The following is a 57,671-nucleotide window of genomic DNA, read 5'->3' as shown; positions in this document are numbered from 1 at the left end:
GCATCAGCAATATATCAGACAGTGCTTGGATAATTTTGACGGCAGGGGCAATGTGCTGCATCTGACCAGTGCGGAGTACACAGGACCTTTGCACTTCGCGGAATTTTGGCTGGAAACTATCCGGGATTGGCAAACGGAAACAGGAAAAAATGCCCTTATAGGTTTGGGCGTCACCAGAGACGTTCAAGATGCCCTTCTCGAACAATCTGAATGGGCGGAATTGGTGGACGTTGTTGATATCCGATACTGGCATTATCAGGAAGACGGATCGATGTATGCACCGGAAGGTGGCAGGCACCTGGCTCCCCGTCAACATGCCCGGCAATTGAAACCCGGTAAGGAAACAATGGGGCAGGTATTCCGGGCCGTGAGGGAGATGAGGGAAAAGTACCCTGAGAAAGCAGTGGTTTACAACACGCCGGGTGCTGAGCGGTTTGGCTGGGCTGTGCTGTTTGCAGGAGGCTCTTTGCCTGCACTGCCTTCTCTACAAGTGGAAGGTTTTAATCAAGCTTTGGCAAAGATGGAGGCCAGGACCTCCTCTGACAAGGCCTATGGTGTTTGGGAAATGGCCGAGGAAGGAGAAAACTACCTCTTTTATTGTCCAACAGACCAGACCTTAACCTTGGACCTGAGCGCCTATCCACATCCTTTCGAAATATTATGGATAGATCCCAAGGAGGGAGTGCCTAAAAAGCAGGAATCGGTCTTGGGGGGCAAAAACATTACTGTGAAAATGCCGGATAAAAACGACTGTGTGGTATGGATCAGGGCAATTCATGAAACCCACGGAGCTGTCGGACCTTAGGTTGAATGCTTGGTTACTGACATAAACCACTGATTATACAGATGCGCACAGATTATTTTTGGCCAAATGAAGGAAACTTGTTTTTAAAGAAATTGGGCAAAGTAATCAAATGATAAGGTGAAAAATAAACCAACCCATACCAAATCTGCTTGTGGGAACACCGCCTATTGGTATAAGGCAATGGACGGAATTGGTGAACAACAGCGTGCAGGAATTTCCCCCAGACGGGAATGTGCAGGAAGGAAATGACCGGCTTTCGGTATTAAATTGAAGCCCAATTTAGTACACTGCTCATATTGGTCTTGTACCCAGTGTTTTTGATATATTAAAGCTTCCCTGCATATTTAAATTGAAGAATGTCTCAATGAAAAATTTACTCCAGATAAGTTTGCTCAGTATTGGCTGGACAGTGTTGTTCGTCTTTGACGCTTTTGGGCAGGATACTTTGAAATACACCGGAAACACCCTTTCCAGAATAGATTACCACCATGGCCAATTGCGACCGGCCATCGGGACGCATACACGACAGATCATGCGGGCCAACCGTTCCCGGCCCGCGGAAGCGGACGGTTTTGGCTGGACGTATAACCATGCGCCGATGATCGCCTATTGGAACGACACCTTTTATGTCAACTACCTCAGTGATCCGGCCGGAGAACACATTCCTCCCAGCCAGACATTTTTGTCGACTTCAAAAGACGGCGTTTCCTGGAGCAAACCGCAAGTGCTGTTTCCCATTTACGATATCCCGGATGGGTACCAGAAAGAGGGCCATGACGCTGTGGCCGATAACCTACAGGCCGTCATGCATCAGCGGATGGGCTTTTTTGTTTCCCAAGACAACCGGTTGTTGGCCTTGGGATATTACGGCATTGCCATGGATGCGAAAGACAGTCCCAATGACGGCAAAGGCATTGGCCGGGTGGTCAGGGAAATCTATGAAGATGGGAGTTTTGGCCCTATTTATTTTATCCGCCACAATGCTTCTTGGGACCAGAAATTATCGGAATTTCCGTTTTATAAGAAGAGCAAAGACAAGGGATTTGTGAAGGCCTGTGAGGAGCTGATGGCCAAGCCCCTAATGACGCAGCAATGGGTAGAGGAAGCCGACAGGGATGATCCTTTGATACCTTTAAAAAAACAGTTCAAAGCTTTTAGCTACTATCATCTGGATGATGGCAGGGTAGTGGGCTTGTGGAAGCATGCCCTCACCAGCATCAGTGATGATGGCGGAAAGACTTGGCAATATGACCCGGTCCGGGCGCCCGGCGTGGTCAACAGCAATGCCAAAATATGGGGGAAAAGGACGTCCGATGACCGCTTTGCCCTGGTATACAATCCCTCGGAATATCGCTGGCCCCTGGCCATTTCCACCAGCGATGATGGGTTGGAATACCACGATCTGCTACTGGTTCATGGGGAAATCACCTCCATGCGCTATGGAGGCAACTACAAGTCCTATGGGCCGCAATATGTGAGGGGTATTTTGGAAGGCAACGGCACACCGCCCGACGGCAATCTTTGGATCACCTACAGCGTGAACAAAGAGGACATCTGGGTAGCCTCTGTGCCGGTACCGGTCACAGGCGAACCAACCGGCCATGCCAAGGATGATTTTGCACAAATGCCTGAATCGGAGGCGCTTGCCGATTGGAACATCTACAGTTTAATATGGGGGCCTGTGGGAATTGAGGAAAAAGATGCTAAAAAAACGCTTGCTCTTAGAGACAAAGACCCCTTCGATTATGCCAAGGCGGAAAGGATAATCCCGAGAAGCGAGCAACTGCAGGTGAGCTTTGAGGTGGAGGCTGGTCAGGATGACCATGGGCAGTTGCAGATCGAGTTTCAGGACGGCAAAGGCCGCCCTGCCGTGCAGTTGCTGTTTGATGGGGACGGTGTCATCAAATACCGGGCAGGTTATCGACTCGGGAGTTTTGACAACTATGAAAAAGACAAAAACTACCGGATAGAACTGGACATGGACGTGTCCACAAGATCATATGGGGTAAAAATCAACGGCCAGGAAAAGGGAAGAAGGATTTTTTTTGCCCCTGTAGACGCTTTTGAGCGGGTGGTGTTCCGCACAGGTACCCAGCGGTATTTTCCCAATCCCGACACCCCTACCGACCCGGATTACGATCTGGAAAACGCCGGAGCCATGGATCCAGAAGCGGTGTATTTTGTCTCTTCGCTCTTTACTTCGTCCGAATGAAAATGACCAAAAAATATGGGGGTATTGTGGTGCCGATGGTGACGCCATTGACGGCAAAAGGGGATATCGACCAGGAGGCCGTCGGCAGCATCATGACGGCTTTCGTCCAAAACAACATTTCTCCACTGGTCATGGGGACCACCGGTGAATCGGCTTCCTTTTCGAATGGGGAAAGATTGGCCATGCTGCGGGCTGTGGTATCCCAAAAATCCGCCAACCAACAAATATATGCAGGAGTGGTCCAAAATGAGGTTTGTCAGCAGGTGTCACAGGCCAGAAATTACCTGGATCTGGGGGCGGATGCAGTGGTGGCTACACTACCGGGCTATTACCTACTTACCCCGGAACAGATGAAGGGTCATTTTGAAAAACTGGCGGACGCACTTGAGGGCCCATTGTTTATTTATAACATCAAAGCCACCACACAGATGTCCATTCCGTTGGAAATTATTGATGAACTGAGCGGACATCCCCATATCAAGGGGCTGAAGGATTCCGAACGGGACGAAACACGCCTGCGAAAGGCCATTGAAAGGTTCAAAGACAATGAGGAATTTTCTTACTTCTGCGGATGGGGAGCAGCCACCGTGAAAAGTTTGATGTTGGGTGCCGACGGGGTGGTGCCCAGTACGGGTAATCTGGTACCGGAAATGTACCGGGCACTCTACGAGGCAGCGTTGGCGGAAGACTGGGATACCGCCTCACACTACCAAAAAATGACAGACGGGGTGGCCGGCATCTATCAGGCCAATAAAACCCTGGGCCAATCCTTGGCTGCGTTAAAACTGCTGATGCAGGAAAGAAGCTTTTGCAGGCCTTTTATGAAGCCGCCCCTGACCATGCTGGACAGCCGGATGGCAGAACAGGTACGGTCACAATGGAAAGATTTTCAAACCGGTCGCAAAACATGAACGGGCAGGGATTGCATATCGTGGATCACTTGATCATCCTGGCTTCCGTGGCGGCTACTGTTTACATGGGAATATATTTTTCCAAGAGACAAAAAAGCAGTGAAGATTATTTTGCCGGCGGCCGAAGCATTCCTTCCTGGGCCATAGGGATTTCTATCTTTGCCACCCTGATCAGCAGCGTCACCTTTTTGGCGTATCCCAGCGCGGCCTATCAGTCCAACTGGATCCTGTTGGTGCAGGGATTGATGGTGCCTCTGGTGCTGGTAATGGTCATCTGGGTGATTGTACCCCTGTTCCGCAAGGTCATCGGGCTGAGTACTTATGAATATTTTGAGAAACGCTTCGGTGTCCTCGCCAGGATGTACAGTTCCATCGCCTTCATCCTGACCCACTTTTCCAAAATGGGCACGGTCCTTTACCTGGTAAGCCTGGCATTGAGCAGCATGCTGGACATATCTATTTTTGTAGTGATCGGTGTATTGGGGTTTGTGATCATTGTGTTGACACTTTTGGGAGGAATTGAGGCAGTGATCTGGATGGACGTTATCCAGGGGTTTTTACTGATCGGCGGAGGGCTGTTTTGTCTGGGGATTTTGCTGTTCAGTCAATCCATAGGTCCTATGGAGACCATAAAAGTGGCTTTGGATACTGATAAAATAGGTTTTGGTCCTTATGATTTCAACCTTACCCGGTTGACTTTTACCGTCATGGCCCTCAACGGGGTTTTTTATGCCTTACAAAAATACGGTACCGACCAAACCATCGTCCAAAGGTACATCACCGCTAGAAACGATAAGGAAGCAAAATCCGCCGCCTATTTGGGTGTTTTTCTCAGTGTTCCGGTGTGGACCTTATTCATGTTGGTTGGGTCGCTTTTGTATGTATTTTATGAATTTTCGGGAAACATACTTCCGGGAGGAGCCACCGTGGATGCGGTATTTCCTTACTTCATCATGACGGAACTGCCCATCGGAGTGACGGGCCTGGTGGTGGCTGCCATAGCGGCGGCGGCCATTTCCAGCCTGGATTCCGATATGAATTGCCTGGCTGCTGTCGGAGTGGAAGATTATTATGCAAGGCTTAAACCCAAAAGCACCACCAGGCAGAAATTGTTTGTGGGAAGGATCCTGGTGCTGGTTTCCGGCCTTGCGTCCGTGTTTGTGGCCCTGCTGTATGTTTTCTGGGAAGGAGAGGGGGTATTGGGTGCGGTGTTTGAACTGTATGCGATATTTTCAGCCGGCATCGTGGGAATTTTCCTGCTGGGCCTGTTCAGCCGCCGGGCCAATAAAGAGGGTCTTTACATAGGTCTGTTGGTCTGTGTGTTGTTTACTGCATACGCCTTGCTGACCTCTACCCCTTTGGGTTTCGGCGGAGAAAGCAGGCTGCTGCTGGATCTGGGGAAATATAACTTTCCCCATCACAAATACATGCTCGGTGTATACAGTCACTTGGTTGTCCTCGTGGTGGGATATGTGGCCAGTCTGTTCTTTGACCGACCAAAGGCAAACGAAACGTTGACCATTTATGGCTATTTCAAAAAAGGAGAAAAAACAACCGAAAACATCAGACAATATTCATGAGAGCAATTACTTTGATACAACCCAACCGGCTTGTTTTCGGCACCCAGGCTTTTGAGCGGTTTCGGGAGGAACTCCTGCAAGCAGCCTGCAAACGGGTATGGATTCTCACCATACCTCCTTTTGTAGACATGTTGGCACACTTGGTACAGGAGGCAGGCCGCAAGGGTATCACGGTACAAGTGGAAACCTACGATTCTGGCGAACCAACCTTCAGGTTGTATGCCGAACACTTGAATAAGGTCCAGGGATTTGGGGCTGAACTGATCGTGGGGATAGGCGGCGGAAGTGTGCTGGACCTGGCAAAGCTGCTGGCCGCCATGCAAAAAAATACCCAGAGCCTTGAGGACGTGGTTGGCATCAACCAACTGAAGGAACGAAAGGTGAAGCTCTACTGTCTTCCGACTACTTCCGGAACCGGCAGTGAGGTTTCTCCCAATGCCATTTTGTTGGACGAAAGCACTTTGGAGAAAAAAGGTGTCATCAGCCCCTTCCTGGTTCCTGACGTGACCTATGTGGATCCTTTGCTGACCCTCGACCTGCCGCCAAAAATCACCGCGGAAACGGGCGTGGATGCGCTTTCCCATTGCATTGAGGCCTTTACCAATAACTTCAGCCACCCGATCGTAGACGATTTTGCGCTTCGGGGGATCAGTTTGATTGGCCGAAACCTCCTGCGGGCTTATCGACAAGGAAGAGATGTTGAAGCCCGGTCGGCTGTGGCGCTGGGAAGTATGTATGGAGGAATGTGTCTGGGTCCGGTCAATACGGCTGGGGTGCACGCTTTGTCCTATCCCCTTGGGGGCAAATACCATGTTCCCCATGGCTTGGCCAACGCGGTGTTGCTGCCGGAAGTAATGGCCTACAACCTGCCGGCGGAGGTTGAAAAACACGCCAGAATCGCTTTGGCTTTGGGAGTGCAGGAAGAGGGTTCAAGGGAAGAAATTGCCCAAAAGGGGGTGGAGAAGGTCAGGGACCTGGTGAGAGCGTGTGGTATTCCTGCGGATTTGTGGGTTTTGGGAGTAAAAGAAGAAGATTTGAATGAATTGGCCGGGCTGGCCATGAAAGTGACGCGCCTTTTGAAAAACAATCCCAGGGAACTGGGATTTGAAGACGCTGTCCGCATTTATCAGCGATTGTTAAAAAAAAGAACTGGAAATCATGTTACCGATCATAGCCGTGACCATGGGTGATCCGGCGGGAATAGGCCCCGAGATCATTGTAAAGAGTTTTTCGAATGCAGCATTGTACGACAGATGCAGGCCGTTGGTGGTTGGGGATGCCAAGACCATGGCGTACACAGCGAAATGTTTGGGTAGTTCCCTGAAAGTCCATCCCATCAGCGAAGTAAGCCAGGCGGGGTTTGAGTCCGGGACCATGGATGTTTTGGACTTGGACAACGTGGAACTTGAAAACCTGGAAATGGGGAAAGTGTCCGCAATGGCCGGAAAGGCCGCTTTCGAAGCAGTAGAAAAAGCCATCAAATTGGCGATGGATGAGCAGGTGGATGCCACAGTGACCGCTCCCATCAACAAAGAATCCATCAACCTGGCGGGTCATCAATATGCCGGACATACAGAAATTTATGCTGATTTTACGGGAACAAAAAAGTTTGCCATGCTCTTGGCGGAGCAAAACTTCAGGGTTATCCATGTCACCACCCATGTGCCTCTGAGGCAGGCCTGTGAGTTGGTGAAAAAAGACCGGGTTAAAGAAGTCATAGGGCTTTTGCATGACGCCTGTCTGCAATTCGGGATAGAAAAGCCGCGCATCGGTGTAGCGGGTCTGAATCCACATGCGGGCGACGGGGGCTTGTTTGGCAGGGAAGATGAGGAGGAAATCGCGCCCGCGGTAGCAGAAGCAACGGCGGCAGGCTACAGGGTAGAAGGGCCTATTCCGCCGGACACTATGTTTGCCAAAGCGGCCCAAGGCTATTTTGATGGGTGTGTGGCCATGTATCATGACCAGGGACATATCCCCTTCAAAATGATCGGTTTCAAATGGGATAACGAAAGGCAGACCATGGAAAGCGTGAAAGGTGTTAACATCACACTGGGACTGCCGATCATCAGGACTTCGGTGGACCACGGAACTGCCTTTGAAATAGCCGGAAAAGGCATTGCTTCGGCCGATGCCCTGGATCTGGCCATAGATTACGCCATCCCGATGGCCATTAACAGAAAAGATAAAGTGAACGTGAAATGATTACAGCTATAGCCGATGATATCACAGGTGCTGCTGAAATAGCAGGTGTTTGCCTCAGGTTGGGGATTCCGGTATCTTTTTCCTTGGATGTGAAGCCGGTAGATAAAGGGGTATTGGTAGTGGCCACGGATACACGCTCACTGAACGTGGAAGAAGCCGTGAAAGAAACCAAGGCCTTGGCCCAGAAGCTGCTGGAGACAGGCACGCAACATGTTTTTAAGAAGACCGATTCGGTTCTGAGGGGACATGTGGCCGAAGAACTGGAAGCAATGGCAAAGGTTTTCGAAAAAGCCAAAATAGTACTGGCTCCCGCCAATCCCTATACCGAAAGGACCATCAGGAACGGGGAGTATTTTGTGAAAGGAAAACCCTTGGACCAAACCGACTTCAGTGACGATCCGGAATTTCCTGCCTCTTCATCATTGATCCGGAAATTGGTACATCCGGCGGAATTGCCGGTGCATATCGGGGATTTCTCCGGAGAAGGTGGCTGGCAAAAAGGGATCAGCATCCCTGATAGCGCAAATATGGATGACTTGACCGCTTTGGCCGGACATATAGATGATGAAGTGGTGCCTGCGGGAAGCGGTGCTTTTTTCGAAGCCTATTTAAGGACTAATTTTGAGCATTTGTGTGGTACGGCACCCCAGCAGGAAAATAACCATCCCATGGAGGGCGATGGGTTGTTGGTGGCGGGCAGCAACCATTTTCAGACCCATGACTTCATCAAAAATGCCCTGGCCAATGGCATCAAAGTCTGCGAGATGCCGAAAATGCTCAAAATCCAGGAAATACATCATGGAAAGCTCGGGGATTGGATTACGGATGTGAAATTCCTTTTGCAGAATTTTGGGAAAGTGATCCTCACTTTGGGAAAGATCCAGGTAAGGTTTGACAACTGCTCGCATATATTGAAGGAAAGGATGGCCTATACGGTGGTTCGGGCCATTCAGGAACACGGAATTCAGGAACTGTTGGTGTCCGGCGGGGCCACGGTGTATGCCATCATCAGCAAGCTGAACTGGAGGGAATTTGTCCCGCTGGAGGAGTTGAGCCCCGGTGTGGTGCGGCTAAGGGAACAGAGCACGGGCTGTTACCTCACCATCAAGCCCGGCAGTTATGATTGGCCCGATGAAATCATCAGCTTTTTTGATATGGCTTGTGATAGGGTGTGAAACCCACCGGATGTTTCAATTTTAAACTATACTAAATCCTCTACTTTGGTTGTATGCTTGTATGCAACGCCTTCAAAATTCTCAAAATGAGCTTTGCCAAATTGGATTTTTAATTTTTCCTCGTTTCTTAGTTTAGTTAGATCTTTGGTGGATTTCGTTTCAGCTACAAAGTAGATTTTCTTCTCATTCTTAAAGACCAATGCCCAATCGGGATTGTATTTTCCGGTTGGAGTTTCATGGGCATTTGGAGAGGATGTTATTAGTCAGGCTTTGAAACTCAGAATAGCTCTGTTGAACTGCATAAACATGAGCTCCAATTGCGCCGTCGGCAGGCTTTAAGAGAAAAATAGGTTTATGAGCTTCCATAGACATCGGCGCTAAACTTCTAAAATGCTTAAGCAAGCCAATGCAATTACTGTCTTCCTCAATGTTTATATTGTCATTTGAGTTTTTGTTCATTACAAATTCAGAGTAAACCTTAGGAATTCTATTGGCCCATTTTAAGTAAGATTTTACAGGCTTACTCTCCTTTGCCGAATACTGCATTACAATGTATCCTGCAGGTTGCGTACTGTTTTCCGGGATGGCAACAGTAAGATTCTGCGGTTTAAGATTTTTTCTTTGGTACCACTGTCGTTTCCATGTATTAAGAGTCATACCAAGGTTCTTAATTCCCTGTATTGAAAACAGGTCGGAAGCTACAGGCATGACGATATAATCAGAGCTTATTGTAACGGCTCTGTTAATTGCCCCAAGGTTTGGTCCTACATCAATTAGTATTACTTCCGCACCAAATCGGTTTGCTGCCTCATCCAAGATGGTCTTAAAAATACTCGTAATGCGAAAAGAATAAATCTCACTGTTCAGGCATTTTAGCCACGCATCGCTAAGCCCGTCTTCAAATGTCGAGAGCGCAAGGTTTCCGGGGATCAGCCTCAGATAGTCATTGATTTCTTCCAAATGAACGGCAACGGCAGGATCTCCATTTACTATGGGGTTTATTGCATCAAGTATGGTGACCGGAAGAGAATTCTCATATATATCCTCGAGCCGTTCACCGCTTAGAAACATAGAAGTCAGGTTAGACTGAGGATCCAGGTCCACCGCTATGGTTCTTATCCCCATCTCGGAAAGCATCCATGCAACGTGGTACACCGTGGTGGTTTTTCCTACACCTCCTTTATTATTGAAAAATGTTATCTTTCTCATTTTACCATGCTTGATTTACTGGTATAGTTACTTTGAATTTAGTAGTGAGGCTCAAATCAAATTCAGGTTCTCCGTTGCCGTTTTTCTCTAATTCCATTTTGGCTCTTTTCACTCCGTAATTAAATCTATTCACATAACCTAATACTTTTAGTGCTTCCGCAATCACCACATTCCTGTAATCACTTGCATTGGGGAAATTTTGAGGTGTGACCTCGCCGAACAAGCCTCCAGGATTGATAATCTCGATTCTATTCCCAAATTCATATAGATAAATGGGCGAATTCGATTCATAATTACGATGCATAATAGCATTCATCACTAATTCACGAAGAGCCCAATAAGGATAATTGGCGATTGTTTGTTCTTGTAAGGAATCAATTCTTTTTGGCTTGGTCTTTAAAATATTTGATTTGATAAAATCATCCAACAACCCCAATTCAGTAGCCAATGCACCGGAAAATTTCTTCTCAAACGAAACATCATCTGTCATTTGTTCTCCATCGAACTTAACATACTGAAGGTAGGACCCAGGCAAATAGAACTCTGGATTCAATCCGAAAAGTAGTATACCGGCATTAGTCGGACATTGATTCTGTGAATCAAAAAAGCGCAGAGAGGCAAGTTGTTCTTCGAGTGTCCGGCCATTCTCCTGAAGAATATCCTTATTAATGGCAATGGGGAGGTAAGTGATTTTAAAATGTTCCAAACTAATATCATGCAGTGTCGCACCTAACGCAGGCACTAAGTCATATGTTTTGGCAAATGACGCTCTTCGCTCCGTTAAGATCCGTTCCTCTTCAATATTGGCCACAGATTTTCTTGGACCAACTCTAATCCAACACCTTCCATCATATCTTACCGGTGGATATGATGAAGGCTTTACCTCAACCACTACTACATCTCCTCCATCCATTGAAAAAACAGGGCTCACCACTAATGATGGTTGAGGCAAAACATTTCCATTTGATTTTACATTTCCAATCTTTTGTAAATCCTCATCCCCAATAGACATCCCTGCCAAGCTTCCATCGTCATGGACACCTAATAACAAATATCCTGATTTTTTATGTTTTGGAAAATCATTCGAAAAAGCACAAACAGCGGGTCCAAGCTTCTTTTCAGTAAAGGAAGTCGTCCGTTCTATTCGATCTGATTCCAGATCAGCTATCAATTCATTTACTTTTTCAATATTCATTGTCATATCGTCTTAAAATCAATTTCCACATCCATTGTCGGAATTGCGGATTTTCACGGATTAGTTGATTTCACAGATTTGGGAGTTAGTACCAATCTTTATATATGTCATGTTTTTTGAATCCGTGATTGTTTTGTGTCCAGTGAATTTCTATCCATGTTTTTAAAAATTTCAACAGTTCGGAAGCATCCTGAAGTGTCGTGATTGGTCAAAACCTCATATAGGCCAGTAAGTGGTTCCATGACCTTTTGTTTATCTGGTATTATGATATTATAAAATGAGTTTTGGTTTTGCAAAAGACGTCAAAATACACACCAAACCGTCATAATCATTTAATCAGACGCCGTTGGGCTACTTCGTTTACCCAAATTTAGTTTTTTTACCGGATGATTATGGGTGTAGGGACATATTTTTTCCCTGGTTTAAAGTATCTATAAAAAAACCATGGCTTTTCTGCGGGATCCTGAGGTTTCTCCGGAGCGGAGAAAACCTGGAATTGGAGGTGTTGCGACTGGAAAAGGAAATAAATGATGGCTTAAACACATCATTGAATACTTTCGGGAATACAAACTACTAGATTTACGGCTAAAGTACGATTCCTTAAAGCAGAGCTAGCGCCGCTACTGTAGAATAATAGGTCTTACGCATCTCAAATCTCACATCTTATCAAATAGACCCCCGATCTATAAAATGAAATACATTTTTGACCAAATCCCTTTTGTTCTTTTTGATCATAAACGAGGCCGTTTCACCCATGGCCCTGAAGTCTGTGGAAACCACGGTGATGTCCAGCAGCGTTTTCAGTGCGGTATCGTTATAGGAAATCACCCCAAGGTCTTTGCCGAGGCTGTAACCGTTGTCCTTCACCTGTTTCATGAGATTGACCAGATCCTCTTCCTCTATAAGAATATAGGCATCATTGGACCTCAGCTCCATATCCGGATAAATTTTGTCAAGGACTTCATGGCTGAAATTATACTCTTTGCAGAACTTTTTGAAACCCTCCTTGATTTCCCGAGGATAAGGATAGATAGGGTGATTAGGATATACCAGGATCAGTTTATCATATTTATAAAGCCTCGACAGCCCCTCATGCAGGGCATCATAGATGTCCATTTTGAAATCCTGATAAATTCCTGCTATATCCTCCCCAAGTTCCGGCAAATAATTGTCCATCACGATCAGCTGGTCCTCGGGAATTTGCTTGATATAATAGAATGCTTTGTCCCTCTTGTAATGTTCTTCAGGAGGCAATTCCTTAAAGTGCGGCATGACAACAAAATAATCGTAAGCGTCCATGTTTTCCTGAAGAATATTGGCAAAAATCTCCGGGTCACAATAGTACAACTGCAATTCCACATGCGAATCCATCCCCATGCTTTCCACAAAATAATTGTAGATTTTTAGTTTATAATCGCTGAGCTTGTTAAGCAGGAAGAGGACTTTGGGTTTTGAATGCTTCAGGTTTTTGGCCACATAATATCCTTTGCCCTTCACGGAAAGAATGATCTTTCTTTTCTTCAGGATGTTCAATGCTTTCTCCACGGTGTCGCGTGAAAGCAGATATTCCTCACTGATTTCACTGATGGAAGGTATTTTGTCCCCTACTGCCAGATATTCCTTTTCAATGTCATGTACAATAGAATTGACAATTTGTTGATACTTGGGGATTCTGGACTCACTGTCGATCTTCAAGCGGCTGCAAACATCCGTTATCATAATTATCAGGGTTTATGGGTTAATGTTCCGTGCAATCGTTTGTTCTAATTTAGAAATTTCTCCACCTAAGAAAGAAACAGGCTTTTCTATAAGTGTCGGAAATTCACTTAATCTTAGGGATTGTCCAGGAGATCAATGAAATTTTGTTTTATAATATGACGAATGTCATGATTTTAAACTGGATAATTCATAAAATGCCCAATCAATACCGATTTTTGTATTGAAATCCACTTTTTATAAAAAAACCTGCCAACAGCTTCCAAAAAACACCGTTTTATAAAATAGTCCCGTGAACGATTTTATAAAAACAGTGTTTTTCGGAAAAAAAATGGGGGCCACGCTTGCCTGACGACAGTCAGGGATTTCACAGCCTGCCCCGGCTGATACCGGGGGATTGACACTAAGGATATGAATTAAAGCTGCACTCATCTGGGAAAGCTTCAGGGCAAGCAAATAGTGAGACTCATGCCGGGTATCATTTTCCGGTCCGGGCTCAGTCCCAAAAAAATCCGTGCAATTAGTGGACAATAACTCAGTGGACCACGCTTGCCTGACGGGGCGGTCAGGGATTCCGCGGATTGACACGGAGGAATGGCCAAGTTCGCCGTTGTTTCGGCATCAGCAGAGATCGTGGGGGATATAATACAGTACAGGGCAGGAAGGGTGATGTTGGGGAAGTCATTACCTTGTTCTCGAATTTTATAATCCAAACGATATGCATGCGATAATCTATTTTGTGACTTTGGTGATGTTGGCTTTTGGAACCTCTCCTTCATTTAAAGATTACAAAAAGGGGATTTTGGTGGACGAATTCATCTATGAGGAAGCTCCATTCCCTTCTTGTCATGCTGCGACCATAACAGAAACCCCCACCGGTTTGGTAGCCGCCTGGTTTGGTGGGACCCATGAGCGCCATCCTGACGTGGGCATCTGGGTGAGCAGAAACGATAATGGGCAATGGACCGCCCCTGTGGAAGCGGCAAACGGCGTGATCAACGACACTTTAAGGTATCCTACCTGGAACCCCGTGCTTTATCAGGTTTCGGGCGGAGACCTCATGCTGTTTTATAAAGTGGGCCCCAAGCCTTCAGAATGGTGGGGTATGCTGATGACATCCGATGACGGCGGGGAAACATGGACCGCCCCCCGGAAGTTGCCGGATGGATTTATAGGACCGGTGAAAAACAAACCCGTGCTTTTGGAAAATGGCCTATTGGTGTGCCCCAGCAGCACCGAAGGCGACGGATGGAAAATACATTTGGAGGTGACACCGGATTTTGGAAAAACCTGGGAGAAAATCGGTCCCCTGGACCAAGGGAATGATGACATCAATGCCATCCAGCCCAGTCTTCTCGTCCATGAAGATGGCAAATTACAGCTGCTTTGCAGGAGCCGTAGCAGAAGAGTAGCCACCGCCTGGTCCTCTGATATGGGTAAGACCTGGTCTGCCATGGAGAAAACCACCCTGCCCAACAACAACTCCGGGACCGATGCCGTCACGCTGCAGGACGGGAGGCACCTTTTGGTGTATAACCACGTATTGCCGCCCGAAGGTGAACATAAGGGTCCCCGGACTCCCCTTCACGTATCCTTATCGCATGATGGTGTTGACTGGGAGGCTTCGTTGATTTTGGAGGATTCGGAGATCAGCCAATATTCTTATCCCTCCATCATTCAGGGGAGTGACGGCATGGTGCATATCGTGTACACCTGGCGCAGGGAAAGAATCAAATATGTCAAAGTGGATCCTGAACAAATTACCGCCACGCCCATTCTTGGGCTGGAGTGGCCTGAATAAACTTGGTTAGACAATGAGCATAAGAACCAACAGAAGGGAATTCTGCAGGAGGTTGGCGATAGGGGGTGCTGCCCTTTTCACCGCTCCCCGCCCGCTATGGTCTGCATCCATTGCAAATGACCGAAGCCATACCGCAGCCGGTCCCTATAAAATTGCCGTATGTGATTGGATGATCCTGAAGCGGCAGAAATTAGGTGCTTTTTCCCTGGCTTCGGAGATAGGTGCAGACGGTGTGCAACTGGATATGGGGGGCCTGGGTCAAAGGGAGACGTTCGATAATAAATTGGCAGACCCGGCAGTGGCTAGGCAATTTATGGAAGAGGCCGGCAAAAACCAAATGGAAATATCCTCCATCGCCATGTCCGGCTTTTATGCGCAATCGCTTGCCGAGCGGCCCACCGTGGGAAGGATGATTGATGACTGCATGGAAACCATGCGACAGATGAAGGTAAAGGTGGCTTATTTGCCCTTGGGAGTACACGCCGATTTGGTAAAAAGACCTGCAATCCGGCCGGCTGTAGTGGAACGTTTAAAAGAGGCCGGTAAGAAGGCAGAAAAAGGCGGGTGCTGTATTGCGGTGGAAACATCTTTGAGTGCTTCAGAAGAGCTTGCGTTTTTGGAAGAGATAGGCTCTCCCCATATTAAAATCTCATTCAACTTTGCCAATGCGGTCAAAAATGACAGGGATATAGCCACAGAGTTGTCGACTTTGGGAAGGGAACATTTGGCCCAGATCCATGCCTCGGATACGGACGGGGTCTGGCTGGAAAACAACCCCAAAATAGACATGCCTCGGATCAAGGAAACACTGGATGCCATGGACTGGTCCGGATGGTTGATTGTGGAGCGGTCCCGGGATGTGGAGGATGTACACAATGTCAGAAAGAATTATGGGGCTAACGTGGCTTACCTGAAGTCGGTATTCCAAAGTGAGCGCTAGCAATTTATGGATTCCGCTGCAGGCTTGGACAAAAAGAAGGCCCACGAATTTCACAGCCTGCCCCGGCTGATACCGGGGGATTGGCACGAAGGATAGGGACTACGACTGTAGTCATTTGGGGGCTTTAGGGCAACGAGCCATGTTGGGTATTATTTACTGGTCCGAAAGCAGTCCTCAAAAATCCGTGGAAATCAGTGCAATTAGTGGACAAAAAACTACCACGTTTCCATAAACAAAAATATATCTGCAAAAATTAAACAATATGGTTTTCATGCGTACATATGTATTGGCAGCGATTATGGGGATGATGCTTGTTTCCTGCGATTCCCGGGAACGCATCAGTATGCTCGTTTTGGGAGATAATGTCCGTGTCCTTTTTGGTGCTGACAAATTGCTGTCGGAACTGAAACAAGCGGGCCATCCGGTGCAACGGATCAGCAGCATTGATGATCACAAGGCGGGCCGCATCATTGTGCTGGGCACCCTTGCCAATGAGAAACATGGGGCTGTGGCAGAACAGCTGGGGCTGACACTTCCATATACGGAAGGATTAAGCGAAGAGGGATTCGGTATTTCTTCCAATGGAGAAGCCGTGCTGGTTTCGGGGGTAGGTGAATCCGGGACATTGTACGGAGCCATGGAGCTGGTGGATCGGCTGAAAGCCGGAGGCAGGCTTGATTTTTCGCTGGAAATGACCGACCAGCCCAAAATGGTGCTTCGGGGTGCGGCCATAGGCCTGCAGAAAACGGAGTACCTGCCGGGAAGAAGGGTTTATGAATACCCTTATACACCGGAAAATTTCCCCTGGTTTTATGATAAGGAACTTTGGATCGACTATCTGGACATGTTGGTGGAAAACAGGATGAATTCACTGTACCTGTGGAACGGTCATCCTTTCGCCTCACTGGTGAAACTGGACGACTATCCTTATGCATTGGAAGTGGACGAGGAGACCTTCCGGAAAAACGAAGACATCTTTACCTTTTTGACGGAGGAGGCAGACAAAAGGGGGATATGGGTCATCCAGATGTTTTATAACATCATTGTCTCCAAGCCGTTTGCTGAGCACCATGACATCGTGACGCAAGACCGGAGCCGGCCGATTGTTCCCCTGATCGCCGATTATACCCAAAAGTCCATCGCGGCATTTATAGAAAAGTATCCCAATGTCGGTCTTCTGGTCGCCCTGGGGGAGGCCATGCAGGGAGAGGAAAACGATGTACGATGGTTTACCGAAACCGTATTGCCAGGAGTAAAGGATGGGTTGCAGGCGCTGGGCAGGACCGACGAGCCGCCGGTCATATTAAGGGCTCATGATACTAATGCGCCGTTGGTGATGGAACATGCGCTTCCGGTCTACAAAAACCTGTATACCATGCACAAGTACAACGGGGAATCTTTGACCACCTACGAGCCGGGAGGACCTTGGACCAAGATCCACCAGGACCTCAGTTCGACCGGTTCCATTCATATTTCCAATGTCCATATCCTGGCCAACCTGGAGCCCTTCAGATATGGCTCTCCGGATTTTATCCAAAAAAGCGTCCGGGCCATGCACGAAATACACGGCGCCAACGCTTTGCATTTGTATCCCCAGGCCTCTTACTGGGACTGGCCATACACCGCGGATAAGGTGGAGAAAAGGTTGCTGCAGCTGGACAGGGATTGGATATGGTACAAAGCCTGGGCCAGGTATGCCTGGAATGAGGAAAGGGAAAGGGATGAAGAATGGGTGTACTGGACAAAACAACTGGCGGATATGTACGGGGATGAAGAAGCGGGAAGGTATATCCTGGAAGCCTATGAGGAGACGGGGGAAATAGCACCCAAACTCTTAAGACGGTTTGGCATCACCGAAGGTAACCGGCAGACTTTGTTGCTGGGCATGTTCGGCAGCCAGCTGGTCAATCCCTACAAATGGCGGGTTTATCCGGGTTTTTATGAATCCTGTGGGCCTGAAGGGGAAATACTTATAGAATATGCGGAAAAAGAGTGGAACGGGGAGCCTCATCTGGGTGAGACACCGCCGCAGATCGTCGACGAAGTGGTACGCCACGGAGAAAAGGCGCTGGCTGCGATAGAAAATGCAGCGGAAACAGTACGGGACAATCAGGAGGAGTTTGAGCGCCTCCGCAATGATGTCCATGCTTACAAGGCATTTGCGGATTTCTTTTCAGAAAAGGTAAAAGCGGCGATGTGGGTACTGCGTTATGGCCATTCCAAAGAAGTAGCCGATTTGGAAAAAGCATTGCCCCATTTGAAAGCCAGTGTGAGCCATTACCGGGATTTGGTAGCTTTGACCAAAGACCGCTACCTGTATGCCAACAGCATGCAGACTGCCCAACGGCGGATTCCAATAGGCGGTGACGGTGGGAAACACAAGACATGGGAGGAGATGTTGCCCCATTATGAGCGGGAGCTGGATAATTTTGAGAGGAACCTGGCATTGATACAAGAAGCTGGTGGCGAAGCCATCGGAACTGCACCTAAAGAACCTTGGGAGCCTGTTGCCGTAGAATGGCTGGATAAGCCCGGGACCGTAATGGATTTGGAAGCGGGCAAATCTCTCTATACGGATGCGCCTTCCGGGATTCTTCAAATGGCGGACGAACTTAAGAACTTGAAAGGATTGGTGTTGAAGGCATCCGAACAGGAAAATAAAGGCACCCAGCTCCGCTTCAGGGCCGACAGGCCTGTCAAACTGGTAGTCGGCTACTTCAATACGGACGAGAGACGATATCTGATGCCGCCAACTTTGGAGACGGATGCCGCGGGCAATGTGAGGGGCCAGGCGGAGGTGCTGCTGGCCAACGCCATGGAGATCAACGGACAGCCAAGGGTTAATGTTCATACCTTTCTTTTTGGGACTGGAGAGCAGGAATTGTCCCTTGATCCGGGTAAAATCCTGATTTTGGGCTTTGTTGATGGAGAAGAAGAGCTTGATTCGAGGGATGTTGGTCTCATCGGAGAGGAGGAACGGGAGGCGGTAGACTGGGTATTCTACTGATTCCGCAGCCAACATCGGGGAAATTTGCGCAAAAACCGTAGCCTTTATGAGCAGAAAACGGGTAGAAAGGAAAGAAGGGGAAATGATGCCGGGTTTTTAAACCAATGGTATTTAGAGGAATGAATGGATTGTTCAGGATAATCCCTATATTGTGCAATCGATTTCACAAAATAGGTGTTATCACCCTTTCCTAGGGCTTGGCATTTTTTTAATACCAATTAATTAGGGAATCGGTAGATAGCGTTAATTAATTAATTGATGAGTTCAAATAAAAAAAAGAAGCCAACGATTTTGGATATAGCGGAGAAGCTAAAAATCACCCCCTCTACGGTATCCAGAGCATTGAATAATCATCCGAGGATTTCGGAAGAAACACGTCGGCAGGTCATACGGGTGGCCAATGAGCTGAACTACCAGCCCAACAATATCGCCTCGGCGCTGAGAAGCGGGAAAAGTAAATTGATAGGCATCGTAGTGCCCACGGTCAACCGTAATTTCTTTTCTTCCGTGGTGAGGGGGATAGAGGAGTATGCCGAGGCACTGAACTACAACGTGATCATTTCCCAGTCCCATGAAGACCATAAGAAGGAAGTGCAGACCATCAAGGCGCTCATCAGTGCCCGCGTGGATGGCATCATAGCCTCTTTGGGAAAGAACACCACTGATTTCAGCCACTTTCAAATGGTTATCGATAAGGGGATTCCGCTGGTTCTGTTTGACAGGGTGACGGACAAGCTGAATGTGAGCAAGGTCGTCATAGATGATCATCAGGGAGCATTTGAAGCCGTAAGTCACCTTATTGACCAAGGCTGTACCCGGATTGTCCACCTTACCAACCCACGGAAGATCAACATTTACAGTGAGAGGCTGCGGGGATATACGGATGCGCTGAGGGCAAATGGGCTGCCTGTTCTCCCGGAACTGATCGTGGAAAGCAACATGCAGTTGGAAGATGGGCGGGACAGTGTCAAACAGCTTTTAGAAAAAGGCATTGCTTTTGATGCCATATTTTCAGCCTCGGATTATGCCATTATGGGTGCCATGCAAATCCTTGACGAGAAGGGATTGAAGGTACCGAATGACATTAAATTGGTAGGATTTGGGAATGAACCCTTTACCTCCTTTACCCAGCCCCCGATCACCACGGTGGACCAGAAGAGCATCCCTATGGGACAGGTCACCGCGGAGACATTCTTTGACTTGCTGAATAAAGATGCCAAGCAACGCTATCTTAAAACCACCGTACTTAAGCCGGAGTTGGTTATTAGAGGGTCGAGTATCAGCAAAGCAGAAGTGCCATTAAAACCGATGTAATTCCATTTCCCGTCCCCAGATTACAACGCTCCTATTGGAACATCTACGACTGCCAAAAATCCTTTTCCGGGTTGGCTTTCAACGGAAAAATGTCCCTTTAGCATTTGTACTTTAGCCCGGATAGACAGGACAGACTATCCAGATCTATAAAGCATCAAATTATTTAATGGACATACCCTTCTTTTCTAGCGAAGAGAAGGGTATATTTTCACTAATATCAAGTCAAATATGATATTTCGGGTCATTTGTTTGTAAAACTACTAGTTTGCGAGAGTTTTTGGTTGTCCACGGATCCCGAAACAAGTCCCTCGAAATCAGTTCGGGGCAGGCTGGGACAGGTTTACACAGCCCGCCCCGGCTAATACCGGGGAAATAGCACGGAGGATGAGGATAATATGGTTGAGATTGTTATTTGGAAAAAGAATCAATGATCTGGATCATTTCATAAAATCCGTGTCAACTGCGCCTCGCCACAGGCGGGTTAGTGAAATTAGTGGACAGAAATTTCGTTGGTTTACCCGAATATTGACCCTTGACTTTACACTCGGGTATTGCAAAACGCTAACCAATGATACACCAACCGTTCAGACAGAAAAGTAGCGTTGTTGGAATTTTAATTAAAAAAAGACCCTATGTACATCAAACCAATATTTCAGGCAATATTTATGATTTGGGGAGCAAGTATGCTCGGAGCGGGCTGCCAAAGTAAGTCCGGAGAGGCCTCTAAAACCCAAGTGCCTTCCGGCGAACCAATATCTGTCACTGTTGGAGCAGAGCGGCTTTTTGAGCCGGAGTATTTTTCCCTTATTGAAGGGAAAAAGCTTGCGTTGGTAACCAACCACACCGGATTGTTACCGGATGGCCGGCATTTAGTGGATATCTTGTACGGCAATGAAAAGCTGGATTTAAAGCTGTTATTTGGCCCGGAGCACGGTATCCGGGGAGAAGAAGACACCCATGTAGCCGATGGAAAAGACAAGGCCACCGGACTTCCTGTAATATCCCTGTATGGAAAAGTACGCAAGCCCAATGCGGAGATGCTGGCTGATATCGATGTGATACTCTTTGACATCCAGGATATAGGCGCCCGGTTCTATACCTATATCGCTACCATGAACCATGTGCTGGAAGCTGCGGCAGAACAGGGAATTCCCTTTGTAGTATTAGACCGTCCGAATGCTATCGGAGGAATCTATGTGGATGGCCCGGTAGGGAAAAAAGCGCTGGAGCCGGTCATTGGCGTGGATCAGTTGCCGGTGGTCCATGGGATGACCGTGGGGGAATTGGCCCTGATGTTCAACGAGGAAAGGGAAAAGGCCGGTTTACCCAAGGCCCAACTGACCGTAGTCCCGATGAAAGATTACCAAAGAGAAAAGTGGTATGACCAAACCGGCTTGCCCTGGATCAAACCCTCCCCTAACATGCTTACCTTAACTACCGCTACGATTTATCCTATGACCTGCCTTCTGGAAGGAACCAACTTATCGGAGGGAAGAGGGACGCTTTCCCCTTTTGAACATATCGGCGCACCATGGGTGGATGGAGAAAAACTGGCCTCGCAACTGAATGCATACGGACTGAATGGGGTGGAATTCTCTACAAGTCAATTTATCCCGGAATCCGTAGTAGATGGTATTAAAATCTATCCTCCCAAGTTCCTGGGAGACACCTGCTATAGTGCGGAGATCAGGGTAACCGACCGTAACGCCTTCGAATCGGTAAAAGCCGCAGTCTACATGTTGGAAGCCCTTCACCGGCTTTACCCCCAAAAGCTGGAGTGGAGGGAACCAAGAATGGATGGATTATGGAAAACCGACGCTGTCAGGAAAAGTATCCTTGCAGAAAAGCCGGCAGAGAAAATCATCCAGGACTGGGGCAACGGGCTGACCTATTTCAAAAAGACCCGGGAACAGTATCTATTGTACTAAGAGTTTTTGGGTGAGTGCTACTTATGAGGCTGTCTCATAAGTAAAAACTTTCAGTCGTTCACCAAATATTATTTTGATCTCGGTATAGAGGAAAAGAGCCCTTCGAGGGTTTAAAACCCTTGAAGGATTTCACTTAGTCATCTTATTCCATTGATAGAAGAAAATCTGGTAAGTGAGCGATTGGAAAGATTTATGAGACAGCCTCTTTTTTGTTGTGATGTTTACGTTCTTCAGAACTTGTTTTTCACGAGAGAAAATTCATGCCCTTTCAAAAGCCTCAAAGCTTTTGAAACGTCTTGTTCGCTCTCATGGCTTCGTCAATCCATTTTTATCAATTTTTCAGGAAGACAGCAAGTTCCGGCAGCTCTCGCTTCAATTCTTCCACAGCCAGGTCGCTTACCTTGAAGGCCCCGGTGGGAGAAAGGTGGGTATCGTCTGAGGCGCCTTTTGGAAATTGGGCATAATCTCCCGGCCGATAATGCAAAAAGAGCTCTTTGGACTTTTCGGGGCCGAATTGCTTCAATACTTTGGCGGTTTGGACTTCCAGGTCAAACAGACGTACATCAAATTCCTTCGCCACTTCCCTTACTACTTCCGGGTAGCGTCCATGGGTATATTCCAGCTCACCATTTTCATCAAATTTCCTCCGGCAAATAGAGGTGGCCAAAACCGCTTTGCCTCCCTTGGCCCGGATCTCCTCCACAAACTGGGTCAGCCGCTGTCTGTATTCCGTATCCGCTTCGGCATAACGATCCGGGGAGTTCTCTTTCTGATCATTGTGCCCAAACTGGACCAATACATAATCTCCCGGCTTAAGCCGGTCCATCACCTCATCCCATCTCCCTTCAGCCCGGAAGCTCTTCGCGCTGCGGCCGTTCACAGCATGGTTTTCAAAACGTATACCCTCCTCGAAATAAAGGGGGAATACCTGTCCCCAGCCCTTTTCAGGATTGCTTTCACCATATGGCTTGTTTGCCAGCGTAGAGTCACCTACCAGGAAAAAGGTTATTTCATCATCCTGTAAAGAAAAGCTGCTTATGCCCAGAAGCAGAACAAACAGCCCGGTCAACCAATTTTTATTCATGACTTATTCCAATTTTAAAGCCTCGGAAGCTACTCCTGAACCTATGGCAATTTGATCGGCGGAACCGAAGTCTTTTTGCTCCAGGCTGATATTCCTGGAGTCTCTTCCCAAGATCCGCACCGGTGTCTTTCCGTTCTCTTCGAAGCTGAATCCGCTCACGGATATGTTTTCGCTGTTATAAATAGTAAGGGCATGATCTTCCATCCCCAGCATTTTCACGTTGACCAACTCCAATCCATCCGCATCAATGGCGGTAATGCCTTTTTTGGCTTCCAGCAGCGCGTTTTCCAACCGGATATTTTGCAATTTCATTTCCGGCAATCCCATAAAGGAAACCGATATCTCGGAATTGGTAACACGAATGTCTTTCATGTAAATATTACGGAAGGAGGGTGTCTCCTCGGTTACCGGAACCAGGTCTTCTTTTCTGGCCTCATCGTCAGCGCTTTGGTCCTCCTCCAAGACGGGGCTGTTACCGCTGTAGAACAGGTTAAATCCAATGGCCTCTGCCGGAATATTGACCATGTCTATGTCAGATATCCATATGTTTTCCACCACGCCGCCCCTGCCGCGGGTGCTTTTAAACCGGAGGCCTATGTCTGTCCCTATAAAGGTGCAGGAAGATACATGGACGTTCTTTACGCCACCGGACATCTCGCTACCGACAACAAAACCCCCATGGCCGTGATACACCACGTTGTTTTTGACGACCACGTTTTCGGTAGGAATGCCCCTTTCCCTGCCGTCTTTGTCTTTGCCGGACTTAAAGCAAATCGCATCATCGCCCACATCGAAGGTATTGTTATAAATCAGCACGTTTTTGCAGGATTCCAGGTCAAGGCCATCACCGTTTTGGGAATACCAGGGGTTCCTCACATTCAGGTTCCGGATGATCACCTCCTCACTCATCAGGGGATGGATGTTCCATGCCGGGGAGTTTTGGAAAGTAGGGCCATCCAACAGTACCCTTTTGCTGTTTACTATACTAACCATAACTGGCCTGAGAAAATCCTTGACAGATTCAAGTTCTTCCTTGTTAATCATATCCGGAACATTAAAATTGCTGCTGTTCACATAGCCTTTTTTTGAACTTTCAGTAGGAAACCACATTTGTCGATCGTCTGACAACACGCCTCCTGAGGCCAGCAGTTTTTTCCACTGCGCATCGGTCATCTTCCCTTTTTTCACCGGTCGCCACGCATCCCCATTGCCATCGATAATCCCTTTTCCGGTAATGGCGATGTTTTCTACCTCCCGCGCATTGATGGGGGAAATGCACCTGACGGTATTGAGCCCCTCAAAACTGGTTTCCACAAGCGGATAATCATCAAAATCCCTGCTGAAGAGCAGCAACGCCCCTTCTTCCAAATGGAGGTTCAGGTTGCTTTTCAAGGTGACGGGACCTGTGAGCCACATCCCTCTTGGAATGATCACCTTCCCGCCGCCATGCCCCACCACGTGGTCAATGGCTTCGGCAATGGCCTCCGTATTTTTGGTAAGCCCGTCAGGTACGGCTCCAAAATCACGGATATTCACCGAATATTCAGGAAAACTTGTTTCCTTTACTTTAGGCATGGGGAATTCCAAGTCCTTGTATACATCTGCCATGTTTCCTATCTGTTGAGCCATAGCGGGCTCCCATTTGTTTACAGACAGCAGGGCCGCAATTGCTACAATCAAGAGTTTATTTAGCTTTTTCATCGTTATATCTTTATTTACTGAACCTGAACCAATCTACATCTGCAAAGCCGGAGTCATTGGTTGTTGTTTCCCGGATCGCAAACAGGCCTACTTTGGCCCCTATCCATTTTCCGGGTACTGAGGTAAAGGCTTTGTTGACCTCTGTGAAGTTTTTTCCATTCTCACTGTAACTGAACCGGCATATGCCGCCTTCCAGCACTTTTACCCGCAACTGAATTTTCCCGCCGCTCACTTGGGTCAGCACTTCTTCCGTATCGGATTTTCCGTGCTCAGCATCGGGATTTTCCACATACACCAGGTAAATACCATCCCTTTTGCTTACCAGTGAAAGGTGGGCGTAACGCATGCCCATGACCAATAACCCGGCTCTCTCGTTCTCCAGCTTCTCATTGGGTTTAAAGGTCAATTGGGTGGTCACCGTGAATTGATCAGCAGGGAACTTTTGCAAAAGTAGGTTGGGCACATCCCAAAGGTTTTTACTTCCCTCGGGGACCTGGCTGGTAAATAACCTAAGCTGCTTTTTGGCAGGATTGGCAAAAGCCCATGTGGTCTTGGGATTGGCATGCCACTGCCATTGCAGGCCGATATCGATGCCATCAAATTCATCGGAATCCGGAGGTGTCACAAGGGAGTGATTTTCGCCTATATCAGGCTTGCTGTACGTCATAACAGGCTGTCCGTTACCGTCGGTGTTGACATCTTCTCCGATTACAGGCCAGTCGTTTTTCCATGTCAGGGGTTGTAAATGTACGATGCGGCCGTAAGCCTCTCTGTCCTGAAAATGGACAAACCAGTTTTCTCTGTTGTCCAGTTCCACCCATCCTCCCTGGTGAGGGCCGTTGATGGGTGTATTTCCCTGGGACATTACTGTTTTTTCTTCGTAGGGGCCATAAGGGTTTCGTGACCGAATGGCAAGTTGCCATCCGTTTGTGACCCCGCCCGCCGGGGCAAAGATGTAGTAGTAGCCGTTTCTTTTATAGAATTTGCTGCCTTCCACAGTAGGATGGGCATCATGTCCGTCAAATACCAGTTTGCCGGTGCCGGTGATTTTGGTTCCTTCAGGATTCATGGGCTTGACCACCAGGACACTTTTGATGCCTGCTCTGCTGCCGGCATAGGCATGGACCAGATAGGCTTTGCCGTCCTCATCCCAGAGGGGACAGGGGTCGATTAAGCCCTTCCCTGCTTCTACCAGTACCGGCTCGTCCCAAGGTCCTGCAGGATCTTTGGCTTTAACCATATAAATACCAAAATCAGGGTCACCCCAATAAATGTAAAATTCTCCTTTGTGGTAACGGATGGCTGGCGCCCAAACACCGTCTCCATGTCTGGGGGTGTCAAAATGGTCAAAGGGAGGCTGCCTTTCCAAGGCATAACCGATCAGTTCCCAGTTGACAAGATCTTTGGAATGCAATATGGGAAGGCCAGGGACCGCATTAAAAGAAGAGGCGGTCATATAAAAATCACTGCCGGCCCTGCATATATCGGGATCTGAATAGTCGGCATGGAGAATGGGATTGCGGTAGGTGCCGTCTCCCAGGTCAGCTACCCATACCTCTGATACAGGTTTTTGCTGGGCCAATGTGGTAAAGGTTACTGCTAAACTTAAAACAAGGAGGTTGAATAATTTCATTTTAAAATATTCTGTAACTAAGGAAGGGCAGTTAATTGATTAAAAGGGCTGAACTTTTCTATAAGCGTGGTTTTTAGTGCACTGATCTCCCCAATGCAGAGGTGGCGTATCGGTTTAGAAGTATACCGGAAATCAAAAGCGGATACAATGTGCATCCGCTTTTGAATGACAGTCTACATATAGCCTTCGTTTTGGACAAACTCGTCTTTGTTTGATATGGCGTCAAGTTGGGCTTGGGGAATGGGCCTTACCATATGGAATGGGCGGATGTTAGGGGCGGCATCAGGATTATGTGCCTGAACCCTTTCCACCAGCTTTCCTGTCCTTTTCAAATCAAACCAACGCAACTGCTCGCCGGCAAACTCCCTTGCTCTTTCGTCCAGGATAAGATCAATGGTGAGTGCGCCGGGCGATACTTCCATTTCGGTTTCATGTCCGGGATATGCGGCTCTCCTTCTCACTTCATTGAAATGGTCAGCAGCTTCAGTGAGGTTATCCAGATTCATTTCAGCTTCAGCCACAATGAGGTACATTTCTGCCAAACGGATGACAAAGGCATCGCGCTGACCCTGTTGCTGTGAAATGGTAGCCCTTGATGGATCCAGGAATTTTTTCAGAGACATGTAGCGATCCCTTACACGGGGTTCATCGTCAGAACCATAGGTACGGCTTCTGTCAATGGTTGTGTAAGGTCTCGCATCTTTATCATTATTGGTCAAGGGGTATTTTGTCGCAAAAATTGCGGTATCGCCTTCCTGGAAGCTAACGGATTTGGTGCTTCCATCAGAAAGAGGCAAATTGAATGTGCCGGGGTTATTGGCGTACCATACGGTCTGGAAGGTGGCATGGAACCTGCTGTCCACATTTTCGTCAAAGAGATCCAGGAGGAAAGCGGTAGGCATAAACCGTGCGAAAGGCCGGCCGTTTTCAATGTCTCTCAGCATCCCTGGCAATTGATCATAGGTCATTAGGAAGAACAAATGATTGTTATTACCGCCGTCTCTCAACAGTATATCACCATCCGGACTTTCCAGTTCCCGGTTAAGGATCAGGTCGGCGGTGAAATTGACATGCCATACGATTTCCGGATTCCTGATGTTATTGATATCCCACAAATCTGCGTAGTTGTCTACCAGGGAATAGGAATAGTTGTTGATCACCCTTTTGGCAAGTGCCGAAGCCTCGGCATTATTGCCTCTTGTCAGGTGCATTCTTGCCATAAAAGCTTCAGCAGAAGGTTTGATGACTCTTCCGTATTCATCCGAACTTTCGGGTAGATTGTCTACGGCAAATTGCAAATCCTCAAAAATCTGTTCATAAAAGCGGTCAACAGATGTACGGTTAGCCGTTGTCTGCACAGAAGTCACTTCCTCAAGTGAAAAATGCACACCTCCCCAGGTTTCTACAATATGCCAGAGGTAAAAAGCTCTGAGAAATCTTACCTCAGCCTCCCGCATGGTTTTAAGGTTATCCGGCAAAGGGGAATCCTGCAATCTTTGAATTGCCGCATTGGTGGTATTCAGGGCGGAATAGAACCGGGTCCAGTAAAAGTTAATAGGGTTATTGGCCCCGGAAAGATCACTGTTGTACATGGCCACCGGCGGGTTTTCCATACCATTCCCTCTAGTGAAAATGTCCGTACCTGTTTCGGTCAACGCGATGCCGTTTTCCTTACCATACCAGAACCTCATTGGCGTATAGCAGGAATTGACCAAAGCTTCAATACCCTCAGGGGTTACATAATAGCCGTCAGCGGTCAGTCCACTCTTGTTTTCTTCATCCAGAAAATCGGCACAGGCCACCAAAAGGCCCATGAGTGAACAAAGGAATATCTTATTTATTGTTTTCATAATGAGTTAGCACTTTAGAGAATTACAAATCGATGTTTAGACCAAATACCATTTGCCGGGTCATGGGGAAACTGAGGTTTCCTCCCCTTTCCGGGTCATAGGGGCCCATGTGGCTCCACACGAAGTAATTCTTGGCAGTGGTGTAAACCCGCAATCTGGACACCGACAATCTTGAAGCGATCTGCCGCGGCAGATTATAAGCCAGTGTAACATCTCTGATTTTCAGGAAGGAACCATCTACATACCTAAGTGTGCTGTAGTACCTTGTACTTGCCCGGCTTGTTCCGGCATTGGGCCTTGGATAGGCGTTTGTGGGATTCTCCGGGGTCCAGTAGTCCACCACCGGACCGTTTTCCAAGCCATCAATTTTATAGGAACCATGCGCTTCACTGATGATGGTTTGACCTACCCGCGCAAACAAAAAGAAATTCAGTTCAAAATTCCTGTAATTCAGCCTGTTATTGATTCCCAAGTTAAAGCTGGGGACATTGCTTCCTATGATCGTTCTGTCCTCAGGAGTGATTACGCCGTTTCCATCCTGGTCCTTGACCCTGATCTCTCCGGGAAGCTGTTGGTTTTCTGCCGCAAGGCTCTCTTCGCCCAGTTGCCATATACCGAGTTTCTCATAGTCATAATAGGAAGTAATCGGATATCCCACAAACCAGCTATTGGCAAGGTCTCTGTCACCTTCTACCAGTTCCCTGATTTCTTCCCTGTTAGCCCCAAAAGTGAAGTCTGTAAACCAACTCAGGCCCTGGGGTCTGTCCATATTGATGGTACTCAACAGAACCTCGACACCCCTGTTTCTGGTTCTGCCTACGTTATCCCATGAGGAAGTAAAGCCGGAACTTGTCGGAAGGGCTCTCTGCATCAGCAAATCCCTGGTGTCTTGCTGATAAAGGTCTACAGAGCCTGTTACCCGGTTGTTCAAAAAGCCAAAATCAATGCCGAAGTTTGTCGAAGCAGTGGTTTCCCAGCCCAGGTTGGAAGCAGCGATCAGGGAAGGATAAAATCCGAATGCCGCCACTTCTGATGCGCCCCTGTCAAATGCATAGGTGCTTTTTGAAAGACCTCCCAAGGTTTGATAAGCTGATACGGCGCTGTTTCCGGAAATACCATAGCTGAGTCTGAATTTCATTTCAGATAATGCATCCACATTTTTAAGGAAGCCCTCCTCTTTGGCTATCCAAGACAATGCTGCTGACGGAAAAAAGCCCCATTTGTTGCCCGGAGCGAGCACTGAGGAACCATCCGTTCTCAAAACACCTGTGAAGAGGTAGCGGTCCCTGAATTTATAGTTAACCCTTCCGAAGAATGATGCCAGAGAAGTTCTCCTGTATTCGCTGCCCACCCTGATGGCGTCTTGCGTGGCGCCCATGTTGTGGTACAACATCGTAGAGGAAAGCAAGTCCCTTCCTTCGGCAAAATTGGTTTCAGTGGTGGTGGCCCAAATGCTGGTACCCAACAATACTTGCAGGTTATGCTCTCCAAAAGTATTGGTGTAATTCGCGAAATTTTCCCAGGTAGTTCTGGATGCGGAATGGTTGGTCAGGCGGGCCAGCGACAAGCCGTTGGGTCCTACCTCTATGGTGTTGGTGGCTGAAAACAGCCCTCTTCTTGAGGTAGTATTGTCAATGCCGAGTCTTGAGGTAAAAGAAATTTTGTCTGACAACAACCAATCCAGGCTGATGTTGCCGAAAAACCTGCGGTTCAATTCATTGTCCTCGTAATTTCCGGGCACTTCATCCATCAAGGGATTAAGGGTAGAAGCGTCACCCACGGGGAATGTCAGCACATTGCCTGCTCCATCGTAGGCGGGTCCCAGAGGACTCATTTTATTGGCCTGGTTCAGAGGGTCTCTTCTTCTATCATGATCCCTGATCGTATACATCAGGTTGGTGGAAAGCTTCAGGTTGTCAGCGACTTTATAATCCACTGTCATTCGCCCGCTGTACCGGTCCAGTTCGTCATTTACCAGTAGCCCTTTCTCGTTAAAATATTCCATAGAGAAATAGTAGGAAAGCTTATTGTCTCCCCCTGAAATCCCCACTTGGTGGTTTTGTTGGCTTCCCGTTCCAAGCAGTTCTCTGGCCCAGTCCGTATAAATTCCGTTTCTGAAATTGTCAAGCTGGGTAGGGTTAAAAATGTTGGCGTCATCCTCAGGCCCGTTCCATTCCCCGACGGTTCTTCTGGCCTCTCTTCTCAAATCCACCCATTGTGGGCCGGTCATGATATCCGCATAGCCGCCCATAGTCTGGACACCGTAGTAACTGTTTATTGAAATTTGACTTTTGCCTTCGGCTCCCCTTTTTGTGGTGATCAATATTACCCCGTTGGCGCCCAAAGTTCCGTAGATGGCGGTGGAAGCGGCATCTTTCAGCACCTCAATCGAGGCGATGTCATTGGGATTTACGTCCATGGTGGAGCCATAGATGATCCCATCCACCAAAATGAGCGGCTGGTTTCCTGCATTCAGGGAACGGTTACCCCGGATATTGAAATTCAGTCCGGCTCCTGCCTGCCCGCTGGATTTGGTGAGGTCCAGTCCGGGTACTTTACCCTGCATCACTTCCAGGGCGTTGGTAACAGGAATGGCGGTCAAGTCTTTATCTCTAACGGAAACCACTGACCCGGTGAGGTCGGACTTTTTAACGGTTCCGTATCCTATGACAACCACTTCTCCGAGATCCTGCATGTCATCCACAAGTTCCACATTGATGACGGACTGTCCTTCTATAGGTATTTCCTGGGTGGTGTATCCTATAAAGGAAAAAGCCAGGGTACCGTTTCTGTCGGGTAATTCCAAAATATAGTTGCCGTCCACTTCGGTGGTGGTACCGATTGACGTGCCTTTAAGGACCACCGTTGCACCGGGTATGGGTTCTCCGTCTGCCGAAGAAACTACTTTTCCGGAAATTTGGAGACCTTGTGCTAATGCAAACGATTGTACACACAGCCACATGAATGCGCTCATTATAAAGCACACCTGCCGTTTCCAGGGCGGGCTGTTAAACACAGCCGCATCCCAACTTTTTCGTACTGTTTTTGCCATAATTTTAAGGGTTTATTTGATAATAATTGTAGTTAATTTATCTACCGATGATAGGTTACTGATGTTCCTGGCCGACTTCATTTCCTTCCATATAAATATGGAAGATCAGATAATCAACAGCCTGACTTTAAACGTTAAACAGACGTTTGTGCAAACGTTTGCATATTTAACGCAAAAAAACAATAAAACAAAATATCCGTGCAAAAAATTGAAACGGGCGGGCGGAGGAATCGGATTTTCAGGAAAATCCCTGGAAGGCAGCCTCATCAAAAGTGTCTTTTCCCGGATCCGCCCTGAAATTTGCCGGGCGTGGATCCCGTCCTTTGGGAAAAAGAGGAGGTAAAATGCTGGAGGGAAGAAAAACCGCAGCTGTAGGCCACCTCAGAAAGGCTGCAAAAAGGGTCTTTTCGCATCATTTCCTTGGCCTTTTCTATTTTAAGGTTGATGATATAACTGTTTGGCGGATAACCCGTGAGCCTTTTTACCTTTTCGGTGAATTTGGTTTTTCCCATGCCGAAATTTTCCGCCAAAGATTCCACGGCCCATTTATTGGTAAGGTCTTCCGTGACCATATTCTCCAGCTTATAAATAAAGGAATCTTCCTCATTCAGTTTCTGTCTGCGGCTGGTAAGATGCCTATGGAGGTCGATCAACAGATTTTCCAGAAGGTTAACCACAATGATTTCATAACAGGGCTTCTGTTCCATTAACTCGTTTCTGATCCCTACAAAATACTTTTTGAAAGCTTTTGCCTTTCGGATCACGATGCCCTTTTCTCCCGCGATCATTTCTCCCAGTCTCATCTGGAACGTGTAAGTGAGATTTGACCAAAGACCCAGGTCCAACGGCTCCTCGGGACTGAATTTTTCGGGCTTTAGTATGATCCAGTTGATCTGTCCCATGTCCATTTTGCCGGCAGGGCTGCCGTTCCAGTGCCAGGGGGCGGTGATGGACAGGTCATCAGGAAAGAGTTCCACGGACTTGTCCTCGAAGACCCAGTCGTAGCGGCCGCTTTCTATAAAGTGGATTTCGATGCCATCATTGAGATGCGGGCGCATGTTGTCGTCCATCCTTACTTTGGAAAACTTCATGCTGCCGAATTGCTTGAAAAAGGGAATTTTTTCCAAGGGACCCTTATTCTCTTCATGCCACCATATACCAGACTCTCCGGATTTTGGGTTATTCATAGTAGGGTCATGTTAAGGATGATTTGCCAGTGCTTCTAACCATGTTATTGTTCAGTCGGTTACCGGTCTGTTGCAGGCGCGGTTTGTTTAATCGTTGTTTGTTCCCCTAAACATTCAACCTCCAAAACAGTTGAAGTTCTTCTGTCCAATCTTGAGAAACAACGGATGCAGCCAGCACACCGTGCCTATTTACAGGTAACCTAACAGTGGTCGGCCCCAGTTGGGGTTATGTTGTCCAAAGATAGTCAATTGGGGATTGTACAGCAAAAAATATAATCTATGGCAAATATCCGTTTTGGTTTACTATTCAGATAAATATGGGTAACGGCCGTAGGACTGCTTTGGAAGTTTTACCGCAGCAGGAATTACCTGATTTAATCATCCATATAAAGGAAGAGCACCACCAACCTTCGCAACCTGGTTTTGGGTTAGCAATACACTTAGGTCAAAAAATAAACCAATATACCCAGGGCTACACTTGCTCCCAATACCGTCAGCATATTGATTTTGTACCTAAACAAAGCAACAAATGCTCCAACGGCGATTATTAAAGCCCACCAATCGACGGTGTCCCATACAGGAATATCAAAATTCAAACCCCAACCGACAAAGGTTCTAACTTCTCCAAACAAGGTGTGGATGGAAAACCAAACACCCAAATTCAGTACGACCCCGACCACTGCGGCTGTAATGGCAGAAAGAGCGGTGGTGAGCGATTTGTTGCCACGCAGGTATTCTATGTACGGCGCACCGGAAAGGATAAACAAAAAACAGGGCACAAAAGTCATCCAGGTAACCAATACGGATGCCAGGATTCCGGCCACTACAGGATCGAGGGCGCCCGGAAACTGATAAGCCCCCATGAACCCCACAAACTGCACGACCTGGATCAAAGGACCGGGGGTGGTTTCGGCCATGCCCAGACCATCGAGCATCTGGCCGGGCATCAGCCAGCCATGGGTCTGGACTGCCTCCTGTGCGATATAAGCCAAAACCGAATAGGCTCCCCCAAAAGTCACAACCGCCGCTTTGCTGAAAAACACGCCCTCCTGCACAAAGACATTTTGGTCCCCAAGTACCAAAAAAAGAACGGCCAGCGGAACCAGCCAGATCAGAAGCCAAACGGTGACGGTTTTCAATGTTCTTCTAAAGGAAGGTCTGGAAGACCGGATGGTATGTCCCGTCGGGGAGCTCTGCCCGTTTTCCCTGACGGTATGTCCTTTGATGACATAAAACTTATCTTCCCATATTTTTCCGCCGGCCAGGCCTGTCAATCCCGCTGTCAAAACGATCAACGGGAAAGCGATATCAAAAAAGAAAATCGCAATAAATGAGAGGACGGACAAAGAAACCATCACGCCGTTTTTGAGCGCCCGGCTCCCGATTTTGAACACAGCCTGTACCACAATGGCCATCACGGCAGGTTTGATGCCGTAAAATATAGCCTGTACCAACGTGACATCACTGAATTCCGCATAGAGGATGCTCAATATCAGGATGGAAATAAACCCCGGCAAGACAAACAAGGATCCGGCAACCAGGCCGCCCTTTAACCCGTGCATCAGCCAGCCCAGATAAATGGACAACTGTTGTGCTTCCGGGCCGGGAAGCAGCATACAGTAATTGAGCGTATGTAAAAACCGGTTTTCATCTATCCATTTTTTTTCATCCACCAGGAACCTGTGCATTACGGCAATCTGTCCGGCAGGTCCGCCGAAGCTGTATAGCGCTACTTTTATCCAGACTTTCAGTGCTTCCCTAAAGCTTACATCTGAAAAACCGGCCGGGGAGATATCAGGGTTTTGGTTCATATAGAAGCATTATAAAGTCGATTTACGAAATTTACTCGAAGGGCTTGCTTTCCCAAATGATACCTTCGCCAATGATTATTTTTTATTGCGTTCAATCCCTGTAAGTACAAGGATGACGTCTAAAAAAAAGCCATGACCTACTGTTTCAGGTCCACTTACAAAGATAATCATGGTATTTCCTTTCCATTTTCCCGTCAAGCTTTGTGTTTATCCAAGTTATGACTTTTCCAACTGAATAAAATACTTGAATGTCAAAAGCTTTGTTCAAAGAAAACCTGATGGAGAATAAGTTTAAAAATGAGTAGCGTCAAATCAAATATTTCGCCTTGTCAGCTTGTGAAACTGCTGATTTCCGAGAGTCTTTTGTCCACCGATTCCACTGACCCGCCTGCCTGCCCTCCGTACGATTTCGGGAGGCGGGCAGGCGAGGCACGGTTGACACGAATTTCATAAAATGATTCAGATCGTTGAATCGGCTTCCCAAATAATAATTTTATTCATATAATCTCGTTCTTCGTACTAATTCCCCGGTATTGGCCGGGTGGGCTGTGTAAACCTGTCCCGTCCGCCAGCCGGCGGATCGGGATCCGCGGACAATAAATTTATTGGTCAATCCCAAAAATTGATCCTTGACTTAACAGTTCCGGAGTTTCGACCGGTAAGCCCAGTGAACATATAATAGCGCTGTCCCGGGAGTGAAATCGGGACAGCCTTTTTCCTATCAGGTCAAATAATGCTTTATTTCCCTGTTTGATCCAGGGCAGCCCTCAAGCCTCGCGCGAGATCTTCGGCCGGCCCTACTCCCCAGTAGTGGAGAAAGAATATCCTCGGTTCCTCGTGCACCATATGGTTGTGCAGGGCCACCACCTCAATGCCATTTTCAATCAGGGCTTTCACCACATTTTCCACCTCATGGGCCAACATGGTAAAATCTCCCGCCACAGCCGCTTTCTCAGGTGTCCCCTGCCAACTGGCCCAGGTATTGAAACCGAGAAATGTGCTGACAGGCGCTCCGTGTTCCAACAGGTTGACGTCCGGTCTTCCAATCGTGATCTTATACACGCCACGGCTGACTGATCCCGGGTGTCCTATGATTTCTGAAATACTTTCCGTATCCAATGTGTTTTCAACTTCGTCAGTTGGGCCGCTTGACGGGTTTTTGCCCCTGACTTCCTCTATCTTATCCAGCACGGACTTCACTTTCCTAGCCAAGGCTTCGCCGTCACCCATGCCGCCTATATGCATATACATGACGTTCGGGATGTTTCTCACAAAGTGGTTGTGAATGGCGGTGATGGTCAGGCCCTGGCTGATCACTTCCGCCTGCACCGGCCCCAGGTCTTTTTCCGTCACTATAATGTCACCCATAAGCATGGCGCCGTGAGGGGATGGGGCAAAAGCCGCCCAACTGCCCAAACCCATAGGTGGAATAATCTTGAAACCGTCCACGCGGATATCAAGGTCATTCTGCGGCACGGTGACTTTGTACTCACCATGGCTTTCTTCACCTTTTAAGCCAATGGCTTTTTCTATCGCGGGAATATCCAAGGGCTGTAAGTTGCTTACCGGGGCAGCGTGTGGAGCATCCGTATCATGGCCGGCTTCTCCAATTTGCGTGGTTTTTTCACCGCAGCCCCCAAGGCAAAACAGGAGAAATGAGGCGGCAAAAATACCGGGATATACGTGTTGAATTTTCATGACGTTGGGTTTATTATGGTCTGTTGATCTATCTAAGGTAAAGGTTTTCGAATGAATATGCTGTTTGACTTTTTAATTCCGTCAACAATTATTTTATAAAATTGACCGATGTACAATTTTAATAATGTGTATTCCATACAATTGCTAGGTTTGTTTCAGTTTACTTATAAATAATTATATATCATTTTGAAGAGTATCGACTGTGTTTAAACCAAAATAACCAAACCATATGAACAAGTTTATACGTTTATTGGCCCCGGCAATATTGATAGGTTGGTGGCCATTATTTCTCTGGGGAGCGGCCTTTCGCCAACCGGAGCTCCGGTATGTGGAGAATGACGAAAGGGTGATCCAAGGGGTAGTGAGAGACAATTCGGAGAACCATTCAATGCCGGGCGTTACCATCATGGTGAAAGGGACCAATACCGGCACCGTGACGGATGTGGATGGCAGTTTTCAGTTGACCGTGGAAGATGATGCAGCGGTATTGGTGGTTTCCTTTGTAGGATATATCACCAAAGAATTGGAGATCGGAAACCAGTCAAATTTTGAGATATTCCTGGATCAGGACCTCCAAAACCTGGAGGAAGTTGTCGTGGTGGGATACGGAACCGCCCGGGTAAGGGATTTGACCGGAGCCGTCTCCCGGGTGGGTGAAAGGGATTTTAACAAGGGGATAAATGTTTCCCCGGACCAGATGATCCAAGGAAAAGTGGCCGGCGTGGATATCGTCAACAACAGCGGCGCTCCCGGTGGCGAAGTGACCTTCCGGATACGCGGGGCTTCTTCTGTCAGATCGGGAAACCAGCCCCTTTTTGTGGTGGATGGGGTCCCTTTGGACGGAAGAAATACCAAGCCCAGCGCCACTGCGGGTGAACTGGGGACTACGGAAGGTTCCAATCCACTGAACTTCCTGAATCCAAATGACATAGAGACCATCGATATTCTAAAAGATGCTTCAGCCACGGCCATCTATGGCTCCAGAGGTGCCAACGGGGTGGTCCTCATCACCACTAAAAAAGGAAAAGCCGGTACCCCAACCATGAACCTGCAGGTGCAGTCAGGAGTCAGTACTTTGGCCAGAAGACCCGATATTATGGATGGACAGACATTCCGGCAGGCCCTGATCCACCGGGAGCTCCAGGACTACGACGGTGGCACCGAAGTAGATGCTTTCGATGCCATTACCCGTACCGCCCTTACCAATATCATTAACTTTTCCGTCACAGGGGGCAGTGACAAAAGCAGCTACAGACTCTCCGCAGGTTATCATGACCAACAGGGTATCATCAGCGGGTCAGGTATAAAAAAATATACGGCCAGTTACAACTCCAACTATAAATTTTTGCCGGATGATCGGTTGCAACTGGATATCAGCGTGATTGCCAACAACAATGTGGAGAATGGGGCGCCCATTGCAGAAAACTCGAATGTAAACGGCAGTTTGGTGGGAAACGCCATCGAGTGGAACCCTACGGTGCCTTTTAGGGATGCCCAGGGCAATTTTGTACAGAGGGTTTATCAGGAAAACGGCAGGAATGTGGCAGGCCTGCCCACCAACCCCATGGCTTTATTGGCATACTATCATGACCAAAGCAACATCACCAGTGTCTTGGGGAGCCTGGGATTGACTTATAAAATAGTGGAGGGCTTGAATTATCGCTTCAACGTGGGGGTAAACCATGTCAAAGGAAACAGGACTGTGGATACTTCTGGCGATCTTTTTCTCAGTACCATAACCGATCTTGGCTTAGGAGTGGTAAATACCTCACAACTCAACAGCAGTACAATCACCCATACTTTGACCTATGACAAGGAGTTTGCCAACTTGAGAATGAATGCCTTGGGGGGGTATGAGTTGCAGGATTACCGAAGCTACACCCACAATATCACTGCGAGGGGATTCACCATGTTTGACGTACGCGGAACTGACATCCTTCAGAATCCTTCCAGGGATAATGTGAGCGTGAATTCCTACCGAGACCCCACCAACCAAATCCAATCCTATTTCGGAAGGGTTAATCTTAACTTCTCGGACAAATTCCTGTTGACAGGCACCATGCGGGCGGATGGCTCCACCAAGTTCGGCGAAAACAACAAGTACGGCTATTTCCCTTCCTTCGCGGGCGCTTGGGTGATCAGTGAAGAGGATTTTATCCCGGCAGCCTCAAAAATCAGCAACCTGAAACTGAGGTTTGGATGGGGGCAGACGGGTAACCAGGAGTTCCCTGCAGGGGCCTCTCAGGACCGGTATGCTTTTGGTTTGCAAAGCCTGTCTTTGGTGAATGTGGCCAATCCTGACCTCAGGTGGGAGACCACGGAAACCTATAATCTGGGATTGGATTTTTCTTTCTTTAACTACAAGTTGTCCGGTTCCATAGAGTACTTTGATAAGGCTACCAAAGACCTTTTGTTCCAGTTGCCCGCGATCCAGCCGGCTCCCGCCGCCCAGTATTGGACCAATCTGCCCGCAACCATCCGGAACAACGGCCTGGAATTGATGCTCAATACCGTGGTGAAGGAAAGCCAGAACATCAGCTGGGAAATAGGGCTGAATGCCACTTACCTGAGAAACCAACTGACCAATTACACAGGTGCCCCAGTGCTCACCGGTCAGATCAACGGCAACGGACTGGGAGGGGGTAGTAATTCCCAGAGGTTGGAAAATGAGCAGCCACTATATGTGTTCAAGATGCTGGAATTCCTAGGATTTGATGAAAATGGTACCGCCCAATACTCGGATGGGGAGAAGTTTGTGGGGAACCCTAACCCCAATTTCCTCTTAGGCGTCAATACCTCCTTGGATTACAAGCAGTTCAATTTTTCCATGAGCATGAATGGCGCTTTCGGCCACCAGGTTTACAATAACACGGCCAATGCGGTGATTACTGCCGCCAATCTGGGTTTGGGCAGGAATGCCTCGGAAACAATTGGATTGGGGAATGAAAACCTGGGCAATGCCAACGTGGTTTCCACCCGGTTTTTGGAAAAAGCCGATTTTTTGAGGATGCAGTACGCGACAGTTTCCTATGATTTCGGCCCTGTGGGAAATACATTCAGCAATATCCGGATGTCCCTGACAGGACAGAACCTGTTTTTGCTGACCAATTACAGCGGATTCGATCCGGAAGTAAACACCAACAGGGGCGTGGGCGGCGTGCCTTCATTTGGGATAGAATACATTCCTTATCCTCCCGCCAGAAACTTTATGTTGGGACTGAGTGCATCCTTTTAAAAATCCTAAAATGACATGACCATGAAAAATTTCAAGAACAAATATATAGGCCTCATTGGAGTGATGTTGGCCCTATCTTGTACCGATCTGGATGAGGAACTGCGTTCTGATCTTCCGGCTGACAAGGCCAGGGAGTTCTTGCTGGCCAATGTGGATTTCAATTCCCTGATGGAAACGGTGTACAGGGATTTTGATTCAAGGTATATCCAGCATGCGGGAAGCGTGTGGCTGTTGCAGGAAGTCAGCGCGGATGGGGCCATTGTGCCTTCCCGCCCCTCCGGCTGGGACAACGGCGGCGTTTACCGGCAACTGCATACCCATACCTGGCTGCCGGAAAATCCATACCTGCAATCCGTTTGGAGCGGCTTGAGCAAGGGGGTTTTTGATGCCACCAATGTCCTGTCTTTTAACCCGAGTCCTGAACTGGAAGCTGAGGCGCGGTTTCTAAGGGCCTTTTTTATGCACAGTATTCTGGACCTTTACGCAAAGGTGCCTTTTCGGGAACCTGGGGATAACCTGCTGGAGCCCTCCACGGTGCTGGAGGGCCAGGAGGCCATCGACTTTATCATCAGCGAAGTAGAACAGGCGTTGCCCCTGCTTTCCGCTACTGCCCCCGCCTACCGGGCCAATCAAAATGCGGCCAGGGGGCTGCTGGCCCGGCTTTATCTGAACAGAGGCGTGTATGCGAATCGTGAAAACCCCCAGTTTGCCAACGAGGATATGCAAAAAGTCATTCAGTATGCAGATGAAATTGAAGGCAAATCCCTGGGGTTTTACTGGGACAGCTTTGGTCCGGATAACAACCAGGCGTCTACCGAACTGCTGTTTACCGTAGAGGGAAACGCCGGTGTGCGGTCCCATTCCTTGTGGGTATGGTGGCACGCCATATTCCCAACGGAAATGACGCTGCCCAACGGAGGAGGCTGGAACGGGTTCTGCTCTACTCCCGAGCTGTATGATCTTTTCGAGGATGGTGATATAAGGAAATATTATGACCACCCCATCACTACGCCAAGGGGATACAATGCAGGGTTCCTTACCGGCCAGCAATATGGTCCCAATGGTCAGCCGCTTCCGGGGGTGGTTTTTACAAAAGAGGTGCCCACCATCATAGGCGCCACCCTCTGGCATGGATACCGGCCCGTCAAATATATACCCGATTACGACCATCCGGGTGCCGCGGGAAATGATGTGGTGCTGCTAAGGTATGCCGATGTGCTGCTGATGAAAGCCGAAGCATTGCTGAGATTGGGAAGGAGCGCTGAAGCCTTGGCCATTGTCAACGGGATCAGGGAAAACAGAAATGCCACGCCTCTGTCGGGCGTTGACCTTGACCTCTTACTTGATGAAAGAGGCAGGGAGCTTTACTGGGAAGGCCATAGGAGACAGGATATGGTCCGGCATGGGAAGTTTTTGGATGCCTGGCACCTTAAAGCGCCTTCATCTCCACAGTACCTGGTTTATCCCATACCTCCCGCCGATGTTCTTGCCAATCCCAATTTGGACCAAAATCCAGGTTTTTGATAGTTTGTTCATACAGCCTGGGAAACCAGGCTGTATGGGTTTTTGCACGGCGAAAACCGGAAAGTACAGGAGGGCAGCACCGGCAATACTCCGTAATTTATTTGCAAATTTAGCCTTCAACAAAGTTCTTTATCCAAGTAAATTTTGTTGGTGTCCATGTATAATGTCAAAAAAATGTTAAAATACCATAAAATCGTCTCTTCTACACTTATTTTGATCTTGTTTTCGGGCTTTTCTTTGGAGGCCACGGAGATTTGGGTCGCTCCTGAAGGCAAGGATTCCCATTCCGGCAGTAAAGCCGCTCCATTGGCCACTGTCGAAATGGCCTTGAGAAAAGCAAGGGAAATGCGAAGGTTAAACGATTCGTCTGTCCGTGAAGGGGTGAAGATCATGGTTGCCGAGGGAACCTATTTTTTTGACAGTCCGCTTTTGCTGAGACCCGAGGATTCCGGTACTTCATCAGGTCCCACCCTGATCCAAGCGGCCCCGGGAGCAAAGCCGGTATTTTCAGGCGGGGTAAAAATACAGGGCTGGAAAAAGAGCCGGGCCAACCTGCCCGGTGTTCCCAGGGCCGCGAGGGGTAATCTTTGGGAAGCACCCAGTCCCGTGGTGGGCGGAAGAAGGCTGGAATTCAGACAGCTTTGGGTAAACGGCCAAAAAGCGCAAAGGGCCTCCAATCTCAATGATGGGGAATTGGACAGGATACTGTCGGTGGACAAAGAGAAACAGGAAATGTGGATACCAACACCTGCTTTTAGGTTTGCCGATTTGGATGGGGTGGAATTTGTCATCCACCAATGGTGGGCGATTGCCAATTTGCGGGTAAAATCAATGGAGGAAGTTGGCGGGAAAACAAAAATCACTTTCCATCAGCCGGAGAGCCTGATCGAATTTGAGCATCCATGGCCTGCTCCTTTTATAGACAAAGACAATGAGTACAACGGCAACTCCGCTTTTTTTTTCGTGGGTGCTCCGGAACTTCTCAACCAACCCGGGGAATGGTATGCCGATCAGAAGAACGGCAAGCTTTATTACTGGCCCAGGGAGGGAGAAAATATGGAAGGTGTGGAAGTGATAGCTCCTAACCTGGAAACAGTAGTACAGGTAGCAGGACACCGGGATTTGCCGGTTAAGCATGTCGGGTTTGAAGGAATCGGCTTCAAACACAGCACTTGGCTGAGGCCTTCTCTGGCAGGACATGTGCCTTTGCAGGCCGGCTGGTATCTCTTGGATGCTTACAAATTGGCCGAACCGGGTACACCCGATAAGGAGTGGCTGGAAAACCAGGCATGGATAGACAGGCAACCGGCGATGGTTTCCGTCATCAATGCTTCTCATCTTGGTTTCGAAAGATGCCGCTTTACACATACGGCGGCTACCGGATTGGATTTGGTAGAAGGTGTTTCTCATACCCGCATCGTGGGAAATGTTTTTCAGGACATAGGTGGTACTGCCATCCAGGCCGGTTTTTTCGGAGGGCCCGATTTTGAAGCCCATCTTCCTTACGATCCCAGTGACAGGCGGGAGCTTGTCGGCCATGTCCACATCGCCAACAATCTGATAGAAGACGCCACCAACGAGGACTGGGGCTGTGTGGGAATCAGCATAGGCTATGCCCATGATGTGAATGTTGAGCACAATGAAGTTCGGGATGTGAACTATTCCGGCATTTGCGTAGGATGGGGCTGGACGCGTACCCTCAGTGCCGCCAAAAACAACAGGGTGCATGCCAATAAGATCCATCGCTTTGCCAAGCAGATGTACGATGTAGGCGGTATATATACCCTTTCCGCGCAGCCCAATATGGAAATTAGCGGAAACAGCATTTATGACCTGATGGATGCGCCTTATGCCCATATGCCACATCATCACCAATACATTTACCTGGATGAAGGTTCTTCCTATATCAGGATCGTGGACAATTGGACGGAGAGGGACAAGTTCTTTTCCAATAGGCCGGGTCCCGGTGTGCATTGGGAGAACAACGGCCCTGAAGTTTCTCAGGAGATCAAAGACAAAGCAGGCATACAGGAAGCCTATCGGGATATCCTCAACTAGTTTTTGAACCAATAAGGATTTTTAGAGGCATGAAGCAGACCAACTACCTATTGTTTGATTTTCTGGATTTTGATCCGACGGTTTCACCGGATAAAACCAAGAGGCGTTTGTGGAAAGCGGGTAGACCTATTGGCTTTGAGGAAAAGAACGGCGGGGTAATTATCCACCTCCCTTTCCAATGCCAGTTGCCTGGCAATGATTTGGCGCCCGACCCCGAAGTGGAAAGCGCAGTACAAACGCTTGAGATCAAGGCTTATGGTGAAAAGATTTTGAGGCTGACCCTTGATTTGGAGGGTTTTTCAGAGAAGGAATCCGCCATGTTGCAGGAAGATATTGAAAAGCAGTCCCTTCCTTTGATTGTGGAACAGCACCGGAATCATTGGTTGGTGAACGACGCGAACGGCAATATCCGGGCGAGGTTTGATTTCAAGCCAGCTTCTAAGGACCACTGGAGCGACCTGCTCCCCCCGCCTGAGGAATCACTGGAAGCTGTATTTTATCCGGACAGCAAAAAAGCTGTGCGTATCCACGCCTATGACCAGTTTTTTCCGGCCAGAAACGATGCCATGGCTTTGGCCTATATTGTTGAAGGGGAAGAAATTATCAGTTCTACGCTTTCCTTCCACGCCAAACCGGATGAAAAATTCGTGGGAACCGGAGAGCGCTTTGCCAAAATGGACCTTTCCGGCAAGACTGTCCAGCTCAAAAACCAGGACGGGCAAGGGGTCAACAACCGGAGAACCTACAAAAATGTCCCTTTCTATCTTTCCAGCGAAATGTACGGAACATTTCTGCATACCACTGCCTTTTCCAAATTGTCCCTGGCGGACCATTCCACCCGCTCTGTGCAGCTTTTGGCGGAGGAGCCGGGCATGGATTTGTTTCTAATAGGCGGGGATACACCCGAAGAAATACTCTATCATTACAGGGGACTCACCGGTTTCCCCAGTCTGCCGCCGTTGTGGAGTTTTGGGATCTGGATGAGCCGGATGACCTACTTTTCGGCCGTTGAAGTGGAGGAAATATGTGAAAGGCTGCGAAAAGAAGATTATCCATGTGATGTGATCCATTTGGATACGGGCTGGTTTCGTACGGACTGGCTGTGTGAATGGAAATTCAACGCGGAAAGATTCCCGGATCCGGTGGAGTTTGTAAAGAAATTAAGAAAGAAAGGTTTTCGGGTCAGTCTTTGGCAAATGCCCTACATCGCCGCGGAAGCCGAGCAACATGACCTGGCCAAAGAGAATAAATACATAGGCCGAGTGCAAACGACCCGGGAACAGGGGGGCTCCAACTTCAGCGCCCTGGATTACGCGGGCACCATAGATTTTACCAATCCCGAGGCCACGGCCTGGTACAAAAGCCTGTTGAGGGAGTTGCTGGAGATGGGCGTGGCCTGCATCAAAACCGACTTTGGAGAAGAGATCCATTTGGATGCGGAATACCACAGCATGGAACCAAGATACCTCAACAATATTTATGGTTTTCTCTATCAAAAGGCTGCTTTTGAAGTGACGAAGGAGGTGACCGGGGATGGCATCATCTGGGCCCGTGCGGGCTGGGCGGGGTGTCAAAGGTTTCCCCTGCATTGGGGAGGCGATGCGGCGGCCACCTGGGATGGCATGGCAGGGACCCTGAAAGGCGGGTTGCATCTGGGCCTTTCGGGATTCGGATTCTGGAGCCATGATGTCCCCGGTTTTCATGGTGTTCCTGACTTTATGAACACAGTGATTCCGGATGACCTTTATATGCGGTGGACGCAGTTCGGCGTGTTCACCTCTCATATTCGCTACCACGGCACTTCCAAGCGGGAACCTTACCACTACCCCAATATAGCAGCCCTGGTGAGAAGATGGTGGAAATTGAGGTATGCATTGATTCCTTATTTGCTGGAACAAAGCAAAAAAACCGTTACAACCGGCTATCCCGTCCTGAGGGCTTTGCTGATGCATCATCCCGATGATAAGATATGCTGGCACATCGATGATCAATATTACTTGGGGGACGATTTTCTGGTTGCCCCTGTCATGAACGCAGAAAACCGGAGGGACATCTACCTGCCCAAAGGGGAATGGGTCCACTTCTTTTCGGGGGAAACTTATAACGGTGGAAAATGGCTGAAACAGCATCACGAAGCATTGGGCGACATGCCCGTATGGATAAAACAGGGAGCGGAGCTGCCCCTTTATTTGGATGGGGTCAGTTGCACGGATGACATGGACATGAGCCAAACCCGGAAGGTAATGTTTGATCATGCGTTTGACGGAATTTGGAAACTATTGAACCTTGAAGCGAATGAATGATGGAGAATAAAAGGCTGAAACTCGGCATTTTGGGACTGGGAGAAGGCAGAAGTACCATTTCCGCCTCCCTGAACAGCCCAAAAATAGATTTAATACAGATATGTGATCAAAACGAAAGCCTGTGCAGGCAAAGGGCAAAGGAATTCGACTTTCCCCATTACACCACTTGCTATGAGGACATGCTTCATAATCCGGAGATTGACGCGATAGGCATTTACACGCCCGACAAATTGCATGCGGCGCATATCCGAATGGCCATGGAACATGATAAACACGTCGTCTGCACCAAACCCTTGTTGGACGATCTGAAAGAAGCTGCGGATTTATTGCAGCTTCAAAAACGAAAGGGTAAACGGTTGTTTGTAGGGCAGAGCAGCCGTTTTTTTGAGCCGATGAGAAGGCAGCGGGAAGATTTTGAGAGAGGTTTGATAGGGGAACTGGTGACCGTAGAGGCTTATTATCATGCCGACCACCGCTGGTTTCTGGAAAAACCCTGGGCTTTGGAACCTGCCTTCAAATGGTTGTTTGGAGGATTAAGCCACCCTGTCGATTTTATCAGATGGTACTTGCCGGAAATAGAGGAGGTAATGGGATACGGCATGTTGAGTCCCAATGGCCGTGCCGGAGGATTGAAAAACCAGGATACCATGCATTTTATCTATAAGTCCGTGGATGGCAGGGTGGCCAGGGTGTCGGGGGCTTATTCGAGTCCCGTGCAGCCAGCCATGCGGGATTCGGAGATGAGCTGTGTGCTGAGGGGGACCAGAGGTTGCAGCCAGGGAGATTACATGGAACTCCGCTATGCCATGACGGACAATAGGGGCGAAGAACAGGTGATTACCTGGGAGCATAAATCCAAGCATTATTTCCGCTTTGAAGGCAAGAGCCATCATGCCGGAGAATATAACAATTACCTGGAGCATTTCGCGGATAGCATAAGGGAAGGTTTCACCGCCTACCCTGACCTGAGAGAAGGCATCGGGACCATTGCCTTGCTGAAAACCATGGAGAAATCGCTTCATTCCGGGCGGCCCGAGAAAGTAAAAGAAACTATAAGGGAATATGGATTGACCGCGCTTTTGGACATACTATGAAAAACAGACCAAGGTTTGACCAAGGAAAGTACAGGAAGATGAGGTTAGAGGAATTGACATAAAACACACCGAAAAAAATGAAAAGCATCATAGCAGAAGAACAACTAGACCAATTCAGGGAAGAGGGTTTCTGTATTGTCAGAAACGTGATTCCCGGCGAATTAATCCAAAGGCTAAGAGAAGAATGCCACCGTTTTATGAGGGAAAAGGATGAAGAAATGGAGCGCAAGGGCGTGGAGGTGGATGAAATCAACCATAAGGGGAAGCGTTATTTTATAGCCTTGAGGTACAAGGACAGTGAGACCATGCAGGACTTGATTTTCAGCAAACAACTGGAGGAAATTACCCGCAAAATACTGGGAGAGAACGTTTATTTGTTTTTGGAACAGTTTGTGGTAAAAGCTGCCGACAAGGGCATGACCTTTTCCTGGCACCAGGATTCCGGATACCTGGATTTTGACCATAAGCCTTATCTTTCTGTCTGGTGCCCTTTGGACGATGTGACAGAGGAAAACGGGACCGTATATTTGCTTCCCTATAAGGAGGCCGGCACAAAAAAAAGGATAGAACATGTTTTGCAGGAAGGTACCAATGACAAAGTGGGCTATTTTGGAGATAATCCCGGCGTAGCTGCCATTATGAAGGCAGGTGATGTGGCCCTGTTCAGCAGCACCTGTTTTCACAGAAGCGGCTCTAACTTCACCAACCAGGCCAGAAGGGTATTGTTGATCCAATATTCTGCAGAGCCTATCATGAAAGGTGAGGAGCCACTTTATTGGGCAGATCCTTTTGTGGTGGATGGCAAGAGGGTAAAAGAAGTAGTGAATAGGGAAAAGTGAATGCGGGATTTCGATCGATTGCGTATCCCTTGGTCTCTGTTCCCCGTTTCCTGATTACTCAGTTAATAGTGAATAGGGAAAAGAGAATAGAAGTTTCCGGCCGATTCCCTGTTCCCTGTTCCCCGTTCCCTGAATACTGCGTGAATAGGAAAAAGTGAATGGGAGGATTTCGGCCGATTCCCTTTTCCCCGTTCCCTATTCCCGTTTTTCTGAATTCTGCGTAAATGGTGAATAGGGAAAAGTGAATAGAAGTTTCCGGCCGGTTCCCTATTCCCTGTTCCCCGTTCCCTGAATACTGCGTAAATAGGAAAAAGTGAATGGGAGGATTTCAACCGGTTCCCTGTTCCCCGTTCCCCATTTCCTGAATACTTTGTGAATAGGGAAAAGTGAATAGAAGTTTCCGGCCGGTTCCCTGTTCCCCATTCCCAAATTACTTACGAATAGCAAAATAGGCACAGTAAAAACAATAACAAAAAAACGAATGGAAATATACGAAACACTGCAAGCATGGGATTTTGTGGTGGTGGGTATTTATTTGATCGTGCTGATAGGCATAGGGTATTGGGCCAGTTTCAAGAAGAAAAGAAAGGCCGGTGAGAACCTCTTCCTGGCGGGAAATTCCCTGGGCTGGCCCAGTATAGGCCTCACCATGTGGGGGACCAATGTGGGGCCGTCCATGTTGCTCGCCTCTGCCAGCATCGGTTATACCACGGGGGTGGTGGCAGGCAATTTTGCCTGGTACGCCTTTATTTTCATTCTCCTGCTCGCTGTGGTTTTTGCCCCGCGGTACCTGGGGGCGAAGGTGCAGACTTTGCCAGAGTTTATGGGCAAACGCTTTGGGGACAGGACCAGAAATACCCTGGCCTGGTACACCATCGTGACCATCCTGATCAGCTGGCTTTCCCTTACCATGTTTGCAGGCGGGATTTTGATCCAGCAGATCCTGGGCCTGCCCATGTGGCTTTCGGTAATCCTGTTGATCATCATCGCCGCGTTTTTTACCATTGCCGGCGGCCTCAAGGCCATTGCCTATACCAACGTGTTCCAGATGATTCTGCTGATCGTGGTTTCATTGGTACTGGCCGTCACGGGACTGAACCGTGTGGGGGGCATCCCACCGATGTTGGCCCAGACGCCTGCCGAATACTGGAACCTGTTTTTGCCCCTGGATGACGCCAATTATCCCTGGATCGCGATTTTGTTGGGTTATCCCGTAATGGGGGTGTGGTTTTGGTGCACGGACCAGTCCATGGTGCAGTCGGTTTTGGGTGCCAAAAACCTGAAACAAGGCCAGCTCGGCGCCAACTTCACAGGCTGGCTGAAAATTCTGGACGTACCCTTGTTTATCATTCCGGGGGTCCTCTGTTTTATCCTTTTTCCTGAATTGGAAAACCCGGACCATGCCTATATGACCATGGTTACCCACCTTTTTCCCGTGGGTATGACCGGGCTGGTGATGGCCGTGTTGATCGCGGCATTGGTCAGCACCATAGATTCCGCACTAAACGCCCTGAGCACGGTGTTTACCATAGACATTTACGTGAAGAAATTCAGGCCTGAAGCCAGCCAAAAACAGGTGGTGAGGGTGGGGAGAATTGTCACCGTGGCGGGAGCTGTTTTGGCCATTTTCATTACCCTGGCCATCGACAGCATCCGGGGCCTGAATCTTTTTGACGTGTTCCAATCGGTGCTCGGCTTCATCGCCCCGCCCATGTCTGTGGTGTTTTTGTTTGGCGTATTGTGGAAGAAAGCCAGCAGCCGCGCAGCCAATATCATCCTGACCTACGGCACCGCCCTGAGCCTGGGAACGGGCATCATGTACCTGTGGGTGTTGCCCAATGAGGTTTACGGATTCTGGCCCCACTTTCTGCTGCTGTCCTTTTACCTGTTTGTGGCGCTTTCGGGGATTTTGGTAGGGGTCTCCTTTGTAGATCATAAGAAAGGAGAGGGAAGCAAGTCCGTGCTGGACTTCGGCATATTACCGCCTGTTTCCAGGCAGGTGAAGTACTTGTGGGGAGTGCTGGTAGTGGTGATGGTGGTCTTGTACCTGGTTTTCAACGGGCACGGGTAAAGGGGAAGTTGATTTGTGGAAAAGCGGTGGCGTTAGTTTTTTGTCCACGCCTGCCCCGGACCCTGTCAAAGGGATTCGGGAGATTTCACGGATTGACACGGATTATTTTAGGATTATGCCAAGTTCTTATCTTTAGCTTTCGTTTTCATCTCTCATTTTGAGATAGTTTAGCGGAGTCATTACGGCAATTTCCGAGTTTTTATAGTCCTTTACATTTCTGGTGATGATAGCATCTATTCCTTCGATGGTCAGTGCAGAAGCATGTTGGACGGAATCTTCATAGTCCGCAAATTCACTTTTAAGGGCTTGAATGATTTCTTTTTGCGTTGTTCCAACTATTTCTGTCATATTTGTCAATTCTTCAATCACATCGAGCGTCTTTCTATGTCCTAAAAATTTTCTCACAATGTAGTAGATATTGTTTATGCTTACTGCAGATAAATATAATATTACATCCCCCTTTTCACTGAGTTCGAATAGTTCGCTTGCAGGATTAACGTGTGGTTTTCTGTCCGTAAAAAAATCAATGACCACGTCTGAATCAATAAACAATTTAGATGTCATATTTTTTTGATAACTCTTCTGTCAGTATTTCTTTGTAATCAATTTCTTCGTTGGCCTTAATTATCCCTCTTAATCTTCTTACTCTTGGAGAAAGCGCTTTAGGTTTGATTTGTTTTCTGTCAGCAGTAATCATTTTAAAGTAATTTTCCACCATTTCGGAGAGGCTTTGTCCCTTCTCCCTGGCATATTCCTTAGCGATCCGAATGACTTCTTCTTCAATCGTCAATGTCAACTTAGTATTCATGCGTCTTTTTTGATAAAAATACGTGTTAATATTTAAATTTGCAACACGTGTTTTTTTCCAGAATTAGAAACCGTTATCCTACTGGGTATCGATTGCATCTACATCCCTGGAATTTCTCTGAAAACAAAGCGTAGGTATTTGTAATGCCGGTTCTTTTTCCCGATTGTCACATAGGAGTTATAATTTTATAGGATAGGAGTGTTGAGTCACAGACCTACACCCAGTGGGTAAAAAGCCGGAATGCAAAAAGAAATAAATAATTCGTGCAACATGTCCGCCGTGTGGCGGATTCGTGGCTTTTGTCTAGGCAGGTAGGTGCAGGAAGAAAAAAACATAAAAATCCCCCAGATTTAACGGTTTCTAAAGCCGCGTGTCGGATGGTGGGTAAAACCGCTGCGATAAAGTAGGTCGAAGATCATCCTTAAGGGATGAAAATCCAGCCCCCGGCAGGAATTAAGCAGTACAACAGAGCGCTATCGATTGATGGAAAAAAACAAAATCAAACAATACAGCTACTATAAAGACTACGATGCACCCCTATTATGTACCATTCCAAACGCGGCAGGCGCCGAGTCGTTTGACTGGATCGATCCGCTGATCGATCACCCGCTGTCAATCGTGGATGGCCATGCGGTTCCGCATGAGCGTCCGGGTTGGGGATTTATGTTCAAAGACGCAGTTTTGGAAGAGATTTAAATACATAAATAATAGAATGACCAGAACAAAATTGACACAGAATGTTCTTAACAGTACGCTGAGTGCGCTATTGATGCTTTGGGTATTGCCCATGACGGAAGCTTTTTCACAGGAAACCGAAACCATCATCCAATACCTGTCGGGCACAGGTTACCAAGACACCAAAGAATGGGAATTCATGGTTACCGGCGGCCGGAACAGCGGGGAATGGACCACCATCAATGTGCCTTCCGTGTGGGAGCAGGAAGGCTTTGGAAAATACCAATACGGCATCAGGTTTTATGGCAAGCCCCACCCTGAGGGCATAGCGGACGAGACAGGGCATTACAAATACCGGTTTGAGGTACCCAAAGATTGGGAAAACCGCAAGATAAGGATAGTTTTTGACGGGTCCATGACCGACACCGAGGTACGCATCAATGGCAGGTCAGCCGGATCCAAACACCAGGGGGCTTTTTACAGGTTTCATTATGACGTCACCGAAATCGTCAAGTTTGGCGAGGAAAACCTGCTTGAGGTCACCGTAAGCAAGGAGTCTTCCAATGCCAGTGTGAACCTGGCCGAGCGGCGTGCGGACTACTGGAATTTTGGAGGAATATTCCGACCGGTGTTTTTGGAGGCCGTGCCGGCAAAGTTTATTGAGCGGACGGCCATAGACGCCAAGGCTGACGGCAGCTTTTTGGCGGAGGTTTATCTGGGTGATGGAATACCCAATTCCCTCACGGTAAAAGCCCAGGTTACAGACCCCGAAGGAAAGACCGTGGGCAGTGTGATCGAAGAGAAGATTGGATCGGGCAGTGACAAAACCGTACTGAAGGCCAGTTTTCCACAAATAAAAATCTGGACAGCGGAAACGCCCAACCTGTACCATATCCGTTTTTCCCTTTTTGAAGGAGACAGGCTGTTGCACACCATTGATGACCGCTTTGGTTTCCGCACCATGGAAGTGAGGGAAAAGGACGGGATTTACATCAACGGCCAGCGGGTCATCCTCAAAGGGGTGAACAAACACAGTTTTTGGCCCGAATCCGGCCGCACACTCAACAAGGAGCTAAACTACAACGCCGCCAAGCTGATCAAGGAAATGAACATGAATGCCGTCCGGCTTTCTCATTACCCTTCCGATCCCGAATTTTTGGATGCCTGTGATGAATTGGGCCTCTATGTGCTGCACGAACTGGGTGGATGGCATGGTCACTATGATGAGGAAGTGGGCAGGAACCTGGTCAAGTCCCTTGTCACCCGGGACGTTAACCACCCCAGTGTTATCTTTTGGGACAACGGTAATGAGGGAGGATGGAACCCTGCATTGGATGATGAATTTGGAAGATGGGATCCGCAGGACAGGCCTGTCCTGCATCCCCAGCAGATGAAAAGCGGCATAGAAACCATGCATTACCGTTCCTATGGGGAAACGCAGGAATACCTGCGGGGGGACTATATTTATATGCCAACGGAATTTTTGCATGGTTTGTACGACGGCGGCCATGGAGCCGGATTACATGACTACTGGGAACTGATGCGGAAACATCCCCGGATAGGCGGAGGGTTTCTTTGGGTGTTTGCCGACGAGGGCATCGCGCGTACCGATCAGGACGGCAGGATAGACAACCAGGGCAACTACGCAGCGGACGGAATAGTCGGCCCCCATCATGAAAAAGAAGGGAGCTTTTATACCGTTAAAGAAGTCTGGTCACCGGTGATGCTGCTGGGTCCCGGTAAACTTCCCCTGGATTTTGACGGCACCATCAAAGTGGAAAACCGGTTTGATGTCACCAACCTGAACCAATGCGTGTTTGAATGGTCTCTTACCTCTTTTGGAGGTCCCTTAGACCAAGCTGGCTCAAAAACCATCAAAGAAGGCCGTTTCAGCGGACCTGATGTGCCGGCGCATGGAGCGGGAGAAATAAAAGTTGCTTTACCGTCCAACTGGCAGGATGCGGATGTGCTGCATGTCGGAGTCAGTGACCCGGAAGGCCGTGAACTTTGGACCTGGTCTTATACTTGGGAAAAAGACAGCGCATTTCTCAGTGCCGGAAAAGGGGAACCGGAGTTTTCCGAGACCGACGGCTTTTTTGCCGTCAAGGCTGGTGATCTGGAACTGCAGATTGACAAAACAAACGGGCAACTTAAAACTTTGAAAGAATCGGGAAAGCCAATGGCCTTTAGGGGTGGTCCCAGGTTTGTTGTTGCCAGAAGGGGTGACAGGACATTGGATGGTACCGTGGATCCTGAGGCGGACAAAGGCATAGACCGGGTGTATAAGGAAATTGAGTACAAACAGTATCTGGAGGAAATTTCCATCCAAAAGCAGGATGGTAAGGTAGCAGTGAAGGCCAGGTATTTTGGTCCGTTAAGCGAAGTGGTCTGGACGGTTCACCCCGGGGGACTGCTACAGTTGGGCTATACCTATCAATACGACGGCGTGGTGGAATTGGCCGGTGTGGATTTTGACTACCCGGAAGAGGAAATGGAGGCGATCAGGTGGTTGGGCAAGGGCCCTTACAGGGTATGGCAAAACAGGTTGCACGGCACCCGGCTCGGGATTTGGGAAAATGATTACAACGACCCGATTCCAGGGGAGACCTTTATTTATCCCGAATTCAAGGGATATTTTGACGGTTGGCAATGGGCTTCTTTTCAAACCAAGGAAGGCACCATTCATATCGCCAATGAAAAACCGGACACTTACCTGGGCGTCTATACTCCTCGGGATGGCCGGGATAAGTTGCTTTATACGCTGCCAAAAACGGGTATAGGGGTTTTTGACGTGATCCCTGCCGTACGGAACAAGGTGAATGCCACCGACCTCGTGGGTCCTTCCTCCCGCCCCCGATGGATCAGCGGGCCCACTTCCCATACTTTGTATTTTAAATTTGAAGCGAAATAAACATGGTCAGAAACTGTAACGACGGGACCTCCAGCGAACCCTATTTGAGGATAGACATGAACTACGGAGGCTGCAACGGCCTCCCGGATTTTTCCAGAGGCCCGCTAGGAGACGATTGGGAAAAACACCAGGCCATCAAAGCGGCCGGATTTGAAGGCATACAGGACGGCCATCCGGAGTACTGTGAAAAGCTGGGACTGAAGCTCACCGCTCATGCGAGGGTCAACACGAAGGGCGAACTGAAGGATTTATTGCCAGTATGGAAAGGAAAAGGGTATGATTGTGCCACGCTGCATGTAGGCTGGGGCATGGAAAGTGACAACGAAGTGGATGAGCTGGTGGATTACATCAGTGGTGAATCTGTCGCTCATGACTTTCCCATTTACATAGAAACCCACCGGGCCACCATCACCCAGGATATGTGGCGGACAGTGGAGTTGGTCAAAAGATTTCCCGGGATCCGCTTCAACGGGGATTTTTCCCATTGGTATACAGGTCAGGAAATGGTGTATGGCGGTATCGAAAACAAGTGGGCGTTTATTGCCCCGGTTTTCGAAAGGGTGCGTTTTATCCACGCCCGTATCGGCAACCCGGGCTGCATCCAGTTGGATATAGGGGACGGAAATGGAAGAACCTACGTGGACCATTTCAAGGAGATGTGGATACGCTCTTTTCAGGGTTTTTTGGATGCGGCCAAACCGGGTGACTTTATATGTTTTGCGGTGGAGTTGTTGCAGGCGGATATATATTATGCCAGGACCTTTAAGGATGCAACAGGAGAAGTAAAAGAAGAAGGCGATCGTTGGGAACAGGCGCTCTTATACAAGGAGCTTGCCGGAGAATGCTGGGAGGAGGCAAAGAGAAGAAGGAGAAGCCAGTGACAGTGATCGCTGTTTGCCCCATTTCTAAAAGTTAATATCAGGAATCGATAACTAAATACAGTTGGGTTATTTTGGGATAATAGAGGCTATTCATCTTTTACCACCGTGAGCAGGGCATCGTATCTTTTTCGGCCTTAACCCTATCGGCCGTGCCTACGGCACTTTGGGTTTTCCGGGTTGATTTTCCATCCCGGGAATTTATTCCCGCGTTACAACATCATCCGCTCCTACCGGAGCTGTTTTTGATACCTGGCCGCTTTCTGATCCACATGATGTTGCTGCAAAAGGTACGGTGGCATTATTTAACTTTAGTTTCAACGCATGGGAAAAACCGGTTTACCCTTTGGGCTACTCCTACAGGCCGAGACAACATCATATAACCTTGGGTTTTAAATACGGGAACCATGAGTTATCATCTCAACCGCTCCTAACGGAACTGTTTTTGATCAGTGAATGCTTATTTGACTCTCCACAATGCGGAGGTCCCTAACACAAATAAGGCCGCAGGCAGGGCATTTAATTTAATCCCGCCAGACCTCTTCCCAAAATGCCGGAGGCATGGTCCCCCCCAGAAATGCCGTAGGCATGGCACATCCTGTAATCCTGGGTTTCAACCCAAGGAAAGAGAGAAAACCCTAACCCTCCCAAAAAATGCCGTAGGCATGGCCGATAAAAACCTGCCCAAAACAAAAAAGCACCTTTCTCCCCAGAAATGCCGTAGGCATGACACGTCATGTAACCTTGGGTTTCAACCCAAGGAAAGAGAGAAAACCCTAACCCTCCCAAAAAATACCGTAGGCATGGCCGATAAAAACCTGCCCAACCACAAAATCCACCCCACAGACCACAGCTACCTACCCTACCTCCCGGCAGTCATCCCACCCGCCTGACATCCCACATAGCCTTTCCAACTGAATGGCGGATTTGGGTAAAGCTAAAATGCCTTTACCACCCCCCAACTGAAACCAAGGACACTGTAGTCATAGTCAGCCGAGGTGTACAGGTTGGTGATGTAGCGGGTGTATTCCGCTGAAAACTGGATACCCAGGTTTTTTCCCGCCTTGTATTCTGTTCCGGCGGCTACTCTTCCACTCAGCGCATAGTTGCGTGCAATGATTGGCCAAGTGTCGGCCCATATTGTGTGCTGCTTTTCAAGGACGATTTGATTCACCAGACCTCCTTCACCAAAAAGTGAGAACTTGGACCGAGTAAAATAATATCTCCCGGTTAGTGGGATCTCCAATGACCGAAGTTTGACAGTTTCGTATGGAATCCTGAAGGTGTCAATTAATAGGGCTTGGGGTAACGACGTGCATAAATAACAGAAAGGTTCTATAGTAAAATCTCTATTTGAATAAGCCAGGCCTGAGTTCAGACTGAATCTCTCCTTTACAAAATATTCCATGCTGATCCCTGTAGTGAAGTTAAATTGATTGAAGTCCCTATGGTATCCTATCCCCTCTTGTATATATATTCGGTCAGAACCCCTGGGCTGGTCCTGGACATAGAATATCCCTAGACGGATTGATTGGTTGGAGAGGATCAGTTCGGGATGGCTTTGACTATGGGCGGCGCCACCGCACAGAAGGTAAAAAAGAAGGATCAGCAGTTTGGGGTTAGTTTGGGTATAGTTTTTCATTACGCTAAAGGTTAGTTTATAACCTGTACGGAAAATTTGGGAGAAATGACACAAGTGGATTGCCGGCAGCGGTGAGTTTTGTGGCGGATCTTCTTTTTTGTGGTTATGGCCGAGATTGTTTTTCTGTGTAAAGTCATGGGCTGGAGACGACAACTTTTTTGACTTTGAACCTATCGGCCGTGCCTATGGCACTTTGGCTGCTATCGATGACCCTTGATCACAGGAATGAATTCCTGGATTACAACATCGGCCGCTCCTAACGGAGCTTTTTTTGGTTAATGAATGCTTATTTGACTCTCCACAATGCGGAGGTCCCTAACACAAATAAGGCCGCAGGCAGGGCACTTAATTTAATCCCGCCAGCCCACTCCCAAAATGCCGGAGGCATGGTCTCCCCCCAGAAATGCCGTAGGCATGGCACATCCTGTAACCTTGGGTTTCAACCCAAGGAAAGAGAGAAAACCCTAACCCTCCGCAAAATGCCGTAGGCATGAACGATAAAAAACCTGTCCAAATCACAAAATCCATCCTACAGACCACAGCTACCTTACTTACCGGAAGGTTCGCCTCCCGCCGGACAGCAGTCACAGTCTTCCCAATGGATGTTGGGAAAACTACTTCGGTTTATGGCAACCAGGCATTTGTGCGAAAACAGACCTAAAGACAAAACGAATTTTCATAGACCTATCCTCAAGACTCCCTCAAATAAAGCATCTTTCTACCTTAGCAATTGGTGTCAATTTTCGGGATATTTAAAAGATACCTTAACTACCTTTATATTGATCCATTCAATTGATAAAATGGAAAACACCCGTCAAATCAAATCATCGAATAAGTATTTTTCGTCGAACTCGATTCCAAAGCGCTCCAATAACTTCAAATATTCTTCTTTGAATGTTTGTTTGTGGTGTCGCTTTTCCTGGTTTTGGATGTACCTGTACACATATTCTAGATGGGATCTGCTATAGGAAAAGCCTCCATAACCCTTTTGCCACTCAAAGCGACTGGGGCACAAGCCCTTTTCATTTATCCACTTTGAAGATTTCGATTTGGCACTTTTTATAATATCCGAAACACTTAATGCCGGATTCAGACCGAAGAAACAGTGAACATGGTCATGTACACCGTTAACGATTATGGTTTTACAACCGGTTTCATTGATCAGGTTCCCGATTACCGCCATTAGCTTTGGACGCCAGGATTTCTCTATTGTCGCTTTACGGTACTTTACCGCAAATACAGTTTGGATGTAAATTTGATGATAGGTATTTGCCATATTTTTTAAAAGTTGAGATCAAAAATTTTATACTGCCGGCTTCAAAAGAAAAACAGTTGGATTTATAAATATAGTTGGGTTTTTGGATATTGTAAAGGATACACCTCTTTTTTCACCATGCGCAGGACGCCATGTCTTTTCGGCTTAACCTATCGGCCGTGCCTACGGCACTTTTGGTTTTCCGGTTGATTTTCCATCCCGGGAATTTATTCCCGGGTTCTCGACTTTGGCTATTTACTAGACATAAAATAAAAAGAGGCTGCAATTTGGAATTGTGGTCTTTTTTATTGATTTTTATATCTAGTTATATGACTAGATATGGGATATCCGACTAAAATCCAGCTCA

Annotated in this window: 40 protein-coding genes (1 of these 40 running past the window's edge); 24 read left to right on the top strand and 16 right to left on the bottom strand. The window is 48.0% G+C overall.

Annotated elements, in window-relative coordinates; genetic code table 11:
- From ACFPFU_RS19105 to ACFPFU_RS19075, 7 genes are all read left to right on the top strand, one after another.
- Nucleotides 1-805: the end of a DUF6298 domain-containing protein gene (locus ACFPFU_RS19105; protein ID WP_377067066.1), read on the top strand. The gene continues 2,348 nt to the left of window position 1, outside the view; the window shows 805 of its 3,153 coding nt (coding positions 2,349-3,153); its start codon lies beyond the left edge, outside the window; it ends in the stop codon at nucleotides 803-805.
- A 364-nt stretch (nucleotides 806-1,169) separates the two neighbouring features.
- On the top strand, nucleotides 1,170-3,017 hold the full coding sequence (locus ACFPFU_RS19100) for a sialidase family protein (protein WP_377067064.1): 1,848 nt from the start codon (nucleotides 1,170-1,172) through the stop codon (nucleotides 3,015-3,017).
- Nucleotides 3,014-3,928: a dihydrodipicolinate synthase family protein gene (locus tag ACFPFU_RS19095; RefSeq protein ID WP_377067062.1), complete on the top strand. Its 915-nt coding sequence runs from the start codon at nucleotides 3,014-3,016 to the stop codon at nucleotides 3,926-3,928. Before ACFPFU_RS19100 ends, ACFPFU_RS19095 begins: the two co-directional genes overlap by 4 nt.
- Nucleotides 3,895-5,508, top strand: a complete 1,614-nt coding sequence (locus ACFPFU_RS19090; protein WP_377067060.1) for a sodium:solute symporter family protein — start codon at nucleotides 3,895-3,897, stop codon at nucleotides 5,506-5,508. Before ACFPFU_RS19095 ends, ACFPFU_RS19090 begins: the two co-directional genes overlap by 34 nt.
- Entirely contained in the window at nucleotides 5,505-6,698 is a 1,194-nt protein-coding gene (locus ACFPFU_RS19085; RefSeq protein ID WP_377067058.1) for an iron-containing alcohol dehydrogenase, read from the top strand. Before ACFPFU_RS19090 ends, ACFPFU_RS19085 begins: the two co-directional genes overlap by 4 nt.
- Nucleotides 6,667-7,710 carry a 4-hydroxythreonine-4-phosphate dehydrogenase PdxA gene (gene pdxA / locus ACFPFU_RS19080; protein WP_377067056.1) on the top strand — a complete coding sequence of 348 codons (1,044 nt, stop codon included), beginning with the start codon at nucleotides 6,667-6,669 and terminating at the stop codon, nucleotides 7,708-7,710. Before ACFPFU_RS19085 ends, pdxA begins: the two co-directional genes overlap by 32 nt.
- The gene (locus ACFPFU_RS19075) at nucleotides 7,707-8,885 is read left to right on the top strand and encodes a four-carbon acid sugar kinase family protein (protein ID WP_377067054.1); all 1,179 of its coding nucleotides are present in this window, start codon (nucleotides 7,707-7,709) and stop codon (nucleotides 8,883-8,885) included. Before pdxA ends, ACFPFU_RS19075 begins: the two co-directional genes overlap by 4 nt.
- Nucleotides 8,886-8,911: 26 nt before the next feature.
- Here ACFPFU_RS19075 and ACFPFU_RS19070 read toward each other — a convergent pair whose 3' ends face one another.
- The 4 genes from ACFPFU_RS19070 to ACFPFU_RS19055 form a co-directional block, all read right to left on the bottom strand.
- A complete protein-coding gene (locus tag ACFPFU_RS19070; protein ID WP_377067242.1) occupies nucleotides 8,912-9,145 on the bottom strand; it encodes a restriction endonuclease in 234 nt (77 codons plus the stop codon).
- Entirely contained in the window at nucleotides 9,120-10,094 is a 975-nt protein-coding gene (locus ACFPFU_RS19065) for a ParA family protein (RefSeq protein ID WP_377067052.1), read from the bottom strand. The genes ACFPFU_RS19070 and ACFPFU_RS19065 overlap by 26 nt, the downstream gene beginning before the upstream one ends.
- Before the next feature lies 1 nt (nucleotide 10,095).
- Nucleotides 10,096-11,289 carry an RNA-binding domain-containing protein gene (locus ACFPFU_RS19060; RefSeq protein ID WP_377067050.1) on the bottom strand — a complete coding sequence of 398 codons (1,194 nt, stop codon included), beginning with the start codon at nucleotides 11,287-11,289 and terminating at the stop codon, nucleotides 10,096-10,098.
- A 666-nt stretch (nucleotides 11,290-11,955) separates the two neighbouring features.
- On the bottom strand, nucleotides 11,956-13,008 hold the full coding sequence (locus ACFPFU_RS19055; RefSeq protein WP_377067048.1) for a GntR family transcriptional regulator: 1,053 nt from the start codon (nucleotides 13,006-13,008) through the stop codon (nucleotides 11,956-11,958).
- A 715-nt stretch (nucleotides 13,009-13,723) separates the two neighbouring features.
- Between ACFPFU_RS19055 and ACFPFU_RS19050 the strand changes: the two genes are divergently transcribed.
- The 5 genes from ACFPFU_RS19050 to ACFPFU_RS19030 all read left to right on the top strand — a co-directional run bounded on the left by ACFPFU_RS19050 (nucleotide 13,724) and on the right by ACFPFU_RS19030 (nucleotide 21,995).
- On the top strand, nucleotides 13,724-14,806 hold the full coding sequence (locus ACFPFU_RS19050) for a sialidase family protein (protein ID WP_377067046.1): 1,083 nt from the start codon (nucleotides 13,724-13,726) through the stop codon (nucleotides 14,804-14,806).
- A 13-nt stretch (nucleotides 14,807-14,819) separates the two neighbouring features.
- Entirely contained in the window at nucleotides 14,820-15,746 is a 927-nt protein-coding gene (locus ACFPFU_RS19045) for a sugar phosphate isomerase/epimerase family protein (protein ID WP_377067044.1), read from the top strand.
- A 271-nt stretch (nucleotides 15,747-16,017) separates the two neighbouring features.
- Entirely contained in the window at nucleotides 16,018-18,753 is a 2,736-nt protein-coding gene (locus ACFPFU_RS19040; protein ID WP_377067042.1) for an alpha-d-galacturonidase, read from the top strand.
- Between the two features lie 258 nt (nucleotides 18,754-19,011).
- The gene (locus ACFPFU_RS19035; protein WP_377067040.1) at nucleotides 19,012-20,067 is read left to right on the top strand and encodes a LacI family DNA-binding transcriptional regulator; all 1,056 of its coding nucleotides are present in this window, start codon (nucleotides 19,012-19,014) and stop codon (nucleotides 20,065-20,067) included.
- 632 nt (nucleotides 20,068-20,699) lie between these two features.
- Complete coding sequence (locus ACFPFU_RS19030) at nucleotides 20,700-21,995, top strand: exo-beta-N-acetylmuramidase NamZ family protein (RefSeq protein ID WP_377067038.1); 1,296 nt, start codon at nucleotides 20,700-20,702, stop codon at nucleotides 21,993-21,995.
- Between the two features lie 331 nt (nucleotides 21,996-22,326).
- Here ACFPFU_RS19030 and ACFPFU_RS19025 read toward each other — a convergent pair whose 3' ends face one another.
- The 8 genes from ACFPFU_RS19025 to ACFPFU_RS18990 all read right to left on the bottom strand — a co-directional run bounded on the left by ACFPFU_RS19025 (nucleotide 22,327) and on the right by ACFPFU_RS18990 (nucleotide 36,011).
- Nucleotides 22,327-23,079: a rhamnogalacturonan acetylesterase gene (locus tag ACFPFU_RS19025; RefSeq protein WP_377067036.1), complete on the bottom strand. Its 753-nt coding sequence runs from the start codon at nucleotides 23,077-23,079 to the stop codon at nucleotides 22,327-22,329.
- 3 nt (nucleotides 23,080-23,082) lie between these two features.
- Nucleotides 23,083-24,780, bottom strand: coding sequence for a glycoside hydrolase family 28 protein (locus ACFPFU_RS19020; protein ID WP_377067034.1), 1,698 nt, complete (start codon nucleotides 24,778-24,780; stop codon nucleotides 23,083-23,085).
- 10 nt (nucleotides 24,781-24,790) lie between these two features.
- Complete coding sequence (locus ACFPFU_RS19015; RefSeq protein ID WP_377067032.1) at nucleotides 24,791-26,413, bottom strand: glycoside hydrolase family 43 protein; 1,623 nt, start codon at nucleotides 26,411-26,413, stop codon at nucleotides 24,791-24,793.
- A gap of 173 nt (nucleotides 26,414-26,586) precedes the next feature.
- A complete protein-coding gene (locus ACFPFU_RS19010) occupies nucleotides 26,587-28,263 on the bottom strand; it encodes a RagB/SusD family nutrient uptake outer membrane protein (RefSeq protein ID WP_377067030.1) in 1,677 nt (558 codons plus the stop codon).
- Nucleotides 28,264-28,285: 22 nt separating this feature from the next.
- Entirely contained in the window at nucleotides 28,286-31,315 is a 3,030-nt protein-coding gene (locus tag ACFPFU_RS19005) for a SusC/RagA family TonB-linked outer membrane protein (RefSeq protein ID WP_377067028.1), read from the bottom strand.
- 266 nt (nucleotides 31,316-31,581) lie between these two features.
- Entirely contained in the window at nucleotides 31,582-32,502 is a 921-nt protein-coding gene (locus ACFPFU_RS19000) for a helix-turn-helix domain-containing protein (protein WP_377067026.1), read from the bottom strand.
- A gap of 440 nt (nucleotides 32,503-32,942) precedes the next feature.
- Nucleotides 32,943-34,313: a chromate efflux transporter gene (gene chrA / locus ACFPFU_RS18995; protein ID WP_377067024.1), complete on the bottom strand. Its 1,371-nt coding sequence runs from the start codon at nucleotides 34,311-34,313 to the stop codon at nucleotides 32,943-32,945.
- Between the two features lie 738 nt (nucleotides 34,314-35,051).
- A complete protein-coding gene (locus ACFPFU_RS18990; RefSeq protein WP_377067022.1) occupies nucleotides 35,052-36,011 on the bottom strand; it encodes a DUF1259 domain-containing protein in 960 nt (319 codons plus the stop codon).
- A 229-nt stretch (nucleotides 36,012-36,240) separates the two neighbouring features.
- On the opposite strand from ACFPFU_RS18990, the gene ACFPFU_RS18985 reads away from it, so the two are divergent.
- The 7 genes from ACFPFU_RS18985 (at nucleotide 36,241) to ACFPFU_RS18955 (ending at nucleotide 49,135) form a co-directional block, all read left to right on the top strand.
- Nucleotides 36,241-39,246: a SusC/RagA family TonB-linked outer membrane protein gene (locus ACFPFU_RS18985; RefSeq protein WP_377067020.1), complete on the top strand. Its 3,006-nt coding sequence runs from the start codon at nucleotides 36,241-36,243 to the stop codon at nucleotides 39,244-39,246.
- 21 nt (nucleotides 39,247-39,267) lie between these two features.
- Nucleotides 39,268-40,770: a RagB/SusD family nutrient uptake outer membrane protein gene (locus ACFPFU_RS18980; protein ID WP_377067018.1), complete on the top strand. Its 1,503-nt coding sequence runs from the start codon at nucleotides 39,268-39,270 to the stop codon at nucleotides 40,768-40,770.
- A 174-nt stretch (nucleotides 40,771-40,944) separates the two neighbouring features.
- On the top strand, nucleotides 40,945-42,828 hold the full coding sequence (locus ACFPFU_RS18975; RefSeq protein WP_377067016.1) for a right-handed parallel beta-helix repeat-containing protein: 1,884 nt from the start codon (nucleotides 40,945-40,947) through the stop codon (nucleotides 42,826-42,828).
- A 29-nt stretch (nucleotides 42,829-42,857) separates the two neighbouring features.
- Nucleotides 42,858-45,131 (top strand): glycoside hydrolase family 31 protein, encoded by a 2,274-nt coding sequence (locus ACFPFU_RS18970; RefSeq protein ID WP_377067014.1) that lies wholly within the window; start codon nucleotides 42,858-42,860, stop codon nucleotides 45,129-45,131.
- Nucleotides 45,128-46,225 carry a Gfo/Idh/MocA family protein gene (locus ACFPFU_RS18965; protein WP_377067012.1) on the top strand — a complete coding sequence of 366 codons (1,098 nt, stop codon included), beginning with the start codon at nucleotides 45,128-45,130 and terminating at the stop codon, nucleotides 46,223-46,225. Before ACFPFU_RS18970 ends, ACFPFU_RS18965 begins: the two co-directional genes overlap by 4 nt.
- Nucleotides 46,226-46,302: 77 nt before the next feature.
- Complete coding sequence (locus ACFPFU_RS18960) at nucleotides 46,303-47,064, top strand: phytanoyl-CoA dioxygenase family protein (protein WP_377067010.1); 762 nt, start codon at nucleotides 46,303-46,305, stop codon at nucleotides 47,062-47,064.
- Between the two features lie 481 nt (nucleotides 47,065-47,545).
- A complete protein-coding gene (locus ACFPFU_RS18955) occupies nucleotides 47,546-49,135 on the top strand; it encodes a sodium:solute symporter (protein ID WP_377067008.1) in 1,590 nt (529 codons plus the stop codon).
- Nucleotides 49,136-49,267: 132 nt separating this feature from the next.
- Here ACFPFU_RS18955 and ACFPFU_RS18950 read toward each other — a convergent pair whose 3' ends face one another.
- Nucleotides 49,268-49,699, bottom strand: a complete 432-nt coding sequence (locus ACFPFU_RS18950; protein ID WP_377067006.1) for a PIN domain-containing protein — start codon at nucleotides 49,697-49,699, stop codon at nucleotides 49,268-49,270.
- Entirely contained in the window at nucleotides 49,689-49,943 is a 255-nt protein-coding gene (locus ACFPFU_RS18945; protein ID WP_377067004.1) for a DUF6364 family protein, read from the bottom strand. The genes ACFPFU_RS18950 and ACFPFU_RS18945 overlap by 11 nt, the downstream gene beginning before the upstream one ends.
- Nucleotides 49,944-50,426: 483 nt before the next feature.
- Here ACFPFU_RS18945 and ACFPFU_RS18940 point away from each other — a divergent pair, with 483 nt between their 5' ends.
- From ACFPFU_RS18940 to ACFPFU_RS18925, 4 genes are all read left to right on the top strand, one after another.
- On the top strand, nucleotides 50,427-50,639 hold the full coding sequence (locus ACFPFU_RS18940; RefSeq protein WP_377067002.1) for a hypothetical protein: 213 nt from the start codon (nucleotides 50,427-50,429) through the stop codon (nucleotides 50,637-50,639).
- A 16-nt stretch (nucleotides 50,640-50,655) separates the two neighbouring features.
- A complete protein-coding gene (locus ACFPFU_RS18935) occupies nucleotides 50,656-53,529 on the top strand; it encodes a glycoside hydrolase family 2 TIM barrel-domain containing protein (RefSeq protein WP_377067000.1) in 2,874 nt (957 codons plus the stop codon).
- A 2-nt stretch (nucleotides 53,530-53,531) separates the two neighbouring features.
- Nucleotides 53,532-54,410 (top strand): hypothetical protein, encoded by an 879-nt coding sequence (locus tag ACFPFU_RS18930; RefSeq protein WP_377066998.1) that lies wholly within the window; start codon nucleotides 53,532-53,534, stop codon nucleotides 54,408-54,410.
- 662 nt (nucleotides 54,411-55,072) lie between these two features.
- Nucleotides 55,073-55,300 carry a hypothetical protein gene (locus ACFPFU_RS18925; RefSeq protein WP_377066996.1) on the top strand — a complete coding sequence of 76 codons (228 nt, stop codon included), beginning with the start codon at nucleotides 55,073-55,075 and terminating at the stop codon, nucleotides 55,298-55,300.
- 44 nt (nucleotides 55,301-55,344) lie between these two features.
- Here the strand turns inward: ACFPFU_RS18925 and ACFPFU_RS18920 are convergent, their stop codons facing one another.
- Nucleotides 55,345-56,049 carry an outer membrane beta-barrel protein gene (locus tag ACFPFU_RS18920; RefSeq protein ID WP_377066994.1) on the bottom strand — a complete coding sequence of 235 codons (705 nt, stop codon included), beginning with the start codon at nucleotides 56,047-56,049 and terminating at the stop codon, nucleotides 55,345-55,347.
- A 490-nt stretch (nucleotides 56,050-56,539) separates the two neighbouring features.
- Between ACFPFU_RS18920 and ACFPFU_RS18915 the strand changes: the two genes are divergently transcribed.
- Nucleotides 56,540-56,710: a hypothetical protein gene (locus ACFPFU_RS18915; protein ID WP_377066992.1), complete on the top strand. Its 171-nt coding sequence runs from the start codon at nucleotides 56,540-56,542 to the stop codon at nucleotides 56,708-56,710.
- A gap of 153 nt (nucleotides 56,711-56,863) precedes the next feature.
- Here ACFPFU_RS18915 and tnpA read toward each other — a convergent pair whose 3' ends face one another.
- A complete protein-coding gene (gene tnpA, locus ACFPFU_RS18910) occupies nucleotides 56,864-57,325 on the bottom strand; it encodes an IS200/IS605 family transposase (protein WP_377066990.1) in 462 nt (153 codons plus the stop codon).
- Nucleotides 57,326-57,671: the final 346 nt, after the last annotated feature.

It is taken from the genome of Negadavirga shengliensis (assembly GCF_042652345.1).
Classification (GTDB): Bacteria; Bacteroidota; Bacteroidia; order Cytophagales; family Cyclobacteriaceae; genus Negadavirga; species Negadavirga shengliensis.
This window is presented reverse-complemented; position numbering and strand designations above follow the sequence as displayed.

Coding starts and splice junctions, on each gene's coding strand:
- ACFPFU_RS18945 (WP_377067004.1), bottom strand. CDS start 49,943: ATGAATACTAAGTTGACATTGACGATTGAAGAAGAAGTCATTCGGATC.
- ACFPFU_RS18965 (WP_377067012.1), top strand. CDS start 45,128: ATGATGGAGAATAAAAGGCTGAAACTCGGCATTTTGGGACTGGGAGAA.
- chrA (WP_377067024.1), bottom strand. CDS start 34,313: ATGAACCAAAACCCTGATATCTCCCCGGCCGGTTTTTCAGATGTAAGC.
- ACFPFU_RS19050 (WP_377067046.1), top strand. CDS start 13,724: ATGCATGCGATAATCTATTTTGTGACTTTGGTGATGTTGGCTTTTGGA.
- ACFPFU_RS19085 (WP_377067058.1), top strand. CDS start 5,505: ATGAGAGCAATTACTTTGATACAACCCAACCGGCTTGTTTTCGGCACC.
- ACFPFU_RS18925 (WP_377066996.1), top strand. CDS start 55,073: ATGGCCGATAAAAACCTGCCCAAAACAAAAAAGCACCTTTCTCCCCAG.
- ACFPFU_RS19075 (WP_377067054.1), top strand. CDS start 7,707: ATGATTACAGCTATAGCCGATGATATCACAGGTGCTGCTGAAATAGCA.
- ACFPFU_RS19020 (WP_377067034.1), bottom strand. CDS start 24,780: ATGAAAAAGCTAAATAAACTCTTGATTGTAGCAATTGCGGCCCTGCTG.
- ACFPFU_RS19000 (WP_377067026.1), bottom strand. CDS start 32,502: ATGAATAACCCAAAATCCGGAGAGTCTGGTATATGGTGGCATGAAGAG.
- ACFPFU_RS18915 (WP_377066992.1), top strand. CDS start 56,540: ATGAACGATAAAAAACCTGTCCAAATCACAAAATCCATCCTACAGACC.
- ACFPFU_RS19095 (WP_377067062.1), top strand. CDS start 3,014: ATGAAAATGACCAAAAAATATGGGGGTATTGTGGTGCCGATGGTGACG.
- ACFPFU_RS19045 (WP_377067044.1), top strand. CDS start 14,820: ATGAGCATAAGAACCAACAGAAGGGAATTCTGCAGGAGGTTGGCGATA.
- ACFPFU_RS18950 (WP_377067006.1), bottom strand. CDS start 49,699: ATGACATCTAAATTGTTTATTGATTCAGACGTGGTCATTGATTTTTTT.
- ACFPFU_RS18935 (WP_377067000.1), top strand. CDS start 50,656: ATGACCAGAACAAAATTGACACAGAATGTTCTTAACAGTACGCTGAGT.
- ACFPFU_RS19025 (WP_377067036.1), bottom strand. CDS start 23,079: ATGAATAAAAATTGGTTGACCGGGCTGTTTGTTCTGCTTCTGGGCATA.
- ACFPFU_RS19015 (WP_377067032.1), bottom strand. CDS start 26,413: ATGAAATTATTCAACCTCCTTGTTTTAAGTTTAGCAGTAACCTTTACC.
- pdxA (WP_377067056.1), top strand. CDS start 6,667: ATGTTACCGATCATAGCCGTGACCATGGGTGATCCGGCGGGAATAGGC.
- ACFPFU_RS19090 (WP_377067060.1), top strand. CDS start 3,895: ATGGAAAGATTTTCAAACCGGTCGCAAAACATGAACGGGCAGGGATTG.
- ACFPFU_RS19100 (WP_377067064.1), top strand. CDS start 1,170: ATGAAAAATTTACTCCAGATAAGTTTGCTCAGTATTGGCTGGACAGTG.
- ACFPFU_RS18955 (WP_377067008.1), top strand. CDS start 47,546: ATGGAAATATACGAAACACTGCAAGCATGGGATTTTGTGGTGGTGGGT.
- ACFPFU_RS19005 (WP_377067028.1), bottom strand. CDS start 31,315: ATGGCAAAAACAGTACGAAAAAGTTGGGATGCGGCTGTGTTTAACAGC.
- ACFPFU_RS19065 (WP_377067052.1), bottom strand. CDS start 10,094: ATGAGAAAGATAACATTTTTCAATAATAAAGGAGGTGTAGGAAAAACC.
- ACFPFU_RS19040 (WP_377067042.1), top strand. CDS start 16,018: ATGCGTACATATGTATTGGCAGCGATTATGGGGATGATGCTTGTTTCC.
- ACFPFU_RS19055 (WP_377067048.1), bottom strand. CDS start 13,008: ATGATAACGGATGTTTGCAGCCGCTTGAAGATCGACAGTGAGTCCAGA.
- ACFPFU_RS18990 (WP_377067022.1), bottom strand. CDS start 36,011: ATGAAAATTCAACACGTATATCCCGGTATTTTTGCCGCCTCATTTCTC.
- ACFPFU_RS18970 (WP_377067014.1), top strand. CDS start 42,858: ATGAAGCAGACCAACTACCTATTGTTTGATTTTCTGGATTTTGATCCG.
- ACFPFU_RS18920 (WP_377066994.1), bottom strand. CDS start 56,049: ATGAAAAACTATACCCAAACTAACCCCAAACTGCTGATCCTTCTTTTT.
- ACFPFU_RS18960 (WP_377067010.1), top strand. CDS start 46,303: ATGAAAAGCATCATAGCAGAAGAACAACTAGACCAATTCAGGGAAGAG.
- ACFPFU_RS18940 (WP_377067002.1), top strand. CDS start 50,427: ATGGAAAAAAACAAAATCAAACAATACAGCTACTATAAAGACTACGAT.
- ACFPFU_RS18930 (WP_377066998.1), top strand. CDS start 53,532: ATGGTCAGAAACTGTAACGACGGGACCTCCAGCGAACCCTATTTGAGG.
- ACFPFU_RS19030 (WP_377067038.1), top strand. CDS start 20,700: ATGTACATCAAACCAATATTTCAGGCAATATTTATGATTTGGGGAGCA.
- ACFPFU_RS19010 (WP_377067030.1), bottom strand. CDS start 28,263: ATGAAAACAATAAATAAGATATTCCTTTGTTCACTCATGGGCCTTTTG.
- ACFPFU_RS18980 (WP_377067018.1), top strand. CDS start 39,268: ATGAAAAATTTCAAGAACAAATATATAGGCCTCATTGGAGTGATGTTG.
- ACFPFU_RS18975 (WP_377067016.1), top strand. CDS start 40,945: ATGTTAAAATACCATAAAATCGTCTCTTCTACACTTATTTTGATCTTG.
- ACFPFU_RS19060 (WP_377067050.1), bottom strand. CDS start 11,289: ATGAATATTGAAAAAGTAAATGAATTGATAGCTGATCTGGAATCAGAT.
- ACFPFU_RS19035 (WP_377067040.1), top strand. CDS start 19,012: ATGAGTTCAAATAAAAAAAAGAAGCCAACGATTTTGGATATAGCGGAG.
- tnpA (WP_377066990.1), bottom strand. CDS start 57,325: ATGGCAAATACCTATCATCAAATTTACATCCAAACTGTATTTGCGGTA.
- ACFPFU_RS18985 (WP_377067020.1), top strand. CDS start 36,241: ATGAACAAGTTTATACGTTTATTGGCCCCGGCAATATTGATAGGTTGG.